The 57,671-nt window shown below is 68.6% G+C and carries 39 protein-coding genes and 1 tRNA gene (2 of these 40 running past the window's edge); 24 read left to right on the top strand and 16 right to left on the bottom strand.

Annotated elements, in window-relative coordinates; translation table 11 throughout:
• On the top strand, positions 1-480 hold the 3' end of the coding sequence (gene ku, locus F7R91_RS21780) for a non-homologous end joining protein Ku (protein WP_456243069.1). The gene continues 591 nt to the left of window position 1, outside the view; the window shows 480 of its 1,071 coding nt (coding positions 592-1,071); the start codon falls outside the window, past its left edge; the stop codon is at positions 478-480.
• A 103-nt stretch (positions 481-583) separates the two neighbouring features.
• Here the strand turns inward: ku and F7R91_RS21785 are convergent, their stop codons facing one another.
• Positions 584-1,084, bottom strand: a complete 501-nt coding sequence (locus F7R91_RS21785) for a peptidylprolyl isomerase (protein WP_150950770.1) — start codon at positions 1,082-1,084, stop codon at positions 584-586.
• 164 nt (positions 1,085-1,248) lie between these two features.
• Between F7R91_RS21785 and F7R91_RS21790 the strand changes: the two genes are divergently transcribed.
• A complete protein-coding gene (locus F7R91_RS21790; protein ID WP_150950771.1) occupies positions 1,249-2,154 on the top strand; it encodes an arginase family protein in 906 nt (301 codons plus the stop codon).
• A 61-nt stretch (positions 2,155-2,215) separates the two neighbouring features.
• On the opposite strand, the gene F7R91_RS21795 is transcribed toward F7R91_RS21790, so the two are convergent.
• The gene (locus tag F7R91_RS21795; protein ID WP_150950772.1) at positions 2,216-2,692 is read right to left on the bottom strand and encodes a hypothetical protein; all 477 of its coding nucleotides are present in this window, start codon (positions 2,690-2,692) and stop codon (positions 2,216-2,218) included.
• Complete coding sequence (locus F7R91_RS21800; protein WP_225320734.1) at positions 2,689-6,636, bottom strand: polymorphic toxin-type HINT domain-containing protein; 3,948 nt, start codon at positions 6,634-6,636, stop codon at positions 2,689-2,691. The genes F7R91_RS21795 and F7R91_RS21800 overlap by 4 nt, the downstream gene beginning before the upstream one ends.
• Before the next feature lie 513 nt (positions 6,637-7,149).
• Between F7R91_RS21800 and F7R91_RS21805 the strand changes: the two genes are divergently transcribed.
• Entirely contained in the window at positions 7,150-7,614 is a 465-nt protein-coding gene (locus F7R91_RS21805) for a hypothetical protein (protein WP_225320735.1), read from the top strand.
• A 58-nt stretch (positions 7,615-7,672) separates the two neighbouring features.
• Positions 7,673-9,886, top strand: a complete 2,214-nt coding sequence (locus F7R91_RS21810; RefSeq protein WP_150950773.1) for a trypsin-like serine protease — start codon at positions 7,673-7,675, stop codon at positions 9,884-9,886.
• 1,108 nt (positions 9,887-10,994) lie between these two features.
• Here F7R91_RS21810 and F7R91_RS21815 read toward each other — a convergent pair.
• Positions 10,995-13,100 (bottom strand): DEAD/DEAH box helicase, encoded by a 2,106-nt coding sequence (locus F7R91_RS21815; protein WP_150950866.1) that lies wholly within the window; start codon positions 13,098-13,100, stop codon positions 10,995-10,997.
• Between the two features lie 20 nt (positions 13,101-13,120).
• The gene (brxD, locus tag F7R91_RS21820) at positions 13,121-14,458 is read right to left on the bottom strand and encodes a BREX system ATP-binding protein BrxD (RefSeq protein ID WP_225320736.1); all 1,338 of its coding nucleotides are present in this window, start codon (positions 14,456-14,458) and stop codon (positions 13,121-13,123) included.
• Positions 14,459-14,696: 238 nt separating this feature from the next.
• On the opposite strand from brxD, the gene F7R91_RS21825 reads away from it, so the two are divergent.
• Entirely contained in the window at positions 14,697-16,505 is a 1,809-nt protein-coding gene (locus F7R91_RS21825) for a GmrSD restriction endonuclease domain-containing protein (RefSeq protein ID WP_150950775.1), read from the top strand.
• Positions 16,506-16,512: 7 nt separating this feature from the next.
• On the top strand, positions 16,513-17,565 hold the full coding sequence (locus F7R91_RS21830) for a CBS domain-containing protein (RefSeq protein WP_150950776.1): 1,053 nt from the start codon (positions 16,513-16,515) through the stop codon (positions 17,563-17,565).
• A gap of 50 nt (positions 17,566-17,615) precedes the next feature.
• Here the strand turns inward: F7R91_RS21830 and pglZ are convergent, their stop codons facing one another.
• From pglZ to F7R91_RS21860, 6 genes are all read right to left on the bottom strand, one after another.
• Complete coding sequence (pglZ, locus tag F7R91_RS21835; RefSeq protein ID WP_150950777.1) at positions 17,616-20,510, bottom strand: BREX-2 system phosphatase PglZ; 2,895 nt, start codon at positions 20,508-20,510, stop codon at positions 17,616-17,618.
• A 34-nt stretch (positions 20,511-20,544) separates the two neighbouring features.
• Positions 20,545-24,471: a BREX-2 system ATPase PglY gene (gene pglY, locus F7R91_RS21840; RefSeq protein WP_150950778.1), complete on the bottom strand. Its 3,927-nt coding sequence runs from the start codon at positions 24,469-24,471 to the stop codon at positions 20,545-20,547.
• 275 nt (positions 24,472-24,746) lie between these two features.
• Positions 24,747-25,214, bottom strand: coding sequence for a hypothetical protein (locus F7R91_RS21845; protein WP_150950779.1), 468 nt, complete (start codon positions 25,212-25,214; stop codon positions 24,747-24,749).
• An 86-nt stretch (positions 25,215-25,300) separates the two neighbouring features.
• Positions 25,301-26,401: a helix-turn-helix domain-containing protein gene (locus F7R91_RS21850; protein WP_150950780.1), complete on the bottom strand. Its 1,101-nt coding sequence runs from the start codon at positions 26,399-26,401 to the stop codon at positions 25,301-25,303.
• Positions 26,402-26,536: 135 nt separating this feature from the next.
• A complete protein-coding gene (locus tag F7R91_RS21855) occupies positions 26,537-26,740 on the bottom strand; it encodes a DUF397 domain-containing protein (RefSeq protein WP_150950781.1) in 204 nt (67 codons plus the stop codon).
• Positions 26,737-27,609: a helix-turn-helix domain-containing protein gene (locus F7R91_RS21860; protein WP_150950782.1), complete on the bottom strand. Its 873-nt coding sequence runs from the start codon at positions 27,607-27,609 to the stop codon at positions 26,737-26,739. Before F7R91_RS21860 ends, F7R91_RS21855 begins: the two co-directional genes overlap by 4 nt.
• A 187-nt stretch (positions 27,610-27,796) precedes the next feature.
• Here F7R91_RS21860 and F7R91_RS21865 point away from each other — a divergent pair, with 187 nt between their 5' ends.
• Positions 27,797-28,459, top strand: a complete 663-nt coding sequence (locus F7R91_RS21865; RefSeq protein ID WP_150950783.1) for an ATP-binding protein — start codon at positions 27,797-27,799, stop codon at positions 28,457-28,459.
• Here F7R91_RS21865 and pglX read toward each other — a convergent pair whose 3' ends face one another.
• Positions 28,460-32,218, bottom strand: a complete 3,759-nt coding sequence (pglX, locus tag F7R91_RS21870; protein WP_150950784.1) for a BREX-2 system adenine-specific DNA-methyltransferase PglX — start codon at positions 32,216-32,218, stop codon at positions 28,460-28,462.
• A 72-nt stretch (positions 32,219-32,290) separates the two neighbouring features.
• Positions 32,291-36,982 carry a BREX system serine/threonine kinase PglW gene (pglW, locus tag F7R91_RS21875; RefSeq protein ID WP_150950785.1) on the bottom strand — a complete coding sequence of 1,564 codons (4,692 nt, stop codon included), beginning with the start codon at positions 36,980-36,982 and terminating at the stop codon, positions 32,291-32,293.
• A gap of 226 nt (positions 36,983-37,208) precedes the next feature.
• Here pglW and F7R91_RS21880 point away from each other — a divergent pair, with 226 nt between their 5' ends.
• Positions 37,209-38,252 carry a tyrosine-type recombinase/integrase gene (locus F7R91_RS21880; RefSeq protein WP_331000578.1) on the top strand — a complete coding sequence of 348 codons (1,044 nt, stop codon included), beginning with the start codon at positions 37,209-37,211 and terminating at the stop codon, positions 38,250-38,252.
• A gap of 168 nt (positions 38,253-38,420) precedes the next feature.
• On the opposite strand, the gene F7R91_RS21885 is transcribed toward F7R91_RS21880, so the two are convergent.
• Positions 38,421-39,440: a hypothetical protein gene (locus tag F7R91_RS21885; RefSeq protein ID WP_150950786.1), complete on the bottom strand. Its 1,020-nt coding sequence runs from the start codon at positions 39,438-39,440 to the stop codon at positions 38,421-38,423.
• Between the two features lie 94 nt (positions 39,441-39,534).
• Between F7R91_RS21885 and F7R91_RS21890 the strand changes: the two genes are divergently transcribed.
• Positions 39,535-39,864: a hypothetical protein gene (locus tag F7R91_RS21890; protein ID WP_150950787.1), complete on the top strand. Its 330-nt coding sequence runs from the start codon at positions 39,535-39,537 to the stop codon at positions 39,862-39,864.
• Here the strand turns inward: F7R91_RS21890 and F7R91_RS21895 are convergent.
• A complete protein-coding gene (locus tag F7R91_RS21895; protein WP_150950788.1) occupies positions 39,858-40,265 on the bottom strand; it encodes a hypothetical protein in 408 nt (135 codons plus the stop codon). The genes F7R91_RS21890 and F7R91_RS21895 overlap by 7 nt on opposite strands.
• Positions 40,266-40,632: 367 nt before the next feature.
• Positions 40,633-40,704 (bottom strand) — tRNA-Arg (locus F7R91_RS21900).
• A 208-nt stretch (positions 40,705-40,912) separates the two neighbouring features.
• On the opposite strand from F7R91_RS21900, the gene F7R91_RS21905 reads away from it, so the two are divergent.
• The 15 genes from F7R91_RS21905 to F7R91_RS21975 form a co-directional block, all read left to right on the top strand.
• Positions 40,913-41,359: a response regulator gene (locus tag F7R91_RS21905; RefSeq protein WP_408056054.1), complete on the top strand. Its 447-nt coding sequence runs from the start codon at positions 40,913-40,915 to the stop codon at positions 41,357-41,359.
• A 299-nt stretch (positions 41,360-41,658) separates the two neighbouring features.
• Positions 41,659-42,711, top strand: coding sequence for an ArgS-related anticodon-binding protein NrtL (gene nrtL, locus F7R91_RS21910; RefSeq protein WP_150950790.1), 1,053 nt, complete (start codon positions 41,659-41,661; stop codon positions 42,709-42,711).
• 25 nt (positions 42,712-42,736) lie between these two features.
• Entirely contained in the window at positions 42,737-44,128 is a 1,392-nt protein-coding gene (gene lysA, locus F7R91_RS21915) for a diaminopimelate decarboxylase (protein WP_150950791.1), read from the top strand.
• A gap of 202 nt (positions 44,129-44,330) precedes the next feature.
• Complete coding sequence (locus F7R91_RS21920; protein ID WP_150950792.1) at positions 44,331-45,623, top strand: homoserine dehydrogenase; 1,293 nt, start codon at positions 44,331-44,333, stop codon at positions 45,621-45,623.
• 6 nt (positions 45,624-45,629) lie between these two features.
• Positions 45,630-46,688: a threonine synthase gene (thrC, locus tag F7R91_RS21925; protein WP_150950793.1), complete on the top strand. Its 1,059-nt coding sequence runs from the start codon at positions 45,630-45,632 to the stop codon at positions 46,686-46,688.
• A gap of 262 nt (positions 46,689-46,950) precedes the next feature.
• Positions 46,951-47,868, top strand: a complete 918-nt coding sequence (gene thrB / locus F7R91_RS21930; RefSeq protein WP_150950794.1) for a homoserine kinase — start codon at positions 46,951-46,953, stop codon at positions 47,866-47,868.
• 404 nt (positions 47,869-48,272) lie between these two features.
• Positions 48,273-50,279 (top strand): transcription termination factor Rho, encoded by a 2,007-nt coding sequence (rho, locus tag F7R91_RS21935; RefSeq protein ID WP_150950795.1) that lies wholly within the window; start codon positions 48,273-48,275, stop codon positions 50,277-50,279.
• A 144-nt stretch (positions 50,280-50,423) separates the two neighbouring features.
• Complete coding sequence (locus F7R91_RS21940) at positions 50,424-52,226, top strand: trypsin-like serine protease (protein WP_225320737.1); 1,803 nt, start codon at positions 50,424-50,426, stop codon at positions 52,224-52,226.
• Between the two features lie 207 nt (positions 52,227-52,433).
• Positions 52,434-53,564, top strand: coding sequence for an LCP family protein (locus F7R91_RS21945; protein WP_150950797.1), 1,131 nt, complete (start codon positions 52,434-52,436; stop codon positions 53,562-53,564).
• Positions 53,565-53,759: 195 nt separating this feature from the next.
• Positions 53,760-53,984, top strand: a complete 225-nt coding sequence (gene rpmE / locus F7R91_RS21950; protein WP_062155333.1) for a 50S ribosomal protein L31 — start codon at positions 53,760-53,762, stop codon at positions 53,982-53,984.
• Positions 53,985-54,090: 106 nt separating this feature from the next.
• The gene (prfA, locus tag F7R91_RS21955) at positions 54,091-55,167 is read left to right on the top strand and encodes a peptide chain release factor 1 (protein ID WP_150950798.1); all 1,077 of its coding nucleotides are present in this window, start codon (positions 54,091-54,093) and stop codon (positions 55,165-55,167) included.
• Between the two features lie 66 nt (positions 55,168-55,233).
• Positions 55,234-56,079, top strand: coding sequence for a peptide chain release factor N(5)-glutamine methyltransferase (prmC, locus tag F7R91_RS21960; RefSeq protein ID WP_150950799.1), 846 nt, complete (start codon positions 55,234-55,236; stop codon positions 56,077-56,079).
• A 62-nt stretch (positions 56,080-56,141) separates the two neighbouring features.
• Positions 56,142-56,789, top strand: a complete 648-nt coding sequence (locus F7R91_RS21965) for an L-threonylcarbamoyladenylate synthase (RefSeq protein WP_150950800.1) — start codon at positions 56,142-56,144, stop codon at positions 56,787-56,789.
• On the top strand, positions 56,786-57,454 hold the full coding sequence (locus F7R91_RS21970) for an arsenate reductase/protein-tyrosine-phosphatase family protein (RefSeq protein WP_150950801.1): 669 nt from the start codon (positions 56,786-56,788) through the stop codon (positions 57,452-57,454). Before F7R91_RS21965 ends, F7R91_RS21970 begins: the two co-directional genes overlap by 4 nt.
• Before the next feature lie 114 nt (positions 57,455-57,568).
• Positions 57,569-57,671, top strand: partial view of a serine hydroxymethyltransferase gene (locus tag F7R91_RS21975; protein ID WP_150950802.1) — the start only. Its footprint extends 1,136 nt past the window's final position; 103 of the gene's 1,239 nt are visible here — the first part of the coding sequence; the start codon lies at positions 57,569-57,571; its stop codon lies off the right edge, out of view.

Raw genomic sequence — 57,671 nt, forward strand, 5'->3', positions numbered from 1 at the left:
ACCCTCGGCGAGGTCGATCTGGAGGACCTGCACGACGAGTACCGCGAGGCCCTGGAGGAGGTCATCGCCGCGAAGGCCGCGGGCGAGACGATGCCGGAGGCACCGGAACCGGCACGGGGCGGCAAGGTGCTGGACCTGATGGCCGCGCTGGAGAAGAGCGTGCGCGAGGCGCAGGAGTCGCGGGGCGAGGAGCCCGCGGAGGAGGCGGAGGTCAGACACCTCCGGCAACGGAAGACGGCGCGGGCGGCACCGAAGGAGACGACGGGGAAGAAGTCGACGGCGGCGAAGAGCACGGCGAAGAAAACGACGGCCAGGAAAAGCACGGCGGCGAAGAAGACCACCGCACAGAAGACCACTGCACAGAAGTCCGCTGCAGAGAAGAGCACGGCGAAGAAGACCGCGGCAAAGAAGACCACCGCAAAGAAAACCACAGCTAAAAAGACCGCGAAGAAGACGGCGTCCCGCAAGCGGACAGCGTGACCGCATGACCGCGCGACCTGCGCACCACGTGGGCAACTGCCCCGCAGCCGCAGGTCCCGTCAGTCGTGCCGGCTTCGGCTCACCCGAGCCAGTGCCGTCCGGCTCAGCCGATGACCTTGGCGGCCTCGATGATCACGGGCTGGGTGGGCACGTCCTGGTGACCCCGGCTGCTGCCGGTCCGCACCTGCTTGATCTGATCGACGACGTCCTGCCCCTCGACGACCCGCCCGAACACGGTGTACCCCCAGCCGCTCGGGCTCTTCGCCGTGTAGTTGAGGAACTCGTTGTCCGAGACGTTGATGAAGAACTGGGCGGTGGCCGAGTGGGGGTCACTGGTCCGCGCCATGGCAACGGTGTAGGCGTTGTTCTTCAGCCCGTTGTCGGCCTCGTTGGTAATGGGAGCCAGGGTCGGCTTCTGCGCCATGTCGGCGGTGAACCCACCGCCCTGAACCATGAACCCGTTGATGACCCGGTGGAAAATGGTGCCGTCGTAGTGCCCGTTGCCGACATACGTCAGGAAGTTCTCAACGGTCTTGGGCGCCTCGGCGTCATGGAGCTCGAGAACAATACGGCCGTGATTGGTGGTCAGCTCGACCCTGGACATGGAATTCGTCCCTTTCTGACGGGGCTTGGCCGCAGCATCTTGTCACACGACGTCAGACGCCCTCCTCCAAAGGCCCGGTGGGCTCCCCGACACGAGGCACGCCGATACGCCGACAGGGGTACGACACCGGCCCGAGGGAGGCGGGCCCGAGGGAGGCGGCAGCCATGCGGAACCTGACGGTCATAGAGGCCCCGTCGATCCTCGGCCTGCGCCCGTCCGGCGTGGAGGACCTGCCGACGGCATTGATCCAGGCCGGACTCCTGGACCAACTCGGGCTGACGAACGCGGACACCCACACCCGGGTCGAAGCACCGCCGTACGACCCGAGGCGTGACGAGGAGACAGGAATCCTCAACGCGGCAGCCATCGCGCACTTCTCCGCAAACCTGGCCGATGCGGTAGGCGACGCCCTCGACCACGATCTCTTCCCCCTGGTCCTGGGCGGAGACTGCACGATCCTGCTCGGCAACCTCCTGGCCCTGCGCCGCCGCGGGGGCCGCTCCGGCCGCTACGGCCTGCTGTTCCTCGACGGCCACACCGACTTCTACCAGCCGTCGGCGGAGCCGAACGGAGAAGCGGCGTCGATGGAACTGGCCCTGGCAACGGGCCGCGGCCCACGCCTGCTCACCGATCTGGAAGGCCGAGGCCCGCTGGTGCGCGAGGAGAACGTGGTCGCTTTCGCGTTCCGCGACGCAGCCGAGTCGACACAGGCAGGAATGCAACCGCTCCCGCAGACACTGCACGCGATCGACTTGGACGCCGTACGCGCATGGGGCGCGGAAGCGGCGGCGCACCGTGCGCTGGGCCTGCTCGGCACCGCGTACTGGATCCACCTGGACGCGGACGTCCTGAGCGACGACGTCATGCCGGCAGTCGACTACCGCCTGCCGGGCGGCCTGACGTGGCAGGAACTGGAGGACGTCCTGCACACAGCTCTGTCCGACGAACGAGCGCTGGGCCTGGACCTCACCATCTTCAATCCCCACCTGGACCCGGACGGCACCCTCGCAGCCCGCCTCACGGAGTGCCTGAGCCGGACGCTGACGGCACGCGGCGGCCAGGAAAGATGATCACGTCCGGCGAAGGGCTCCCGGCCGAGGCCGGGAGCCCTTCGCTTACCTCGGGAGTTCACTACCTCGGGAAATCACGGTCCAGAACTGATCGCACTTCCCTGATCTCACGCTTCCATCCATCACTCTTCATGAGCTCGCGATCCCAGGCGACCACAGGATCATCCCCTGCCACGCAGTATCCGTAGATCTGGTCCGCGATGTCGTCCGTGAAGAGGTGGTCGAAATGAAAGGCTCCCTCGAACGTCAGCCACGCGATTCCCTCCGCGTGCGCAGACGCCTTCCGCAGGCACTCCCGCAGATAGGCCGGAAAATCCGGGCCGTCCAGGCGGTCTTCCTCGAAGGTGAGGTCGTACTCCCGGACGGTTGCCTGCCTCTCTCTGGGCTCGGAGGACATCTCATAGAGTCCGACCTCGTCCGGACCTGTGCCCCACATGTCGAACTCGCCCTCTCGCAGGGGGGATTCGACCCGCCCGATCGTGAACAGGATGACGACCGCGGGGCCGCTCCAGGTGATCGCCTCCTTGAGGGAGCTCACAGGAGGCCCCACTTCGCCAGGTTCTTGGGACCGGGCTTCATCGCAGTGATGACCTTGCCCTGATAAGGCCCTTCCTTCGCCACCATGATCACCACCACCTGGCCATTGACCTTCTTGGCGAAACCCCTGGCCTGGGTGCCACCAGTCTTCCAGTCGAACGTCTTGTCCGGCGACGTCAGAACCTGCGAGAAGTTCTGCTTGAAGTACTCGAGCTGGGAGGCGACGCTTCCCTTGTTGGGAATCAGCCCGTCGTCCTTCAGGTGCCGCATCGCGTGACCGCCGCCCTTGTTCAGGTCGGTGAAGGCATCCGCGACTGTGTCCTGCGTGAAACCGATGGCACAACTCGCGTTGTGCACCAGAACAGGGATTTCGCCCGCCAGCACATAGTACGTGTGGAAGTCGGCGACGTTCAGATTGTGGACGCGCTGCTCGGCCGCGGCCCACGCCTTGGTCCCGCTGACCGGTGCGGAGGCACCGGCGTCGGTCCGCAGCGCGTCGCCGGGCTCGAGCTGCCCGGCGTCCCGCCAGGTGTTCTCGTCACCCGCCACCCAGAAGGGGTGGTTGTCGGTGGCCACCAGCGTGCCCGTGGCCTGCCCGTCGGGACCGGTGACGGTGACGTCCACCAGGTTCTTCTGACCTCTGCTGCCGATGGTCAGCTGGACGCGCTTGGCCTGGGTGCGGCCGGACTCCGGGTCGGTGGCCATGACCTGGTCGCCTATCCGGATGTCCTCGATGGCCTTGGTCCGGCCGTCGGCCATCAGGACCCGGGTGCCCGGCGTGAAGCTGCTCTTCCCACAGTTGACCTTCTTGAAGATCTTCAGCTTGAGGGCGCTGAGAGCGAGGCCCGACAGGCACGAGGGCTTCTTGGTCTGCAGGCATTTCTCGATCTCGTCGGCTCCGATGTACCAGGCGATCAGGCGGTCGAGATAGGTGGTGGTGATGCAGCCCATGCCGCCGGCGCCGTCACCGCCGCAGACGAGGAGCGTCTCGCCCGGCTTCAGTTCCCCGTTCTCCATGACGATGGAGCGGTAGTCGACCAACCGCCTCTCGAGTGCCGCGCGAAGCTCCGCATCGGTGAGCGGCTTGCTGGTCTCCAGAGCCGCTTCCTGCTGGATCTGCTCCTTCAGTTCCTTGACCAGCAGGTCGGCGGCGGTCCCCAGGGCCTCGGTGTACGCCTCGGCGGCCGCGGCGTAGTCCGCTTCCGCGGCCAGCTGGGAAAGACGGGCCTCATAGGCGGAGTTGTTGGCGTCGAGGGAGTAGCCGTGGGCGATGGCGGCGGAGTGCTGGGCGCGCTGCGCCGAGCGGGCCGCCGCCTGTGCGTCCACCCGGGCCGCCGCGGCGGCGTTCCGGGCCGTCTTCGCGGACTCGGCCGCCTCGGCGGCGGAGACAGCGGCCTGGTCGGCCGATTTGTCGGCCTGCTGAGCGTACGTGTTCGCCCGCTTGGCGGACGCATCTGCCTCGTTGGACCATTCGATGGCCTTGGCGGCGTCCTGACGGGCCTCCGCGGCGACCTTCTGGGCCAGTGCGGCGTCCTTCTGCGCAAGCGCCCCCGACTTGTACGCAGCCTGCAGCAGGATGTTGACCTCGGCGAGGTGGGCGGCGGCGTTGGCGTCCCGCTGGCGCGCCTTGTACAGGCCGACCTCCAGGAAGGGCCGGAGGCCGGACGCCGGTCCCGACAGCACGGCCTGCGCCGCGGCCTGGACCTCTGGGCCCCCAACGGCCAGGGCATCGGCGACCGCGACGCGGTCATCGTCCTCCTGCGCCTTGTACTGGCCGGTCTCCAGAAACTCCGCCATGTCGGCCGCGGTACCGTCGAGCGCCTCACTCGCGGCGGCCTTCACGCCCGGCCCGCCATCTGCCGCGATCTTGGCCACGGCGACCCGGTCGTCGTCCTCCTTGCCCGGGTAGGCGCGCGTGCGCAGCCACTCGCGCACCTGGTCGATCGGCTTGTCCAGCACGTCCAGCGCGGCCTGCCGCTGCGCGGGGATCTCGGTGGTCGTGGCGATGTGACCGACGCTGGCGCGGTCGTCCTGTTCCATGGCCAGCGCCAGCCTGACGCGCACGAACTCGGCTATGTCCTCGTCGCTTCCCGCCAGCGCGTCCCCGGCGGCCTCGCGGACCCAGCTTCCGCCGCTGGCGAGCAGGTTGACCGCAGCCTGGCGTCCCTTGGCGGCCGTGACCGACAGGTCGGTCGCCGCCGCGGCCTCGGTCACCAACTGCTGTGTCCGGGCGCCGAGTTCCTGGATGCGGCCGATCTCCCACTGGGAAGCGGCCACCTTCTCGTCGTGAGCCTCAGCGGCCTCCTCGGCCGCCAGGACCGCCTCGTCCTGCTGCTGGGCCAGCCGCTCGGCGTCCGCCTTGCGGGCCAGCTCCACCACGGTCGAGGCCTGGTCGGCCGCCTTCATCGCGTTGTTCGCGGCCTCGGTGGCCGCGTTCGCCGCCTCGGTGGCCGCTTTGGCGGCGTCCACCGCCTTGCCCGCATCGTCGGCGGCCTTGTTCGCCGCTAGCGCCGCCGCCTCGGCGTGCGCGGCGGTTTCGTTGGCTGCGTCGCGCGACTGCCGGGCGGCCGTGGCGGCCTGCTTGGCGTTGGACTGCGCCACTCCCGCCGCCCGCGTGGCCTGGTCGGCGAGCCGCTTGGCCTTGGCCGCCGCCGCGGCGGCCTCGTCGCCCTTGGCACCCGCCTCGCCGGCCCAGCGGCCCGCGTTCGCGGCGGCGGCAGCAGCCGCCGCCGCGTTCGCACCCGCGCTGGCCGCTGCACCGGCGGCGATCGCCGCCTGGTCGGCTGCGATACCGGCCTGGTCGGCGGCGGTCGCCGCCTTCCGCGCCCCGGAGGCGGCGGCGTTCGCCTTGTCCGCCGCTCGGCGGGCCGCGTCGGCCCGCCCGGCGTCACTGGCCGCCGCGCCCGCGGCCGACCTGGCCACGGATGCCGCGTTGCCGGCCTGGCTGGCGGCGTAGGCCGCCTGCGCTGCCGCCGAGGCGGCCACCCGTGCCGTCGCGTTCGCCGCAGCCGCCGAGGACACCGCCGTACGGGCCGCGGCTGCCGCCCGCTCGGCGGCAGCCGCCGCCCGCGTCGCGGCCGCTGCCGCCCGGCCGGCCGACTCCTTGGACTCCAGCGCCTCCGCCGCGGCGGCCTGCGCGGCCGCCTTCGCCGCCTGCGTTGCCTTCTCCGCCTTGGCCGCCTCTTCCTTGGCGGTCTCGGTCAGCTCCCTGGCGCGCTTCTGCGCCGTGTCGGCGAGTGTGGCCAACTGCGCGACGGTCAGCGTCTCCTGGTCACGCGCGGCCGCGACGGCCCACCCGTCGTCCAGGAAGTCCTGTACGTCCTCGTCGGTGCCGTCCAGCGCCTGTCCCGCGAGCAGCTTCACGTTCGTGCCGCCGGCGTACATGAGCTGGGCGACCCGGACCCGGTTGTCGTCGGCCCGCGCCTTGTTCTGCCCCGTCTCGATGAACGCGCTCACGTCGTCGGCCGTGCCGCTCAGCGCCGTGTTGCCGGCCTTCTTCACGCCCGGACCGCCGAGGGCAATGATCTGCCCCGCCTGGACGCGCTGGTCCTCCTCGTAGGCCGCGGTGAAGCCACCGTCCAGGAAGGCCTGCAGCTCCGTCTCACCGCCGCCCAGCGCGGTGTTGGCCGCCTCCCGTACGCCCGGACCGCCGATGGCCATGATCTGCGCCACCTCGACCCGCAGGTCCTCCAGCTGGGCGGCCGGCAGGTCCACGTCCATGAACGTCTGGACGTCCTCGATCGAACCCAGCAGGGCCGCCTCGGCCGCACGCCGGACGCCCTGACCGCCGTACTCCCACTCCATGAGGACGTCGGCTCGCGTGTATTCCGGTACCTCGTCGACCGCCGCGGCAGGACGCAGGTCCAGGCCCAGAACCATCACCAGGGCGATCAGCGCCGCCACGGAGCCGCGCCAAACCGGCACGGCCCGCAATCTGACACTCAACGTGTCACTCCCTTGTTCCGTTGTTCCGTCGAGATTCTGCTCGTTGAATTCAGCACACACTCTTTAACCGCACCATACCGTTTCCATGCCGCATTCAATGGGGCGACCACCGTCGCCCCATTAACCAAAACCACCACCTTCGCTCACCTTTCAGGACAACTTTCGTAACCTGTCGTTATCCTTTCTTGATGTAAACCGGTACAACCTTTTGCGAGTGTGACTGACTCCATAACGACCCGTCACTTCCCGTCCCATTTAGGGGAGTTCACGAGTGGACAGGCTCAGGGATGCGAGGTTGTATGGGACGCTCAAGCAGTTTTCCGGCAGGTGGTCAGAGGGCTATTTCATTGCCGGGAGTGGGGGGCTGTGTATTATTTCCGAGTCCTTCACGCCCGTGCGCGAAATGCGTTCCGTCCGGTAATTCCTCGTCCGGAGCAACAAGCCAGGATTGTGATGAAGGGACATTTCCCCATGCCGCCGAGAGCGCACCGCAAAAGACTCATAGGCACAGCCATGGCGGCTCTGGCGGCCGGTGCCCTGGCGTGGGCCGCCACGGTGGGCAGTGCCGCGTCCGGGGCAGCGGTTGCGGTGGCTGACGAGGCTCCCGGCTACGCCGTCGAGGACTTCGACTACCCGCAGGCGGACAAGATCCTCGCTGAGCAGAACATCCTGCTCAAGCGAGGCGACGGCCACATCGTGCTCGCCGACTGCGCGACCGGTACAGGTCAGCTGGAGGTCATGGCCCGTGACAAGAGCAAGGTCTGCTTCGCCGTCAAGGGCAACTCCGGCTGGCTGACCGTGGAGATCCCCTCGGTCTATCTCATCCGGGGCAACGACTACGCCACCGAGGCGGACCTGACGGTCGGTACCGAGGAAACGACGTACGACATCACCAAGAACACCTGGACCCCCGTGGGTGAGAGCGCGGACGAGCAGGCCCGTGAGTGGACGCTCCTGGAGCTTCGGACCTCCAAGTAGCGCCCCGCCGAGCCCTCCTGCCCGAATCCGCCACCACCCACACCAGGGAACCGATCTCATGACCTACGCCAGACCTGTGCGCCTCGCCGCACTGACCTTGGGCGCCGCCCTGCTCACGGCCGGCCCCGCCGCCGCCGTCACCGGCCCCTCCGTCGCCGACACCACCTATGCCTACGCCGCCCAGATCACCGTCGGCGACCACGACCGGGGCTGCTCCGGCGTCCTGGTCGACCGCGAGTGGCTGCTCACCGCCGCCAGCTGCTTCGCCGACGACCCGGCCGCGAGCCTGACCGTGCCCGCGGGCAAGCCGGCCCTGAAGACCACCGCGGTCGTCGGCCGCTCCGATCTGTCGGGCACCGCCGGCGCGGTCCGCCAGATCGTCGAGCTGGTCCCGCGCACCGACCGCGACGCGGTCCTGGCCCGCCTGAACCGCCCGGTCACCAACGTCGCCCCGATCGCCCTGGCCACCGCAGCGCCCACCCCCGGCGAGACACTCACGCTGGCCGGCTACGGCCGCACCGCGAGCGAATGGGCACCGCTGAGCCTGCACACCGGCCCCTTCACCGTGGACACCGCCGCCACCACGACCGCCTCGGTCACGGGGACGGACGGCGTGGCCGCGTGCATGGGCGACACCGGCGGTCCCCTCGTCCGGGTCAGTGACGGCACGGCCCAACTGGCCGCGCTGGGCAGCCGGTCGTACCAGGGCGGCTGCTACGGCATCGATGCCGCCGAGACCAGAACCGGCGGCATCGTCACACGCGTGGACGACCTGGCCTCCTGGGTGAACTCCACCACCGGCGCGGTCCGCGTCACCGACTTCAACTGCGACGGCGTCGAGGACACCGCGGTCTCCGACCCCAAGGCGGCAGTCGGCGGGAACGACGGCGCCGGTGTCGTCCGGGTCGTCTACGGCGGAGGCAAGGGAACCGCCGAGATCAACCAGGACCTGGACTGGGTGCCGGGCGGCGCCGAGGCGGGCGACTGGTTCGGCGAGAGCATCGCGACCGTCGACCACAACGAGGACGGCTGCACCGACCTGGTCGTCGGCACCCCGTCGGAGGACCTGGGCTCCGTGGCCGACGCGGGCATGGCCGACGTCCTGTACGGCGCGCCGAACGGCATCGGCACCGGTGCGGTGAAGGACACCCACCTCGAGCAGGAGACCGGCACCGGGTCCATCGGCGGCTCGAAGCCCGAGACCGGTGACCGGATGGGCCAGGCCCTGGCCGCCGGCACCACCGCCTCCGGCGAACCGTTCCTGGTGATCGGCGCACCGGGCGAAGCCATCGGGTCCGTGGCCAAGGCAGGCGTCGCGTTCTACGTGCGCGACAGCACCAGCATCGGTATCACGACCGCCAACGTCAGCATCACCCAGGACAGCACGGGCGTGCCCGGTGCCGTGGAGGCGAACGACGCCTTCGGCGCCAGCATCGCGGCCGACGCCAACCACATCGCCATCGGCGCCCCGAGCGAAGCCATCGGCACCCACGCCAACGCGGGCAACGTGGCGGTCTTCTCCCACCGGCTCAACTCCGAGAACCGCCCGACCGCGCTCTTCGGCCTGGACCAGGACCTGGACACGGTCGCCGGAACCGCCGAGGCGGGCGACCAGTTCGGCAGGTCCCTCGCGCTGGTGGCCCACCGCCCCTCCGGAGCGGCCGCCGCCACCGACTCCATCCTCGCGGTCGGTTCCCCCGGCGAGGACCTGGACATCTCCGGCGACGACAAGGCCGACGCCGGCAACGTGCTCACCTTCCGCATCACCGCTGCAGGGACGTACACCCAGCTGAACAACTACTTCTCGGGTACCGCCTCCGACGACGTGGCCGGCACCTCCGAGGCCGGCGACCGCTTCGGCCAAACCCTCGCCGCCGTCAACACGGCACCCCGCTCGGTCAGCGCCACAGCGACGATGAAGCTCGCCGTCGGCATCCCGGGCGAGGCTGTCGGTACGGCCGCCAAGGCCGGCGCCCTCACCACCTTCTCGCTGCTCGGCTCGCCCGGCGCGAACGACCGTTGGATCGAGGCCGGCACCTCGGGCATCCCCGGCCCGGCAGGCGCCGACCAGCAACTGGGCTCGAGCATCCACTACACCGGAACCAGGCTGTACGTCGGCATGCCCTACGGCCCGTCCACCTACGGCACGCTGCGCGCCCTGCCCCTGTCCAACGTAACGGCCGGCGGCACCAACGCGGCGATCACCACCTACCAGCCCGGCACCGGAGGCCTCCCCGCCGCCGGCAGCCGCTTCGGCTACGCGGCGCGGTAGTGCGGTAGCCCGTCGGTCCGTTTGATCCGGAACTGGAGAGGGCTCCCGACACAGGTCGGGGGCCCTCTCCAGTTCTCAGTGGTTCGGCCATGACTTCTGCGCGACCAGTAGATGGCTCGTGTATCCGTGGCGCTCCGCGTCACACTGACATCGTCCTGAGGGTGATCTCCAGCCGGGTCGCCACGGAAGAGAACCGCCACTCCGAGGGCGTGGTGAGCTCTTCCCCGCGCCACGAGCGCATCCTCCTGTCCCTTGCCGTGGCGCTGATGGAGGCGATGGGCATTCACACGCAGTTCACCGCCGACCCCTGCCAGCGGGACGGCCGCCGTCGGGGGCTTTGTAGTGGCCCCCGACAAGGAGGCTGTCATTGCCAACTGGGTTCGTGGCGACGAGATGTGGCAGGTCGACGTGACGGCCAGGTCGATCACGCTGGTCTCTGGCGAGTGCCCCCGGCGGGGGACACGGGGCATGGGGACGCGCGGCACCATGGGCCGACGCTGGTGAGCTGGTGATCCAGATGGCCGTCCCGGTGAATCGAGCGGGCATGTAGGCGATCGGCGCTCCGGTCGCAGTGTGTGGGGGCTGCCCCTTGCGGCCCCCTGCCGCACCCCAGTGTCCTGGAACGGAGTGATCTTCGGGCCCGATCTGGTGTGGCGCCGCGCCCACCTAGCCATCCTCACGCAGATCAAGTGAGGTGCCTGACGGTGCGTTCCGGGACGCGACCACGACGGGCAAGCCAGTCACCCAGTGGGAGGTCGCCGGGCTTCAGGAACGGATGAGTGTACGGGCTGATCAGGGTCCGGGTCCGCGAGGAGGCCGAGCCCCACCTCGTCGAGGTTCACGTCGGCGACCGTCACCTTGTCCAACGTATGGGCCAAGGCGGGTTCGTCGCGTATGAACGGGTGGCCCAGTTGTTGATCGCGAACACGGCGAGTGCCTCGTGGCCTCCCGGTAGCTGCCCACCGGCAGGATCGCCCGCCTGCCGCGTTCGTTGGCGATCTTCACCATTTTCCGTTCCACGGGGGTCGGTCCACAGCCGCTGCCAGGAGAGCCCGAGCCTGCTCGCCATCGCCCGTGCCGCCGCCGGCCTGGTCTTGGGCTCCGTGAGTTAAAGATCAGTGAATCTCACGGCCTCGCGGAGCAAAGCGGCTGCACCGTCCAGGTCGGCCAACCGGGCCGCGAGTGTTGCTTCGGCAAGACGCAGTGGGAGGGCCGCATTGAACTTCAGTCCGGCCAGCGCACGGGGGTCCACCGCCGGGAGGCACAGGTGGCGGACGGCGTCCGCGGTTGCCTTCTTCCATTCTTGGGGCGTGATGTCCTCGCGCAGCCGCACGTAGGTGTCGGTGGGGCGCTGAAGCGGATCGGCGATGGTGGAGAGGGTGGCGGCCAGAGTGGCGTTGGTGCGATAGCCGGCCCAGGTCCACCACCGGACATTCGTGTCGCGGCCTCCCCGCATGATGACGGTCCCGTCGCCGTACACGAACTCGGCGCTCTCGTCGCGCACGCGAGCGAGGGCACTTTCGGCACGGCGGGTGAGCCTGACCGGAGGGGTCGCGCCGAGCAGGATGTCGCGGGCTGCCCGTGTCAGCTCGTACGACGAGGTACGCGTAAGGCCGACGCCTCCCCACCGAGCCCGCCCGCCACTTTCCACGGGCTCGACGAAGCAGCGGCGGCGCGACCAGTCGATGTACGTCACCTGCCAGCTGCGCCCGGCGAGCAGAAGTCGGCGAGGGCCGACGACCTCGTCCGTGAGCAGCACGGGATCTGTGGTGCCGATCTCGGTGCGGCCCGACAGCACAGTGAACTCGGGGGCGGCGGTGAAGACGGCGGTGAGGTCCATGAAGTGCCGGTAGCCGAACCGATTTTCGGCCTCTGGGCCGATGAACAGAAGTTCGCCGTCCCGGTCCAGGTAGCCCTCCTCAACCAAGTGGCGCACGATCGGCTCGGCGGAAGGGCCGAATGGACCGAGGCCTCCCCACCACTCCTGCCACAGCCGGTCACCGACCCGGTGCTCCTGGAGGCAGAGCGCCAGCACCTGTTGCGCGACGATGTGCCGGGGCTCCGCAGGAGCGATGACCGGCTCCACCCAGCCGCGCGACCAGAGCAGCAGAAGTGCCGCCGCGGACAGGAGGCTGGCGTCGTCGGTGGCGAGGAACAGGCAGTTGCGGCTGGATCCGGGCCGTCGACCGGTGCGGCCCAGTCTTTGCAGGAACGAGGCCACGGTGCTCGGCGCATCGATCTGGACGACCCGGTCGAGGTCGCCGACATCGATGCCCAGTTCCAGGGTGCTGGTGGAGACGATCACGCAGTCGCGAGCCTCGGCGAAGGCTTCCTCAGCCCGACGCCGCTCGTCTGCGGACAGCGAGGCGTGGGACAGGAAAGTGGTCACGCCCTTCGCACGCAGCGCCGCGCCGAGCTCCTCGACCTGCTTGCGCGATTCGCAGAAGACCAGTCGTTTCTCGCCCCGGTGCAATGCCGCGATCACTGTCGCCGCATTGGCCAGGGACCCCACATAGTCGAGCTGGACATCCCCGGGCGGGGGCAGTTTCCGTACCGTCTCCTTCAGGTGCGGGGCGACGACCTGTGCCGTGCGCCGCCCGGCCTTTGCTCCCTGCAACCAGGTGAGCAGCTCCTCCGGGTTACCCACGGTCGCCGACAGGCCGACGCGCTGTACCGGGCGACCGGCCACCCGCTCCAGTCGTTCCAGCACAGCCAGCAGATGCCATCCCCGGTCGTCGCCCGCGAAGGCGTGCACCTCGTCGACGACGATCGCCCGCAGCCCGGAGAAGAACGCCCGGTGGTCGACGTTGGCGCTGACCAGCATGGCCTCCAGGGACTCGGGAGTGGTCAGCAGCACGTCCGGCCGTTCGCGCAGGATGCGCTTGCGGCGGGAGTGTGTGACATCGCCATGCCAGTGCGCGGCTGTGCGCCCCAGCCAGGAGGTGTACGTCTCCAGCCGGGGCAGCAGGTTGTTGAGCAGCGCCTTCAGCGGACATACGTAGAGAACCGAGGTGCCGTCCCAATTCTCCTGCGCCATCCGCGACAGCAAGGGGAAGCACGCGGCTTCGGTCTTCCCACCTGCGGTGGGGGCGATCAGGACGGCGTCCGCCCCATCTGTCAGGGGCGTGATCGCCTCCTCCTGGAGGGTCCGCAGGCGGGGCCAGCCCAGGGTGTTCACGACGTGGTGGACCAACCCCGGGTGAAGCAGGTCCATAGGGTCGGGCGCCACGTCGCTCACGGGAGGTCCAGTTCGACATCGTCGGCGCTGTCCACCGCCGCCGAGTTGCGTTCGACCTCGGTCAGCTCCGAGGCGTTCACCGTGAGTGCGTAGTGCTTGCGCGGATCGAAGTCCTCGAACTGGTCCACACGGTCGAGGACGTCGCCGACGAGCTTCTTGAGGAACAGACGAGGCGCTACCCCCACCTTGCCCCCCAGTGCCCCGCCGACGGCCTTGGCCAGATCGGCGACATATACGTCGTCTGTGATCTCCTTGACTCGCTCGGCCGATGAAGCTCCGGACGCATACAGGTCCCTGATGGTCAGCCCGAGACCGATCAGCGAGTCCAGAGTGAAGCCCGGCAGCCTGAGTTGCACGGCACGCGGGTTGTCGAAGCGCGGATCGGTGGTGAAGTCGGTGGCCAGCCTCTGGGCCAGCGGAGCCAGACGCTGCACGCCCTGTCGGCCGTCGTAGAACGCCGGCGTGCCGGTGATCAGCAGATAGAGGCCGGGGAAGCGTCCGGAGTGCACCTCGTCGATGAGCTGGCGCAGTGCGTTAAGCGCCTTGTCACGGGCATCGGAGCGGACCCGCTGCAGGGTTTCCACCTCGTCCAGCACGACGAACAGGCCCGCGTGCCCGGAGTCGCGCAGCACGGTGAGCAGCCCCTGCAGGAACCCCAGGGCGCCGAAATGGTCGAGGTCGCCGCGCACCCCGGCGGACCTGCGGGCCGCCGCAGCCACATGCGGTTGTCCGCCCAGCCACGCCATGACGGCCGAGGCGGTGGCCTCGTCTCCCGACTCGAGGGCCGCACGGTAACCCCGCAACGCCGTCGCGAACGACGGGGCGTGCCGGGACACCTCGGTGAGCCGGTCCGTCATCAGCCGCTCGACCTTCGCAGGCAGGTCCTCCTCGGACGCACCCGCGGCGAGGGCGTCCTCCTCAAGGGCGTAGAACCACGCATCCACGACCGGCCGCAGCGCGCTCGGGGGGAATCCGGGCGTGGTCAGCCGCTCGGTGAGGCGGCGGTAGACGGTCTCCAGCTTGTGCAGCGGGGTCTCGGTCTCCGAGACCTGGATCTCGGCGACGGCGAAGCCACGCCGCTTGGCCCGCTCCCCGAGCCACCGTGCGAAGAAGGTCTTGCCCGACCCGTACTCGCCGCGTACGGCCTTGAACACGGACGCGCCCGACGCCACCGCGTCGAGCTCGGCGTCCAGCGCACTCTGGAACCGGTCCAGGCCGGTAGCCAGCAGGTCGAGCCCGCTCTCCGGGACGGCTCCCCGGCGCAGCGCGTCGATCACGTCGCGGCGCCTGGCGGCACTGACGGGTCCGTTTCGGCCGGGGCTGTCTGTACTCACCCCGACAGTCTCCCATCGGCTTGGGGCCACGAGGGCACAGGGAGAAATGGGCGGCACCATAGTGCGTTTGGACCGCAGTGCGGACGGATTCTCCGGCCGGCTCCGGATCGCCGATGCTGGTGTCTGGCAGCGGCGTCGGTGAATGCCTTGACTGCCGCCAACCCCGTTGATGCAATGGCATGTTCACCGCCGTGAGGGGCGGTGAGGCAGCGTTCGGTCCGAGACGGAAAGACACAGCGTGGCACTCGACAGTCTGAAACTCAGCGACGCCCTTGCGGACGTCGCTTCCGGCGCCTTACAGCTCCCCGACTTCCAACGCGAGTGGAAGTGGGACGACGAGCGCATCAGGGCGCTCATCGCGACGGTGACACTCGACTATCCGCTCGGGGTGGTGATGGCGCTGCAGACCAATGGCACCTCACTGTTCCGCACCCGGACGCTCAAGGGCGCTGAGGATGCGGAGGGCGAGGTTCCTGATCTCCTGCTGCTCGATGGCCAGCAGCGACTGACCTCTCTCTTCCAGGCACTGCACCGGGATCGCCCGGTGGAGACGGTGGATGCTCGAGGCAAGGAGCTGAGGCGCTGGTACTACGTCGACATCGCCAAGGCCATCGGGCCACCGGCCGAACGCGACGATGCCATCGTGTCCGTGCCCGAGGACAAGATCCTCAAGACCGGCTTCAACCGCAGGGACCTCATCGACCTGAGCACCGTCGAAGGCGAGTGCGCGGCCGGTTACTTCCCGCTCCACTTCGTGTTCGACACCGAGCGAGTGAATGCCTGGCACCAGGAGTACGTGAAGGTCGACGTCACGAACTGGGGGTTCTGGGGACAGTTCCAGATGCACGTGCTCAACCGCATGCAGTCGTTCCAGGTACCGATGATCAAGCTCGCGGCCTCCACGACCATGGACGCGGTCTGTGCCGTGTTCGAGCGGGTGAACACCGGTGGTGTGCCGCTCAACGTCTTCGAACTGCTGACGGCCACCTATGCGGGCAACCAGGAGTACGTGGCCGAGCACGGCGACTACTACAAGCTCCCCGACGTCTGGCTGGACATCAAGAAGGGCCTGACGTCGTCGTACCCCGTGTTCGGACGCATGGAGGCCGGTGTCGAGGACGGGCTCAGCAGCAGTGATTTCCTCCAGGCCGTGGCGCTCGTCCGAACCTGGGAGCGCAAGCGCCGGGAACCGCGCGCCGCGGTCTCGTGTAAGCGCCGTGACCTGCTGGAACTGCCGCTCGCCGACTTCAGCCAGCTCGCTCCGCGGGTGGCGGAGGCCTTCGAGTGGGTGGGGGCGTTCTTGGAGCGGCAATGCATCGTGCGCGCCCCCGACCTGCCGTACCGAACCCAGCTCGTACCGCTGGCCGCCGTACGGACGATTCTCGGCGAGGAGACCGAGACAGCGGCGGCCGACGAACTGCTCACTCAGTGGTACTGGTGCGGCGTGCTTGGCGAGATGTACGGCGGTTCGACGGAGAGCCGCTTCACCCGCGACGTTGAGCAACTCATCGAACGACTGCAGGGCAACACTGAAGTAGTCCCCGACACCATCGCCGAAGCGGCCTTCCTGGATGACCGGCTGGACACTCTCAGCACGCGTAACAGCGCCGCGTACAAGGGGGTTTACGCCCTTCTGGTCAAGCAGGGGGCGGTGGACTGGTACTTCACGGAAGCACCTCTGAACGCCGCGCGTCTGGCCGAGTACAGCGTGGAGGTGCGCCAGATCTTCCCGAAGGCGTGGATCGACAAGAACCACCGGGCCTACAGCAACAGGGCGAACTCGATCATCAACAAGACGCCTTTGTCCCTGCGGGCCAGTAAAAGCATGACCGGATCGCCCGCCGGCTACCTCAAGACGCTCGCGCTCGAGTCGGGAATGCGCCCCGAGTGGTTCGACGACGTCATCGGCACTCACCTCATCGACCCCGCCGCGCTGCACGCGGGCGATTTCGAGCAGTTCTACGAGAACAGATCCAAGCAGCTGCTGGAGCTGGTCATGTCGGCCATGGGCAAGCGCACCGTCTTCCGTGACGCGAAGGTCGGGTGACGCGGCCGTGCTCCGGACACCCTCCGACGAGGAACTGTTGGCGCTCAAGGGCCGGCGCCTACCTCTCGTTGAGCTCCTGACCTGTTTCAACACCCGGTTCCGCAACGACCAGGCCATCCTGCACATCGAGCAGAAGCTGAAGGACGTCGGTCTCGCAACCCTGCCGTACTTCGCCACGTGCAGCAGCCAGTCCGAGATCCACATTGTTGCCCAGGAATCCGCAGCAGGGGACCAGGGAGACGGCGCGGACGAGGAGCAGGAGGACGAGGCGGGGCTGCTGCCCGGTGCCATGCCACAGCAGCCCTTCCGGATCGGCGACCTGCCGTGCGCACACGCCGGAGTCGATTCGGTCACGCCTGCCTCGGACCTCACCGAGGCGACGTACATCATGCACACGAAGAACTACTCCCAGGTCCCGGTCCTGGAGGACCAGTACACGGTGGCCGGCGTAGTCACCTGGCGCTCGGTGGCCAAGATGTACGCCACAGGTGCGGAAGCGGCACTGGCCAACGCGATCGTGGAGGACCCGCCGGTCGCGCACGCACATGACGACTTCTTCGCCATGCTCTCCAACGTTTGCGAGCACGGATACGTACTGGTCCGGGCTCACAACGGGCGCATCAGCGGCATCGTCACCGCTGCGGACATCACCCAGCGCTTCGACGCGACCGCATGGCCGTTCTTCGTGGTGGGCGAGATCGAGTTCCGGCTCCGCAAGTGCCTCGGCGCGAAGATGAGTGAGGACGCCATCCGTGCCGTGCAGCAAAACGACAGGAAGACGGGGAAGATCGCGGACCTCATGTTCGGCCAGTACGTGATGCTGCTGGACGGCGATCAGCGCAGCAAACAGGGACACCGCAAAGAAGCGCTGTGCGCCGCGGCCGACCAGAACTGGCAGACCCTGGGCTGGACCGGGGTGAACCGCGTCCAGTTCGTGCACCAGCTCGACCGGGTGCGTAGCATCCGCAACCAGATTGCGCACTTCGACCCGGAGCCGCTGTCGGTGCAGCGGAGCGAAGAGCTGCGCCAGTTCGCGGGGTTGCTGCGCCAGCTCACCTGACGCATGGCTTAGTCGGTCCCGGGGCGCCCGGGACCGACGACACTGTTCCCTCAGCTCAACTCGAACTGGTCCCGCAGCAGTCCGGTATGCAGCCGCAGGGTCCGCCCGTCCGGCAGCGTCTCCAGCACCTGGACACTGTCGTGATTGAGCAACTGCCGCAGCACAGCGGCGAAGCCGTCCGCCGACCGGTTCGCGGGCAGTCCGACGCGCTGGGCGAGGGCAGTCATGGGCAGGGTGCCGCCCGCGTCCAGCAGAGTGTGTACGGCCTTTTCCACCCGGGCAAGGTCCGGTTTACGGGCGAGCAGCTGCACCTGTGCTGCGAAGACCTCGGACTTCAGGAGGGCGTCGGCCAAGGCATCACCCGGAGACACAGGGGCTACGGACAACAGAGCGCCGTCCTCGGATCCCGAGGGAACCAGCGCCACGTCGAACAGCGCCTCGTGGCTCTTGGCGAGTTCCGCCTCGTTCTTGGTCTTCTTGGGCGGCTTCTTCGGTACCGGCGCCGAGACCGCGGCGGCTTGGGCCCGCGATGGCTGCTCCTCCCCTCGCGGGACCAGTGACCACCAGCTCGGCTGCTGGTTCCCCAGCTCCCGCCAGCCGCTCGGCGGTTTCGCCCCGAAGGGCAGGAAGGCCAGCACCGGGATGGCGAACTCGGCCAGGGACGCGCCGCCGTGATAGCCGGCTTTGCGAGACGTGTAGCGGGTGTCGGCGTCCCAGAGGGTGACGATCTCGCTCTCCGGTTCCGGGTCGAGAACCCGAGGGCCCGTCAGCACGATTTCCTGCTCCACGAGCGGACCTCCGGTGCCGCGGTGCCGCGCGGACCGCACGTCCTCGGCGTCCACCCGCGCCGACCGTCGGTCGATGACGTGGCCGTGGTCGCTGGTGAGGATCACCGCTCGGCCCTGGTCCGCGGCAGATCGAAGCAGCGCTCGCAGCCCCCCTATGTCGGACAGCCGCCAGGCACCGTCACCGAGTTTCTGCTCGGAGGCCAGCCGGTCGTCCACGGTGTTGAGAACCACCGCCACATGCGTACGGTCGCCGACGAGCGCCTCGTGCAGCTCGGGCCCGAACGGCTCACCACTGGTCTCGGCGCGCAGATCGTCCTTGTGGAAGACCGCCACGTCCTCCCCGCCCCAGAAGCGGTGAGCGGGGAACAGCCTCTTCTCGTCGGCCTGCGTGCCCTTCATCAGCCGTGCTGCGAAGAGCGAGGTCCGCGACACGGAGGTGACCGTGGGGAGCGCGGCTGCCATCGCGCGGCGATGCGGGGTGTCCTTCGCGCCCGGCAACGGGTCGTACTCGACCCAGTGGTCACGCAGTTGCTCACCGAGTTCGGCGGCGATGGCGGCGCTCATCCCGTCGAGCACCAGGAGCAGCACTCTCCGTTCTCCGGCCTTCACCACCGGGGCGACAACCTCGGGGAGGAACGTCTCCACGGCCGGCATCGAGCCGGGACCACGGTCGGTCGCCGCCCGGACGGCGAGCACCTGGGCGAAGTGCCGGTCGATCTCGCGCCGACGGTCACGTGCCGAGGCGCACAGAGCGTCGTACGCGGACCGGAGCGCCGGATCGGGATCGCCCCCGGACTCGATGTGCTCCAGTGCCAGGTCCACCCAGCCCGTCTCGGCGACGTGACGGGTGATGGCATCCGCTACCGTGCGGGTCTCGACCGGCGGGTCGGTCGCGAGCCAACGTGCCAGCCGCTGCGCCATGCGCACCCGCTCGATACGGACGCTGTGGTCGGGATCCCGGGCGAGCCGGTGTCGGCTGAGGGCCTTCACCGCGGATGTGATCCGCTCGGGGCCGCCGCTCGACAGCGCCTCGCCGACAGCGGCGAAGCGTGCTTCAAGTCCTGCCGCCAGCACGGAACTTGTCCCTGCAGCCCGTTCCGCTCCGAACTGGCGCGCAAGGGCGGCCGCCCGGTCGAGAACGAACCCGGTCAGCCGCCGGGCCTCCGCCGCCGTTTCGTCGCTGTCCGACCGTCCCGTCAGCAGCAGGGCGGAGACGAACTCCTCACAGGACCGTCCGAAGGCAGCCGCGAGCGCGTCCAGGTGCTCACCCTGGGCGGGCGGTTCTTCTCCGAACCAGCGCTCGGCCCGCCCCCGGGCCCGGTAGTCCTCCGCGTCCGCCACGGCGTCGGAGGGCCCCCACAGCGCCGCGCAGACCAGCCCGAACGCGACGGCCTCCGGACCGTGTTCCGCCGTCACGAGGGCGAGCAGGGCCTGTCCCGCGCGTCCGGCCTGCTCCTCTTCGCCGAGGAACCGCACGAGCCCGGCTCGCTCGGGCGCCCGCAGCGCCAGGAGCCGTTCCGGGCCGCCAGGCACGAGAGACCACCGCAGCAGGGTGTGGATGTCCAATTCGTCACCGGCTCCCGCCACGGAGCGGGAGATCTCGGCGTCCGGGTCGTAGCGGCCGATTCCCAGCCTGCGCAGGGCGAGCGAGGTCAGCGCCTCACGCCGCGACAGGACACCGCCCGCCAGCTTCGGCCACCCGCCGTGCGGGGGAGCGGCGTCCAGCAGTGCCTCGGCAGCCCAGTTCTCCTCGAACAGCCGGTGGTCGGAGGCGCCAGCACCGAAAGCCTCCCGTACGACGTCCCAGGTGTCGACGGCGTTGACCCGCTGCCGGTGCACTTTGGCCAGCAGGTCGGGCCCGAGTTCCGCCTCCTCGCGGTCGGTCAGTATCACCAGCACGTCGGGCCCGGCGGCCGACGGCTTCTGGTGTGCGAGGAGCAGCTCGTACACGCCGAGGGGAGAGGGCGCCGCCGCGACCGTGGCCCGCCGCTGCTCGCCCCACGGCAGCTCGTCGGGGCCGTCCCAGGAGGGCGCGGCCCGTAGCAGCACGACCCTGCGCTTGTCCGGCTTGAGGCCGGGCTGCGATGCCAGGTACTGGGTGATGGTCGCGGCGTTGAGCCGCACCGCGCTGGTGGTGGTCACGGCCGCCGTACTCACTGTCCCCACACCTTCTCCGCCCGCTGCCTTCCGCTCATTCCACGACCCGCCAGCTGATCTCGATCTCTGCGTCCGGCTCGGCAGCCGTCAGTTCGGCCAGTTCGGCCTTCAACTCGGCCAGCGCACGGGAGGCCGTGGTCCGGCCCCCGCCCGAGCGGCGTCCCGCACGTCGTCCGCCGTCAGTGCCGGGGTGGGTGGAGGGCACGGGCGGCCGGCTGGTGTCGGTGCTCAGGCTGATCGCGTCGGGCTTGGTGAGAGGTTCGGTCGGCGTGGGCGCGGCGTACGCCCTACGGGGGTCGGCGGTGTGCGCCTGGCTGCGCTCGATGACGGCGACGATGGCGCGCCGTGCCTCCCGCAGCGCCTCCTTGAGGTCCTTGGTGCGCTGATCGACACGCGCCGCGCCGCGCAACTCCTCCAGCACCGCCTCACCCTGCGGCCCGTAGTTGGGCGCGAGCTTGAGCATGTCCCAGGCCGCGGTGGCCAAGGCAGCCGCGACGGACTCGGCCTGCTTGATCGACGCACCGTAGCGGCTCGTCGGCACGTCGCCGAGATCGAAGCCGGCGAAGGCGGAGATGACCTGCTTCGCCGCCGCGGAACCGCCGCCCGCGCCCTGATCAAGCCCGCGCAGTTCGTCCAGCAGGTCCCGGGCCCGGCGGGCGATCGCCAGCCGGCCGGCCTCGTCGGTGCCGTCCAGGCCGAGCAGCGTCGCGTGCTTCTCCAACTGCGCCACCAGATCGGCCGCGTGCGGCTGGTACGTGCGTGCTCGCTCCGTGATCCGCCGGGCGAACTGCCCGACCATCCGGCCCCGGCGCAGCCTGGGCGGTTCCTCGCCGAAGATCTCCCAGTAGCGGCGGCCCGACTCTTCCCAGACGTTCTCCTCCGGCAGCGGCTGGGAACGCAGCGCGTCCTGCGGCTTGATCGCCGACAGCTCGGGCGAGGGGTCGAGCAGCGCACCGGCCCGTACCCAGACCCGGTCGTCCATCTCCGCGTACGACGCGATGACCAGATGGGCGAGGAACGGCTCAAGACCCATCGGCGCCGGACGGTCGATCCACTCGGTGAGCTGGACGACGCTGAGGTCACCGGGACCGGCCTCGCCGCGCGCCTGGAGGGCGAAGTGCTCCGGCCAGCGAGTGGAGAGCCGGAAGTACGCCTCCTTCTGCTGGCCGAGCCCCAGCGGCGCGGCGATGCGCCGCATGAGCGGACGTTCCTTGGCCGGGATCTCGGCCTGCCGTTCACCGGCCTCCGCGGCGGCCCGGATGTACCCGAACACGGCCCGCGCGTCGGAGAGTCTGACGACGGCACCCGTGCCGTCCGGGTCGAAGTCCGGGTGCGCGGGGAACTGGTGGGCCAGCAGCTTGCCCGCCACGTGCCGAGCCGCGTCGTGCAGGGACTGCCCGATGGAGACGCGCAGTTCCGGCACGTCGGGCAACGGCTCCAGGTGCTCGTTGAAGTCCGGGTTGACATCGCCCGGCTTCTTGGCCGCAAGACCGTAGGCCTGCTTGAAGGCCGCCTTCACCGTCTTGGTGAGCGTCTCGCGCTGGTCTTCGAGCAGTGCCTTGGCGCGGGCCCGGTTGTCGGCGTTCAGGTGCTGCGCATAGCTGGTGTCGAAGCGCCGCTGGTCGGCAAGGGCGTAGTGGATGACGACCAGTCGCTGGAAGTCCTGGAAGCGGGCAGCGGACAGGTGGGTGGGAATCCACCCCACAGTCCGCGGCCGGTTCCCGGGAAGCCTGCGGAGCTCGGCCATGCGGTTGGCGTCCTCGCGCGGCCCGTACTCGCCCTCGTCGTACGGCAGATCGATGATCATCCGCCACAGCCCGTCCTGGCTGGGGGCGAAGTCGTGGTCCTGCAGGTCGTCGTGGTCGGCGATGTTGCCGAAGATGACCTCCACCGTGCGGTTCGAGCCACGCCAGACGAACTTCAGCTCGTCCGCGGTGAGCCGTTCCTGGAGGTCGATGCCCAGCTCTTCGGCGAGGAGCCGCTTGGCGAGGGCACGGCGGTTGGAGCGGTTGTTGTTGACGTTGGCATTGGCGATGACGGAGTCCACGTCCACGCCGGCCAGCTCGAGCCGTACGCCCGGGTTGACCTTGGTGCCGGTGGGCTTGATCTCCGCGAAGCGCGCCGCCCACTCGTCGACCTTCGACTGGATCGCGCCGACCTCAGCGCCCGGGATGGGGGAGATGACCGAGCCGTGGTTGAGGGACGCGAGCCGCCGGATCGTCAGGTCCCGCAGCGCGGGCACACTGGGCGCCAGCGCGGACAGCAGGAGCGTGCACATCAGCCGGTCGTCGCCCACGAACGCCTTGCACCGCTGGACGAGCCCCTGGTCGGTGACCGTCTCGCGGCGGTGGCGGTAACGCTCGATGTCCTCCTCGGTGACGTCGTACATCGCCAGGAGATAGGGCCGCAGCTTGGTGCGGTACAGCTTGTCCGCGGCCTGGAACTCCACCTTCAGACTGTCGACGAACGGCCGGTCGCCGCCGTCGGCGATGACCGGGTAGAGGTCGCCGAGCGGGATGAGCTGCTCCAGCGTCGCGTCGTCGCGATGATCGGCCAGCAACTGGCCCATCAGCTTCAGACCGGTACGGGAGCGCTGCAGCGCCGAGGAGATGTGGACCAGGGTGTCCATGAACGAAGGCGAGAAGGGATACGTCAGCCGGAACGACGCCTCGTCGGCACCGGTCGTCCCCTCGTCGGAGCCCAGCAGCACGTCCCACACCTGCGGCCCGACCCGCTTGATCTTCGCGAACGCTGCGTCGAGCTTGGCGGCGGCCTCCGCGTCCTTGGGCCTCAGGAGACGGGCGTGGGCGATCTGCGGGAGGTTGCGGTCCTCGAGCGTGATCTTGTCGAAGCGCCCGGAAGCGAGGTTGAGGCTGTCCTGGATGGCGGTCTCGGCGGCCCCGGAGACCTCCTGGCCGACCAGCTCCCGCAGATCGCGCTGCCGTGCGATGAACGACACGATCGGGATGGCGCGGCGAGAGTCGGCGCCCTCCACGAAGTTGGTGATCTTGTCGGCTTCGCGGGAGACGAACTTCTGGTCGTGGATGCGGTTGGCGAGCCAGAGGATCAGCTCGTCCATGAACAGGATCAGCCCGTCGTAGTTCAGCGACTTCGCGTGCTCGGCGATGACGGCGAGGCCGGCGTCGAGCGAGATGAAGCCGTGCTCGTCCTCTGCGGCGTTCTTCGCGAAGCCGGGGAACCAGCTGGTGCTCGCGTCGTGCACCAGCTTGGCGCGCAGCTCGGCCGGGGTGGTCGGGTTGACCAGGTTGAGGTTGACCTCGGCGCCGTCCAGTTCCTCGGCGGCGAGGGCGGTGTCGAGGAGCGCTGGCGTCCAGGCGAAGGAATCGCCCCACTCGTCGTCGGCATCGACGGTGTTTCCCTCGGCCGCGGCTCCGGCGAGCCCTTCGATGAACTTGTCGTCGCCCATACGATCCCGCAGCGCGCGGATGTCCGCGAAGAGGGAGTCGGTCCGGTAGACCTGCGGCGTGGGCGCATCGGAATGCAGCGCCTTGACGTGACTGACGTACCCGCCGAGCACCCGCTGCTCAAGGGACTTGGCTCCGAGCATGTGGTACGGCACGAGCAGGAACCGCTTGCCGTCTGTGCTCAGCCATTCGTGCTTGGCCAGCACCGGATCGAAATCGGTCCGGGCGCGTGCGGCCTCGTCGCCCCGGAGCAGGGCGTGCAGCACGGCCATGAAGTGCGACTTACCGGAACCGAACGAGCCGTGCAGATACGCGGCCTTCGACGTCTGCCCGTCCAGCGCGGTCTTGATCAGACTGAGCGCCTCGTCGAAGTTCTCGAGAAGGCGCTCGGTGACGACGTAGTCCCGCAGCGCCCGCTCGGCGCCCTCCGGGGTGACGGCCTCGGCCAGCTTCAGGACGAAGTCCGACGTGGAGATGGACGTCTTGATGTCGATGACATCGCGGAGAAGGGGGGCCGTGGCGGCGGTCGGGGCCATCTCTGTCTCGCGTCTCCTGCTTTTCGTCTACTGCGTCTACATCTACGTCCACCGGGCAGCGCGGCGCGTCCCCCGAAGACCGGGACGGCGTGTGATGCCCTGCATGGCACACTGCCCTGGAGGCGCCGTCCGCCGCTGTTCACACGGCTGCGGACGGTATTCGATCGTATCGGGTGTGTCCGACATGGACCGTGCGCGTGCAGAAGACAGGGGGTGGAACGATCGGCAGTCGGATACTCAAACGCGTCATAGTAAGAAGAATTTGAGTGACAGCCTCACAGCAGCCCGTTCTTCCTCGCCCACTCGAGGAAACCTCCTTGGGCGAACGGGTAGCGCGCACCTGATGCCAGCAGCGCGTCGACCAGGCCGGACGCCACGTACTCGGTTGCCCGCCCGCCCCGTACCCCCTCTGCGATCACCCGGAGGACGCCCCATACGGTGAGGCCGCCGGCGCGTGCCGCTTTGCGCGCGTCCAGATCGTCGATCACGGCGACCGCGCCGTGCACGTCGGCCCAGGCGAGCACGGTGGCCTCACCGTGGTTGGACTTCTGGCCGGAGACGCGCTCCATCCACCGCACCAGCGCGGTGAGCTCGGCGAGTCCGTCCACGTGCTGGACTTCGAGCCAACCCAGGCCCGAGACGTCCAGGTCGTAGTGGCGCAGCTCCTCGATGACGGCGGCCGTGGTGACATTGCGACGGGGTAAGCCGCGATATTCGGCGGCGAGGTCAGCCAGGGTGTCCACGCGTCCTGCCTTGATCGCATGGTGCAGCGGCGACGTGTCCCATACGAGAAGCCGTCCAACCGTACTTGGTCCCTCCCCTTGGACGATCACGGTTCGACGTCCTCCGAGAGTTGCTCCGGCAGCTCGGTTTCCTGCAGGGCGCCGTACAAGAGCTCGACTGTGCGCGCCGCTGAGACTGCCCCCACCTTCCAAGCAGTCAGGACCGCATGTCGCCAAGCTGCTCCGGTAGCGCCCTCTTCGAGATCCGCTACGGGCTCGGCGCCGCGGGTGGCCAGGAAGTCGCCGCGAATGGGGGTATCGGCCTTGAGCCGGCGAGCATCAGATGTGCTCACAAGCCCGAGCTGCTGTGCCCGCGACACTGTGGCCGACCAGGAGAGTCGGTAATCGGCAGCGATGCCGATCAACGCATCGCGGGGGGAGTGGCCCCGGCGGAATTCCTGCTTCCAGGCACCTTCGAGTTCGTCCTCGGGAAGAAGGAACTCCCCGGCGAAGTCATCGATGACCTGTTCTCGCTCATCCCGGCTTGCCGATACGCCCGCATCGCTGTGGTACTCGTCCTGCAGCAGATGGTGGCCCAACTCGTGTGCGGCGGTCCAACGTCGGCGACCGGGGGCGGAGTGGCTGCTGATCACGCTGACCCCGTAGGTGTCCAGCAGGAGCGAGGCGCCCTCGGAGGGCTCGGGGACGACGGTCAGGTACAGGCCGAAGCGTTCGACTACTGAGGCCATCGGGCCGAGCGGTCCCTGCGGGACGCCTGCCACTCGTCGGGCCGCGCGCGCCAACGCGATGGGGCCGGCCTCAGCGGAGCCGAGTAGATCGGCCAGGGGAGGCGGAGTGAGGAAGCCCTCCGCCACTAGCCACTCGGCGTTGCGGGCGTGTTCCTCCAGCCGAATGTCCAGCCGATAGCTGTCGCGCGTGGCCGCGTCTACGGGGGAGTCGAGCGTCTTGCGGCGGGACACGAGCGCGGCGGGTGGCCGAGTGAGGAAGTGCGCGGGCGGCGCGCCCAGGGCGTCGGCGATCCGGAAGAGTTCCAGCGCGGACACCTTGCGCTCGCCCTGCTCCATGCGGACCACCGCAGTGCGGTCTACCCCTATGCGTGAAGCCAGCTCGCCCTGGCTCAGCCCGACGGACTCCCGGGTCTCGGCGATACGGACGCCGATCGCTGCCCAGCTCTGCTCGCTCTCCATGTGTGCAATTTTCGCACACCCCGTGTCATTGTCGAGCGGGTTGCGGCGAGCTGGGCGCGGGCGGATGGGGTGCCGAGAGTGACCGGTGGGGCGGCTGGCATGAGGAGGGGCATGGCGTGTGTGCGCGGGGCTGGCTCAGCCGAGGTGGGCGATGAATGTGCGCCAGGCGTGGGGGGTGAAGGTGATCACCGGGCCGGCGGGGCGCTTGCTGTCGCGGACGGGGATGAGGGTGGGGATGTTGTCGGCGACTTCGACGCACTCGCCTTGTCCGCCGCTGTAGCTGCTGACGCGCCATATCGCTTCCGCGAGGACGGGCGAGGGGAGGTGGTGCCGGCTCATGGTGTGTGCTCCTTGGCGATGCGGCGGATCAGCCTGAGTGATTCCGTTGGTGGCAGCGCCGACGTACGAGCGTCGTCGAAGAGTTCGCGGTAGTGGGCCACCTCGGACTCCTGCTCCATCCAGATGTTGCCGATCGGGGTCTCTGTCAGGACGAGGTCCAGCGCTGACACCCGCGGGAAGCTCAGCAGTAGGTATGGGCCGAACATACCCGAGTGCGCACCGCGCGAGAACGGTAGTACCTGGACGGTGATGTTGGGTCGTTCAGCCATGGTCGCCAGGTGTTCAAGCTGTTCGCGCATCACGGTGAGCCCCCCAACCTGCTGGCGGAGAACGCCTTCGGCGAGCACGGCCCAGAGCTCCAACGGCGCCTCGCCGACGAGCCGTTCCTGCCGGGCGATCCGCACTTGCACGAACTGGTCGATCTCTTCCGCTGTCTTCCATGCGCGAGAGGCCACCGTGACCGCCCGTCCATATGCCGGTGTTTGGAGGAGTCCTGGGACCAGCTGAGCCTGGAACGTCTTGATGCCGTCGCAGATGTTCTCCATCTCGATGTAGTCCCGGTACGTGTCGGCAAGGACGGCACCGTACTGATGCCACCAGCCTTCGCGGCGGCGCCGGTTGGCTCTGCGAGCGAGAGAGCCGAGGCGTTCGCGCGTCTCTGGGTCCTGCACGCCATACGTCTGCATGAGGGCGATCAGGTCTGGGGTGCGCACGGGCACATGCCCGTTCTCAATGCGGCTGATCTTCCCCTTGGTGCAGTCGAGCGCATCAGCCGCTTGTGTGGTGGTCAGGCCTGCGGCTTCACGCAGGCGCCTCAGCTCATCGCCCAGTTGGCGCCCAAGCACGGTGGATGGTTTGACATTTGGCATACGTAACTCCCTACCAGGGGTGTTGCCGAGCTGCCCGCAGGTTACCCGAAAGGGTGAATTGAAGTCTGGCTCTCCCTTCAACGTTGCGCCGTATCGATGTTTCGCGGCACGCTCGTCGTGGCGGGAGTCGAAACTTCCCTCGGCTCGCGGGGACTTGATCGTCAGCTATCGACCCTCAGGGAGTGTCATGACAGAGAGCGTGGGCTCGAACGAAGTCACGTTCCGGCTGTCCCGTTGCCGTCGAAGTGTGCCGAGATCGAGGGCGGCGTTACATGCCGTGCTCGGCGGCTGGGGTGTTGCCCAAGACATCCTGGAGTCGGCGGAGTTGGTGCTCTCGGAGCTGGTGACCAACGCGCTGCGCGTACGCGTGCCGAGTGACCGACAGGTGGGCGTACGGATCGCGCGATCCCTGGAGGACGGCCTGCTGCGACTGGAAGTCAGCGACGCGGGCTCGGGCAGGCCCGAAGTACGGGCGCCCGGTGACGAGGAGACCGGTGGGCGGGGGCTGTTGCTCGTGGAGGCGCTGGCTCACCGCTGGGGAGTCGAGGAGCGCACGGGCGGGATCGGGAAAACCGTGTGGGCAGAGCTGAAAGCGCCGGACATCGTGGCTGAACCTGACGGGCGGGAGGTTGCGGCTGTCATGGTGCGGCCTGGCCAGCTAGTGCGAATGTGGGGGGAGTGGCGCACTGTCCGTACGGTGCGCACTGAGTCGTACGCGGCTGGTGGACTCGCCGTTGTGCTGGCACTGGACGAGGGCCCGGCGCTACGGGTACACGCGGCAGAACCGTTGACCATGCGGGACGTTGGCGTGCCCTCCACGCGGGAGAGAGTGGAGGGCACGCCGGGGTGATCAGCCCTTGGTTGACTTCCCAGGACGCCACGCGCGCAGGTCGTCGTCGGTCAGACCGTGTTCGCCCTGCTTCGTCGCCCGGTAGCCCGCGAAGAAGGCCGCGGGGGAGCCGCCGTACAGGGCGTCGAACTCGTCATGCCACTGGGTGAGCCAGGGCTGGAGTTCGAGGAGGCCGGCGAGCAGCGGCGTCATCTGCTCGTCGGACAGCTCGTCGTGGTTCGTGAAGTACGTGCTGAGTGCCTGGGCCTGCTCACGATGGTCCCAGCCCGCCCAGCCGAACAGGTCCGGGGTACCGGAGATCGCTCCGGTCGCGTAGGAGATGAACCGCTCCTTCGGCACGTCCAGCTTCCCTCGGGCGCGCCAGTAGGACGGCTTGAGGAAGTCGGCCGACGTGTACTTCGGTGGCACGGGGATGGAGTCCCGGATCCTCCGCTTGGCTGGCTCGTTCGGGGCGGCGTCTTCCTGGCGCTGGAGATCCCAGACGTGCTCCCAGTCGGCGCGCTTTCTCAGACCGGTGGGCTTGTAGCGCAGGGCGGCGAGGAAGGGGACGTGCTCGTTGGCGAGGAGATCCGCGACGACGGTCGCCAGCTCCTTGCGGGGGGCGTACAACTCGGCGACGGAAACGAAGTCCTCGTCGAGGGAGAGGGCGGAGGTGAGCTGGGCACGGGTGAGGATGGTTGGTTGGCCGTCCTGGAACCAGAGCTCGCGGTTCTCGATGCGGTCGAGAAGCCACGAACGCAGGGCCTTCTCCTGGAGCGCGTCCCAACCCTCGGTTGCCCACCGGCGCTTGTACTCGGGGCGCTCGACCATCCCGATGGCGCGGGACGACTCGATGGCGTCGATGCGCTTCTGGACTGTGGCCTTGTACACGTCCGACCAGTGGTCGGGGAGCGTGGTGATGGGGGTGGACCCATGCCGCTTGAACCACTCGTCGGATGCCTCACGCTTCTCGACCCGCCGAGCCAACACGATCTCGAAGGCTCGTTCGCCCAGGGCGAGTTGGGGTACTTCCGACTCGGGGGCGCGGAGGTCCTCAGAGTGCAGGTTGTAAAGGGAGTAGACCTGCCAGTCCAGCTCCTCTTGCAGGGAGACCATTCGGGCACGCTTGGATTCCCACTCTGCCTTTGCCGCACGGAGAGTGGTCGGGGTGGGTGGCGCTTCATTTGCTACGGCAATAGGGGTAGTTCTAGCAAGTTTATGGGCAACAGCGTCAAGAGCGCTGGCCAGCTCTGTGGGATAGGAGGACGGCAGAGGGAATTGCTCGACCTTACCTCCCGAAAACTCGTATGAGTTTTTCCACGCCTCACTTCCCATGGCCGCGTAACCTGCCTCAACTCGGGCGCCACCTCCCTCTCCCTTGTTGTGGGAAACTTGTTGCAGCCAGAAGCATGCGATAGTGCTGTTCAGGAGACCGACTAGCTGTAGGTGTTGCCCTTCGGTGGCTCCCTCCCGCAGCTTGATAACGGGTGAAGTTTGCTTGAATACCTTCCCTCCTCGGTCCAAGGTGAAGTGATTGTGTGTGGCTACGAAGGCGAAAGTGATAGTGAGCGGGGTCCGGTATCGCTCGGCAACCCATCGATACCATGCCCACCATGGTTTGCCCAGATCTTGTTGGCTTTGACCATCGAAATCGGTGGTCGATCGGAGATGGCTGCGAGCAATCCAAAGGTATCGTCCCCACGCGCTGTTCTCCTCATACGCCAGTGGTTTGAGGTCGTCGCCGTAAGGTGCGATGGCACTCTCGACGCAGTGGGTGTCCCAATCGCGAACAACCTCTCCGACGATGAGTGGCTTAATGACGTCATTTCTTATGCCTCGGCGTCGCAGGGCCGCAAGTGTGCTGATGAATGCGTCATCTTGGCCGGGGAAGCTAGCGAATCCGATATCGCGAGATAGTGCCGATTTCAGCTTTGTGACGCTGTTGGCCTCGAGGACTTCATTAAGCTCCAGCCCGCCGTCCATCAGGATCCAGGGCTGCTTTCCGAAGTACCGTTGCCGGTTGAGCTCGTCCACGGAAACCCAGGAGCTGACAGATCCAGGTCTGTCGATTTGGTCGACGATGGCGGTCCAGACCTTCCCGCTCTCGGGGATTTCCGGTGCTCCCGGCTCGCCTTGAATGCTTCTTACTGTGCGAATGTTTTCCGTTCGGCTAATTCCGGCGCGACGTTTTCCGACCAGGATCACCGTCGGAGTCCCGTGTCCAGGGATGTATGCCCCGGATGTGTCGATGACCTCGGTCAGCTCGACCTTGTGGGCAAAGTATTCCTCAATTAGTTTCGTTCCGAACTCCCGCTTCATGAAGGAGTTCGCCGTGATCTGCCCGACCATGCCATACCCGCGGCCGTCAGGTTCCCCTGCTTTCGCTAGCTGGAAGAAGCGTTCCGCGAAGGGGACAGACAGGGCGTACTTGCCCGCACAGGACGCGTACAGTTCCCTGTACAACGCGTTCAGCTTCTTGTCTTTGACCGTGATGTAGGGGGGATTCCCCACTACAACGTCATACCGCCCCTGCTCCAGAATCCCCGAATGCTTATCCAGGTCCTCCGTGGCGTACGCGAATTCCGCGAGCGGGTCTCCCGACTCCTCATCAGTCAGAGTCAGTTCAAGCTGCCGCGCCTTGATGAGAGAGTCGCCCACCGCTAGGTGAATCGGCCAGTCGTATCGCCCAGCCTCCGCCAGTGTCCATACTCCTGCTGCCGCCATCGCTGCAATCAGCAACCGGAACCGCGCGATAGCCACCGCAAATGGATTGATGTCCACCCCATGCACTGAGTTCAAGGCATTCCGCACGCGCTCATGCACATCCCGCCCAGGCTCCCGCTCCGCCCAAAGCCGGACCATCCTCCGGAACGCACCCAGCACGAAGTGCCCCGACCCACACGTAGGGTCGATCATCTTCAGCTCGCCGAACCGCCCGCCCAGCTCCCGCACCACCGGATCCATCGTGCGGTCGAGGATGAACTCCTCCACGAACTCCGGGGTCTGAAGCAGCGCGTACGTCTTGCGAGCCGCCTCCGACAGATCCTGGTACAGGTCACCCAGGAACCGCGTGTCCCACCCCTTCGTCCCGTCCTCATTCAGTGGATCGGTGAAGTCATGGACCAGCTCCCCGCCCTCCCGCCGCTCCCGCCAGAACTCCACCAGCGCCCGCGCCCCGTCGTGCGAGATCGGAATCTGGTACAGGGGGTTGCGCCGCTTGTCGAACAACAGCTTGCCGGCCTGCCCGGAACCCAGCTCCGCGAACGCCCGCTCCAGCCACCCTCGGTATGTCGGGTCCTGCTCATCCTCCACGTACTGCCGGTACCGCGCCTCCGCCAGATCCCGCCGCTCGGCATCCGGCCCCGTGAGGTACGGCTCCGGGATCAGCCGGTTGTCCTCGCAGAACCGTACGAACACCGTGCCCAGCACCCACGCCACCGCGACCTGCGTGACCCGCTCGTCCAGCCACGCGCTCCAAGTCGCCCCCGTACGACCGAGCTTGAACGCCAGGTCATACTCGGCCCGCAGCCGCCCCGCGACCGCCTCCGCCCCCCGCACCAGCTCGGCCCGCTCCTCCGGCAGCTCGCCCAGCCGCTCCTCCAGCCAGGCCTCCCACTTCGGGCTCCCCTTGGGGTCGGCCTTCTGCAGCTTGCCGTACTCCGTGCGCAGCGGCTTCAGCACGGTCTCGCCGTCCCGAACCTGTTGGCCGAGATCGGCCTCGACCGCCTTCACCTGCTTGATCAGGTCCGTCAGCAGTGCCTTGGACTTGCGGTCGATCACCTGGTCACGTCTCCTGTCGTCATCCCCACCCACACGCGAACCGCTCCGAGAACGGCACGCGCGCCCAGCGCATCATCCCCGTGGCCCGCCGACCCCGGCCCTCTCCGGCTTCGCGCGGTGCGCGTTCTGCACCCAGGACTCATTCAGCATGATCCACTCGCCCAGCCCCGACTGATACGGCACCGCTACCGTCCCCAGCCGCGGCGGCCGGGCCGGGTCGCTCTGCGGACACAGCAGCCACAGCGCGCGGCCACCACCCCGCGACCGCTCCGCCAGCCGCTCCAGGACGCCCATCGCGTCGTACCGGGCGAAGACACCGGCGTCCGTCAGCAGCAACGGAGCAGCCGACCCGCTCCCGCCACCGTTCCCAGAACTCGCGCCCCCCGGCACCAGCAGCTCCCCGATCCGAGGCTCCACCAGTCCCCACGCCGTCCCCGCGTACTCGGCGAACTTCATCGCCCCCGGCGTTCCAGCCTTCGCCACATCCGCACGCAGGATCGTCTCCCAGGTGGGCTTGGGCCGAGGGTCGACCAGCCTGTGCAGCGCCCGCACGAACAGCTCGGCCACCGACACCAGGACAGCCCCGCCAGCGAACTCGTCGCGCCCAAGCTCGTCTATCGCATCCCGTGCCCACTCCGTCGGCACCGTCAGCACGCGGAAGCCGTCCCGCCGGGCCGAGGCCTTCAACCGGTCCTCGGCCGTGCCCGCCGCCGCGAGTTCCGGGTCGTCGGAGTAGCGGTGCGCGGAGACGGTGCCCGTCGGCTGCCGTCGGGCGTCCGACGACAGATACGCAGACACGCCGTCCGCACTGCTCGGCAGATAGCGCAGCGTCCCCGTGCTCTTGCGCGTCGACAGCACCAGGTCGAAGCCGGCCTCACGCAGAGCCCTCGTCAGCGGGCCGCCCGTGGGCAGCGCATGGCCCCCCCGCTCGTTCAGCAGCTCCGGGAACCGGGCCCGTACGCGCTCGTGGACGTCGTCCGCCGTCAGGCCCGGCTGCTCGGCCTCCGCCATCCCCGGGATGAGCGGTACCAGGCCGGCCTGGGTGAGGCGCAGCGCGCGTACCAGCGGCAGTTTGCGCGGATAGATCTCCAGGCGGGGTGTCGCGGCGGCATGGCGGGAGGCGGCCACCGCGATCTCCACCATGCGCCGGTCGTCCCACTGCACCGCCGCACTCGGCGGAGGTACGGCCCCCAGGTCGGCCACCACGGTCGCCGCCGTCGGCAGGGTGTCGAGTTCCGACATGGTGTCGGCGATACGGCCGAGCCGCTGGGCGTAGTGGAGCAGGCCCGGCGCGGACGGTGTGTCCGGCGCGTCGTCCGCGCCCACCTCCAGCGCGAGCAGTCCCGCGCCCATGCTTTCGTCAGCCGCGTCGCGGTTCGGGGCGTGCTGGAACTCGGCCTCGTCCGGCACGAGTTGCTCCACCTCCACCACGGCCCGAACGGCGGCCAGCGCCAGTGCCCGGCGCTGTTCCCGCTCCTGGAGCTGCGTGCCGCGCCGTACGGTCAGCGCGTCCGCGATCTCCGCCGCCGAAGCGACCCGGCCCAGGTCGTGCAGGAGATCCAGGACCTCGGCGCGCAGCGCCCGTACCGCCGGGTGCTTCTTCCAGCGGGTCCGCTGGTTCTTCAGCATCTGAGGGATGCGGCCCCGCGACAGCCCGAGTGCGTGCGCGACATCCGTCTGCGTCGGCCAGACCCCGACCTCCGACGGCAGTACGCCGTGCTCGTTGGGCAGCCGCAGCAGCAGCCGTACCATCTCGCACTCGTTGTGGTTCGAGCCGTCCTTGCGCAGCGGCGGCACGAACACTGTCGCGAGGGTGTCGAGGCTGACGCTGCGCAGCGCGCGCTCCGGCAGCGACTGCGCACCGGCTCCGCCGCTGGCCGCAACCGCGTCGGCCGCCGCGGCCTCGGCGGCCGACAGTTCCTCCTTCGCGGCCTTGCGCCCCTGGGGAGTGAGCGGCGCGGCAGGCTTCTCCGCGAACTTGAGTCGCCACTGCTTGATACGGCTCAAGACCTCCTTGCGCGTCTTGGCACCGAGACCGGGGGCGTTGACGAGCTGGCGCTGGCTGTAGTCGAGCAACTCGCCGACGGTGTTGACGCCGAGGCCGTACACGAAGGACTCCGCGGCCGGGCTCAGACCGGACGACGAGACGAGCGTGTCCCGGTCGACGCGCTCCGCCAGCCGCTCGCGCTGCTGCTCGGCGCTCTCCTCCTCGGCCTCCGGGATGGCCGCGTCCGGCGCGGGCTGTGCCGCCTCGCCTTGCGCGGGCGGTGCCGCGTGCCGTGAGGGGCGGCGGGACGAGGGCTTCGCCTCGTCCATGGCGAGGAAGATCTTCTTCCAGGCGTCCCGCATCGGTTTGAGGTCCGGGAAGCGCTCGGAGGCGTCCCGGTGCAGGGCCTTCTGGAAGAACGCGACCAGGCCGTCCCGTACCGCCGGATCGAAGGCGTCGGCGGCGATCCTCGGGTGCGGCTCCTTCTCCGGGTCGGTCTGGCGCGGCGAGACCTTGCCGTCGCCCCACACCGGGAGCTCTCGGGACGCCATCTCGTGCAGGGTGACGGCCAGGGCGTACCGCTCGGCGTGGGCGTCGTACACCGAGCGGTCGGTGAGCGTGCCGATGAACGGGTCCAGATAGCCGTCCGTGCCTGCCGCAGTCTCGTTCACCGGATAGCCCGCGAGCGAGAAGTCGATCAGCACCAGTTCGCGGGTGCGGTTCGGGCGGATGCGGATCGCGATGTTGTCCGGCTTGATGTCGCGGTGCCACACGCCCTCGCCCTCGAGGAAGTCCACCGCGCCGAACAGGTAGTCGCCGTACGCCTCGAGCTGGTCCACGGACAGGCGGCCGAACTCGCGCAGCTGCCGGGCTACGGTCTCCTCCCGGCGTCGGCGCTTCGTACCCGGTGCGGACGGCTCGCCGCTCTCCTCGCGCTCGTCGCCGACGTACTCCATGACCAGCACCGTGCGCGGGCCGATGCGCTGTGGCTCCGCCTCGACCAGGCGGATCACGCGGGAGTCGGGGCGGAGCCGGCCCAGCACCTCGGCCTCGCGGCGCAGCACCTCGCCGCGGCTGTCCGACGTGGCGACCTTCAGCACCGCCAGGGACTTGGAGAAGCGCACATCCGGGCCGGCGGTCAGGTCCCGCACCAGGAACGCGCGGCTCGTCGAACCCGTACCGAGGCGGCGCCTGACCTCCCAGCGGCCCGCCAGCACGTCGCCGGCGACCGCATCCAGGGGATCCTTCTCGGGTTCGGCAGGGCGCGGGGCCTCGGCCGCCGGAGGTTCGGTCAGGTCCGCCTCGACGACCTCCAGCATCTCCAGGAAGTCGTCCACCGACGACAGCCGGGCGGAGACGTCGTAGGCGGTGGCCGCCTGCACCAGCTCGTCGATGTACGGGGAGAGGCCGTCCACCACGGAGCTGGGGCGCAGGCCCTCGCCCGCCTCGTAGCGAGCCACCAGTTCGGCCTGGCTGGCGGCCGGGGGCCTGCCGGTGGCCAGCAGATAGGTGAGCACTCCGAGTCCGTACACGTCCAGGGCGACCGGGTCGGGCCTGAGCGCGGTCAGCTCCGGGGCCAGATACGGGTCCGCGCCCTCGGCGAGATGCGCGCCTGCGCGTGAGAAGGTCGTGGGGGCGAACCGCTCGCCGTTGCCGGCCACACCGTGCTCGGAGCTGCGCTGGACGGCGACCTGCCAGTCGGAGATCTGCAGGTGTGGGCTGGACCAGGCGCCGGTCTCGCTCTCGGAGTCGGCCCGGCGGGTACGACCGCGCGGGATGACGTGGACCGCGCGGGCCGCCAGGGTGCGGTGGAAGATCCGTCGGCCGTGCGCCGAGCGCACCGTCTCGGCTAGCTGGCGCACCAGCGCCATCCGGCTGAGGATGTCCAGCTTCTCGCCGTACTGGATCAGGTACTCGTCCAGGCGCAGGGTCCGTGGATCGAAGTCGAAGATCAGCGCGGGACCCGCCGAGTGCCCGGACGGGTCGTACTGCTTGAGCTGGACGACACCAGGGTGCCGAAAGTAACGCAGCACCGCGGCCTCGCGGCGCGCCGCGCGCTCCACGGATGCTCGCAGCTCGGCGTCGGAGCCGCGCTCGCGCAGATAGACACGGACGCGGGCGGCCTCCGGCAGCTCACTGTGCTGGGCCAGATAGTCGGCCCAGGTCGGGCCCGAGTCGAACGCCTTCCGGCTCAGCAGGTATGGGCCGACCTTGTACTCGGCGTCGCTGCGCGCGATGCCGATGCGCTCCAGAGCCGCCTTGATCCGGCGCGACCGCGCGGCATCGATCCGGCGGTACTCGTCCTTCGGCGGCTCCTTCAGTAGCTCAGTGAGCTGGTGGACGGTGAAGACGCCGTTACGGTCGTGGGCGGGCAGCCGGTTTCGGAGTGAGGAGTCGGTGAAGCAGACGGCTTCCGAGACCCACACCTTCTCGCCGTTCTGCTGCAGCAGCGCGGCCAGCTCCTTGGCCTTTTTGTTGGCCAGGTGCAGCGGGTTGCCGTGGGGGATCTGTCGGCCGCTGGGCTGGGTCTGCAGCCAGGTGCCGTTGCGGGACTCGACGGAGCCGTGCCAGTCCTTCAGCTCGATCAGGTGGACGCCGCCCGGGGCGATCACCAGCAGGTCGACTTCCCTGACGTGGCCGGTGTGGGCGGTGAAAGTGAAGTTCGACCAGGCCCGCCACGGGTCGTTGTCCGGGAGTTTCTCGCGGACGGCCTCCAGGCCCCGGTGCTCATGCTGGAACTCGGAATCGGTGACCGTCGTCCACCGGCCGTCCCGCATGCGCCTGTCCCCGATTCGTGTCGCTCCGTCTCGATTGCTGCTGATCAGCCAGCAAAATCCCCGGCTCAGATCGTAGCGGCTGGGGCACGGAAGGTGCTGCCTCGTATCGGTGATCAACCTTCCGGTACGGAGTGCCGGCTACCTCTCGAGCAGAGCCGGGTGCGGTTGCCGGGCCAAGTCCCTGACAGATAGCCATCGTTACTGTCTCGCAAGGGCGGCTCTCGGTATGACGGGGGAGAGCCCCGGGGCGCCAGAGCTGGAAGACGTACGGCGCGCCGTAACGTGGGCTGTCGTACCGGCTCACAAAGACGAAGATCCCCCGCCAGACCTGGAAAAGGTCTGTGCGTGGCGGGCGAGCCACTCCCTTCCTCTGTCGGCGCTCAGTTATTCCAAAGTCGTGCGAGACGTCCACTATCGGCTGTCGTTCAATCTGGACGGCAAACCGGCGGCAGCGGACACGTACAAGCGCCGTCGTCGTGGGTTCAACACCGCCATGGACTACGCAATTCAGGAGGGATACCTAAACAAGAATCCGCTTGCCGGGTTGAAGCGGCCCACATCCAAAGGGAGCGACGCTGTAGAGCCCCGGGTCCTGGTCAACGAGGTACAGGGGCGGCAACTCCTTATGGCCGTCTCGTACGTCGGCTCAGTGCACCGGAACAGGGGGCGACGTCTTGTCGCGTTCTTCGCCTGCATCCTGTACGCAGCGATGCGTCCGGCGGAAGTAGTAGGCCTCGGGCTGTCTGACTGCCATCTCCCTGAAAAGGGATGGGGGACGCTGACTCTCTGGGAGACGCGTCCGATCTCCGGCAAGAAATGGACTGACTCGGGGGAGCGGCATGATAAGCGGGGGCTGAAGTCACGGGAGCCTGGCACAGACCGCCCAGTACCGATTCCGCCCGTTCTGGTGGCGATGCTCCAAGCGCACCTGAAGGAGTTCGGCACCGCCAAAGACGGGCGTCTCTTCCCCAACGAACGCGGGGACCTGCTCGGCACGTCCAGTTACTGGCGGGTGTGGCAGGAAGCCAGGCCGTTAGCGCTACCGCCGGACAAGGTGGAATCGCCCTTGGCCCGGAAGCCGTACCACCTCCGGGCCACCTGCATCACGACCTGGCTCCGTGCCGGCCTTCCGGTAGCTGAGGTTGCCCGTCGCGCGGGAAACGCCCCAGAAGTCATCCATCGCCGCTACGCAGGTGTGATCGACGACAGCGAAGAGGAGAACAACGAGAAGATCGAAAGGGTCATGGGATGGGATCCTGACGGTTCGTAGGCCCGAGGCGCGGTTGACTCCATCGTCAAGCACGACCAGCACGTCCCCGGACGCGGCTGAGCGGGCCCAGTAGGACTGGGCCCGCTCAACCGTCTCGACATCCTTCCTGAAAGGAACTCAAATTCCACTGAGGTAAGTCGGTTCGCTAGCCCGTGAATTGCTCTGGGTTCACCCTCCGGGCAACGGCACCACACTGGGTTCTGGGGTGTCCTTACCGGAATGATGCCCGGGTAGGATGATGAGGTCTCTGGCGCTACTTGTCCCCTCGCGCGCGGGTACAACGACAAGGCCCTGAGCGTCTCCAAGACGATGAGCCGGGCAGCCCGCACGGGATCTAGTTACTACGATTGGCGCATCGAGTGTGCCGCCCACCTCCACGCCGCTGAGGGTGCCAACACATCCCTTCCCTAGGCCGGCATGTCTAGCTGCGCTCTCCGAAGGAACAACGATATCGACTTGCACCGGTGCGGTGACTTTGGCTGTGTCGGGGAGACTGTGGGGGTACAAGATCGTGAGCCACGCAAAGAGGAAAATGCCGAGCAGGAAGGCCGCTTCGTGCCAGGCGAGTTGCCCCTTTAGCTTGCGATAGGCCCTTTCAGTCTCGATGCGCTCAGCAGCATCCGAGACATCCCGGATGCGGCGCTCTAGCTCAGCAGAAAGCGCCTGAAGGGCGGTGCTGTCGGCAGCGACGGCTCTGGGATCGTATGTCCTCCCGCGGATCGTGACCCTCGCACCGGAGGTCAGGGCCCTGCTTGCGGTGGTGTAGTCGTCGGTGAGCGCTCCGATGGCGTCTCGTCCCGGTCCCAGTAGTTCTGTGCGACGGTCAATGACCAGTTCATGGATCAGAGGGCTATCCGGCGGATCGAAGCGAGGGCCGTTGGGGTGGTTGCCGTGGTCTGCGCGGTCTTTTCGATCCAGAACGCGGATGGGCGGCCGCGGAGCGCCGATCACCATAACGGCTTGGTAGAGCACCCTAAACGCGGCCCCCAAGGCAACGGCCGCTGAGCCAAGCGCTAACACTCCGAAGCGCCAGTGAGCCGCGCCGAGTTTGTCGAGACTCGTGAGCTGTAGGCCGGCGACGATTACGGCGGCGGTGGAAGCGCTCGCTCCCACCAGCCACTTGGCAGTGGACTTCAGGTGTGCAGCCGCGAGCGCGTCAGCACTTGCCGGTTGCTCAGCAGCGGGCACGGCTTCTCCCGTCCGACATCGCGGCGTCTGATGTGGAGGGTCCTTCGGCGGGCGAAGGGTTGACTAAAGGTGTACGTTCTTGCCGGAGGTACCCATGACTACGCACGTGGATCATCCTGAGGCACAGTCGGGAGCCGCGCAGATCTACCAACTGCGTGACCTGGCGGACCGGCCCGTTGAGGTCATGAAGGAGATCACCGAGTCCGGCATGCCCGCGTTGATTACGCTCCGTGGTCGGATGTTGGCGGTGATTACGCCGTTTGCTGAGGGGGATCTTGAAAGTGCGTTGGTCAGCTCGGCTCTCAAGGCAGGGGCTACGGAGGGACTCGAGGCTCGAGACCGCTCCTTGAAGTCCACTGAAGAGATGGCCCTGAAACTCGGCATCGATCTGCCGGCGTATAAGGATCGTGACATCTCTCACTGAATCGTGGACGGGCCGAGCTCTGCGGCCAATCGACCTTCATGCAGAAGGCGCCTGACGACAAGTTTCGGTTTCCGATTCGCTGCGTTCAGGCGTTCGAGATCGGACTTGGTCGGAGGGCGGTAGATGTACAGGTACGTGCCGTATGGAAATCCGCCATCGTCGATAACAGCCGGATCGCCAGCGAGGTCGGCGGATCTTGTGGGCGTGTGTCTTCGTAGTGCTCGCCTGTAGGCGTATCCGCGGTTGTATTGGACCGCGAAGCCTTCGTCGCTGTTCTGTGTATGGGGCGGGTATCGCAGCTCGGTCTCTGCGAGGTCCATGAATTCGCGTCGTACGTCCGGGTCGTCGGTAGCTTCGTGGAGATCTTGCTCCGCCATGTCGTCCCAATCGACCACAGCCATGCCACCAGGCCCCTTCGGTGAAAATGTGCCGAATTCTGTCTAAAGATGACCATAGAGCGGGGTCAGAGCCTCTGCATCAACTGTCATCCGAGCAGGGGAACGACTCTGCGGGCGCCTCAAGGCTCGACCACTGAGGTGTCCCTTGGGGGAGTCGGGAGCGGTAGAGCTACGTGGAGCCCTCGGGGCACCGAGTCGATGTCCCGAGCAGAGGTCGCGTCGTTGCGTGAGAGCCGACTTTTTCACACGCTACTCACACGCGATCAGTGGGCTGCAATGAGAACGAGCGGGACCCGGTGAGACTGGGCCCCGCTCTTCATGCTTAGCACCTACGCTGGTCAACCGCATGATCGTGCTGGTTGAGGCGAAGTGCCCCCGGCAGGATTCGAACCTGCGCACACGGCTCCGGAGGCCGTTGCTCTATCCCCTGAGCTACGGGGGCGTGTCGGTCGCGGTGTTCGCGGCGACGGGTAGAACCCTACCAGCTCCTTCGGGGTGTTCATGAACGGGTTTTCCGGGTGTCAGGCGTCCGATGCGAGCGTCCCGCGCGAGGTCGGCGCGGTCGCCCGCACGGGGTGGAAGTGGGGAAAACCCGGACGCGGTGGCTTGTCTGGACCTACTCTCGAGTTGTGCCAGGGGCGTCGGGCCGGGTGCTTGTTGTGGACGACAACAAGGTCATCCGGCAGTTGATCAGGGTCAATCTCGAGCTTGAGGGGCTCGAGGTCGTGACCGCGACCGATGGTGCCGAGTGTCTGGATGTCGTTCATCAGGTGCGGCCCGACGTCATCACCCTCGATGTCGTCATGCCCCGGCTGGACGGGCTCAGGACTGCCGCCCGGCTTCGTTCCGATCCTCGGACCCGCCACCTCCCCCTTGCCATCGTCAGCGCCTGTACGCAGTTCGAGGTCGAGAGTGGTCTCGAGGTCGGCGTCGATGCCTTCCTCGCCAAGCCCTTCGAGCCTGCTGAACTTGTGCGGCTCGTACGGCAATTGATGGAGCAGCGGAAGCAGGGGAGGGGGAATGGAGGGGGTGACACCCCCTTCGGAGGCCTCTTCGGGGCCGGGGAGACCGAGCGGGCCGGCCGCGCCGGCGGTTGATCTCCGGGGGAGTGGAGCGTGATCTCCGGGGAGTGGAGTTTGATCTCCGAGGGATGTCGTGCGTGATCTCCGGGGAGGAGTGTGATCCCGGGCGAGTGGAGCGTGATCTCCGAGCGTGCGGTGGGGCGTCCACGAGGCCGTGGCGCGCACGGCGTCCACGAGGGTGTCGTGCGCACGGCGTCCACGAGGGTGTCGTGCGCAGGGCCTCCACAAGGCTGTCGTGCGTAAGGCGTCCACATCCCGGACCCCCGCCCAAACCGGCTCGCATACCCACCCCCCTCCTCCCCTACGCTTGTCCCGTGACCCCCGTCGAGCTCTCCCGCACCGTGCTGCGCGCCGTCCGGCGTGCTGTCGACGGTGGGGAGCTGAGCGTCAGCGTTCCCGCGCGGGTCGTTGTCGCGCCGCCCGGGCCCGGTGGCTGTGGGGACTACGCCACCAACATCGCCCTTCAGCTCGCCCGTCCGGCCGGGCAGCCGCCCCTGCGCGTCGCCGAGCTGCTGCGCTCGCATCTTCTCGACGCCCACGGCATCACCGACGTCGTCGTGACCGGGCCCGGGTTCATCAACATCAGCCTCCAGACCTCCGCCGATGCCGGGCTTGTCGAGGAGATCCGCAGACGCGGCAGGCGTTACGGCTTCGCCGACGCCTCCACCGGGCAGCTGTCGCAACTCCATGCCGCCCACGAGCTCCGCGCGCTCGTCGTCGCCGACGCCGTCGGACGGATTCTCCGGTCACAAGGTGCCCTCGTCCGCACCACCTGCGAGGCCCGCCCCGAGCCCGAGTGGATCGACGTCCTCGGTGTTCATGTCGATGCGTACGGCAGCCCGGAAGCCCCGGCCCCCCTCGACGTCACCATCCGTCCCGTTCCCGTTCCGGCCGCCGCCGACCCCCTCCGGCTCGGCCGCGCCGCCGCCCGCTGGGCCCTGCTGTACCCCGCCGGCCACGACCGGCCCCGGATCACGGACGATCATCTCGTCCAGCGTGAGGGCAACCCCCTCTTCCGCGTCCGTTACGCCCACGCCCGCACCCGGGCCCTCGCCCGTAACGCCGCCGACCTCCACTTCACCGCCGAGCCCGGGCCCACCCCCGAAGCTGGCAGTCTCCTCGCCGCCCTCGCCGACCACCCCCGCATCCTCGGCGCCGCCGCGGCACACCGCAGCCCCGACCGCCTCGCCCGGCACCTCGTCACCGTCGCCGATGCCGTGCTTCCCCTTCTCCCCTCCGTCCTTCCGCGCGGTGAGGAGAAACCCTCGGCCGCCCACCGTGCCCGGCTCGCCCTTGCCGAAGCCACCGGGACGGTGCTGGCCGGCGGCCTGTCCTTGCTCGGTATCGACGCCCCCGACCACCTCTGACACCAGAGAGCCACCGGAAGAACCCATGAGCCGTTCCGCACACCCCGCCGGGCCCCGGCACGCCGACGTCCTCCCCGAGGGCCACTACACCGCCCCGCCCGCCGACCTCAACGCCCTCGATTCCAAGGTGTGGGCCCAGACCGTCGGCCGTAACGACGACGGTGTCGTCACCGTCGGCGGGATCGACGTCAAGACCCTCGCCGAGCAGCACGGCACCCCCGCCTATGTCATGGACGAGGACGACTTCCGTGCCCGGGCGCGGGCGTGGCGTACCGCCTTCGGGCAGGACGCCGACGTCTTCTACGCCGGCAAGGCGTTCCTCTCGCGTGCCGTCGTGCGCTGGCTGCACGAGGAAGGGCTCAATCTCGACGTCTGCTCCGGCGGCGAGCTCGCCACCGCCCTCTCCGCCGGCATGCCCGCCGACCGCATCGCCTTCCACGGCAACAACAAGTCTCCCGAGGAGATCGAACGCGCCATTCGCGCAGGCGTCGGGCGCATCGTTCTCGACTCCTTCCAGGAGATCGTCCGTGTCGCTCACATCGCCTCGTCCCTCGGGAAGCGGCAGCGGGTGCAGATCCGTATCACCGTCGGCGTCGAGGCCCACACCCATGAGTTCATCGCCACCGCCCACGAGGACCAGAAGTTCGGCATTCCGCTGGCCGGCGGGCAGGCCGCCGAGGCCGTACGGCGTGCCCTTCAGCTCGACGGGCTCGAGCTGATCGGGATCCACTCCCACATCGGGTCGCAGATCTTCGACATGTCCGGCTTCGAGGTCGCCGCCCACCGGGTCGTCGGACTCCTCAGGGAAATCCGTGACGAGCACGGTGTCGAGCTTCCCGAGATCGACCTCGGCGGTGGTCTCGGTATCGCCTACACCAGCGGCGACGACCCCCGCGAGCCGCATGAGATCGCCAAGGCGCTCACCGACATCGTCGGCCGCGAGTGTGAGGTCGCACGGCTGCGTACGCCGCGTATCTCCGTCGAGCCCGGGCGCGCCATCGTCGGTCCGACCGCCTTCACGCTCTACGAGGTCGGGACCATCAAGCCCCTCGACGGGCTGCGTACCTATGTCTCCGTCGACGGCGGCATGTCCGACAACATCCGGACCGCGCTGTACGACGCCGAGTACAGCGTCGCTCTCGTCTCCCGCACCTCCGACGCCGAGCCGATGCTGGCCCGTGTCGTCGGCAAGCACTGTGAGAGTGGCGACATCGTGGTCAAGGACGCGTTTCTGCCCGCCGATCTGGCACCCGGTGACCTGATCGCCGTACCCGCCACCGGTGCGTACTGCCGTTCCATGGCCAGCAACTACAACCACGTGCTCCGCCCGCCCGTCGTCGCGGTCAGGGACGGCGAGGCCCGGGTGATCGTCCGGCGCGAGACGGAGGAGGATCTTCTCCGTCTCGATGTCGGATAGGGCGACGGAAGATCCAGAAGATCCGACGGAAGACCGAATGGAAGGCCGACGGGAAGACCACGGGAAGATCCAACGGAAGATCTCCCGTCTTCCCTGGTCAACGGAATGAAATAGATATCTCACGATCCGGACGAGTGATAGAAACTCCCGTCCGGTGAGTGAGACTGGTCCCACCGATGACGGTATGAGGAAACGAGGTCGGATGATGCGTACGCGTCCGCTGAAGGTGGCGCTGCTGGGCTGTGGAGTGGTCGGCTCAGAGGTGGCGCGCATCATGACGACGCACGCCGACGATCTCGCCGCCAGGATCGGCGCCCCGGTGGAGCTGGCGGGCGTGGCCGTCCGCCGGCCCTCCAAGGTCAGGGAGGGCATCGACCCGAGCCTGGTCACCACCGACGCCACCGCCCTCGTCAAACGCGGCGACCTCGACGTCGTCGTCGAGGTCATCGGCGGTATCGAGCCCGCCCGCACCCTCATCACCACCGCCTTCGAGCACGGCGCGTCGGTCGTCTCCGCGAACAAGGCCCTTCTCGCCCAGGACGGCGCCGCCCTGCACGCCGCCGCCGGGGAGCACGACAAGGACCTCTACTACGAGGCCGCCGTCGCCGGCGCCATCCCGCTGATCCGGCCGCTGCGCGAGTCCCTCGCCGGTGACAAGGTCAACCGGGTGCTCGGCATCGTCAACGGCACCACCAACTTCATCCTCGACAAGATGGACTCCACGGGGGCGGGGTATCAGGAGGCCCTCGACGAGGCCACCGCGCTCGGGTACGCCGAGGCCGACCCCACCGCCGACGTCGAGGGGTTCGACGCCGCGGCCAAGGCCGCCATCCTCGCCGGAATCGCGTTCCACACGCGCGTGCGTCTCGACGACGTCTACCGCGAGGGCATGACCGAGGTCACCGCCGCCGACTTCGCCTCGGCCAAGGAGATGGGCTGCACCATCAAGCTGCTGGCGATCTGCGAGCGGGCCGAGGACGGCGAGTCCGTCAGCGCGCGTGTGCACCCCGCGATGATTCCGCTGAGCCACCCCCTCGCCTCCGTGCGCGGCGCGTACAACGCGGTGTTCGTCGAGTCGGATGCCTCCGGTCAGCTCATGTTCTACGGACCCGGTGCCGGCGGTGCGCCCACCGCGTCCGCCGTGCTCGGGGACATCGTCGCCGTCTGCCGCAACCGGCTCAGCGGCTCGACCGGGCCGGGCGAGTCCTCGTACGCCGCACTGCCGGTGTCGGGCATGGGTGACGTCGTCACGCGCTACCACATCAGCCTTGACGTCGCCGACAAACCGGGTGTTCTCGCCCAGGTCGCCACCGTGTTCGCCGAGCACGGTGTCTCGATCGATACGGTTCGGCAGCAAGGCAAGGACGGCGAGGCCTCCCTCGTCGTCGTCACCCACCGTGCGTCCGACGCCTCCCTGACCGGGACCGTCGAGGCGCTGCGCAGCCTCGACACCGTGCGGGGTGTCGCCAGCATCATGCGGGTTGAAGGAGAGTAACCAGCAATGACCCACCAATGGCGCGGAATCATCGAGGAGTACCGGGACAGGCTGCCGGTCACCGGCAGCACGCCGGTCGTGACGCTCCGCGAGGGCGGCACGCCCCTCGTCCCCGCGCAGGTGCTCTCCGAGCGCACCGGCTGCGAGGTCCACCTCAAGGTGGAGGGCGCCAACCCCACCGGATCCTTCAAGGACCGCGGTATGACCATGGCCATCTCGCGGGCCAAGGAGGAGGGTGCGAAGGCCGTGATCTGCGCCTCCACCGGCAACACCTCCGCCTCCGCCGCCGCGTACGCGGTGCGCGCGGGTATGGTTTCGGCCGTTCTGGTTCCACAGGGCAAGATCGCGCTCGGCAAGATGGGCCAGGCGCTCGTCCACGGCGCCAAGATCCTCCAGGTCGACGGCAACTTCGACGACTGTCTCACCCTCGCCCGCGCCCTGAGTGAGAACTACCCGGTGGCGCTGGTGAATTCGGTCAATCCGGTGCGTATCGAGGGTCAGAAGACGGCCGCCTTCGAGATAGTGGACATGCTGGGTGACGCACCCGACATCCATGTCCTGCCGGTGGGCAACGCGGGCAACATCACCGCGTACTGGAAGGGGTACACGGAGTACGCCGCCGACGGCGTCGCCGCGAAGACCCCGCGCATGTGGGGCTTCCAGGCGTCCGGCAGTGCGCCGATCGTGCGCGGTGAGATCGTCAAGGACCCGTCGACCATCGCCACCGCGATCCGCATCGGCAACCCCGCCTCCTGGCAGTACGCGCTCGCCGCGCGGGACGAGTCCGGCGGTCTCATCGACGAGGTGACGGACCGTGAAATCCTTCGCGCCTACCGGCTGTTGGCCGCTCAGGAAGGTGTCTTCGTCGAGCCGGCGTCGGCCGCGTCCGTGGCCGGTCTGCTGAAGGCGGCCGAGCAGGGCAAGGTCGACCCGGGGCAGCGGATCGTGTGCACGGTCACCGGGAACGGGCTCAAGGACCCCGACTGGGCCGTTGCCGGTGCCCCGCAGCCCGTCACCGTCCCGGTCGACGCGGCGACGGCGGCCGAGCGCCTCGGCCTCGCGTGACGACGGTTCAGCAGGGGTAACCCCTACGGGGGTGCACAGGGGGCTTACGACACGCATCGTGCGCCTCCTGTGCGCCCTATGTCGCCACAGAACCTTCCTTCGATAGGCTGTACTGAACCCGCCTGCCGCATATGCCTCCGCATATGGCTCGGCGCAGCGCCGCGTCCGCGGTGCGAGGGTCCTCACGTACGTATCGAATGCCCATCGAATGCCCATCGAACGTCATTCGACAATGTCGCAGCTCAAGGAGAGTCATCGAGAGATGGCCGGTCCCGCCTTCCGTGCCGCCGCCGTCCGGGTGCGCGTCCCCGCCACCAGCGCCAACCTCGGCCCGGGCTTCGACGCCCTCGGCCTGTCGCTGGGGCTCTACGACGACGTCGTCGTCCGGGTGGCCGACTCCGGGCTGCACATCGACATCGCAGGCGAGGGCAGCGAGACGCTCCCGCGCGATGAGCAGCACCTTCTCGTACGGTCCCTGCGCACCGCCTTCGACCTGCTCGGCGGGCAGCCGCGGGGCCTCGAGATCGTGTGTGCCAACCGCATTCCGCACGGCCGCGGCCTCGGCTCCTCGTCGGCCGCCATCTGCGCGGGCATCGTCGCCGCGCGTGCCGTGACCATAGGCGGCGAGTCCCGGCTCGACGACGCGGCGCTCCTGGAGCTGGCCACCGAGATCGAGGGCCACCCCGACAACGTGGCGGCCTGTCTGCTGGGCGGATTCACGCTCTCCTGGATGGAGGGCGGCGCCGCGCGCGCGATCAGGATGGAGCCCGCCGATTCCATCGTTCCGGTGGTTTTCGTGCCCGGGAAGCCGGTTCTGACGGAGACCGCGCGCGGACTGCTGCCGCGCACCGTGCCGCACGTCGACGCCGCCGCCAACGCGGGCCGTGCCGCGCTGCTCGTCGAGGCCCTGACCAGGCGCCCCGAGCTGCTGCTGCCGGCCACCGAGGACCGCCTCCACCAGGAGTACCGCGCTCCGGCCATGCCGGAGAGCGCCGCGCTGGTGGAGCGGCTGCGGGCCGACGGAGTCCCGGCAGTGATTTCCGGCGCAGGTCCCACCGTTCTGGCGCTGGCCGACGAGGACAGCGCCGACAAGGTGGCACATCTGGCAGGCGAGGGCTGGGCCGCGAACCGGCTCGGGCTCGACGCCCAGGGGGCGAGCGTGCTGCCGCTTGCACCCTGACACACGGTTGCCGGATTTCGAGAGGGGGAATGTTTGTTGGATCCGGTAGTGTTAACCTCAAGTCTGCACCCGACCCCACCATGGCGAGGTGCTTCGTGTCCCCGTCCGGGACAGACATCCTTCCGGGAGCCTCCCAAGCCGCACTGTGTTCCGTACGCCGTACCTGGGCAGCACTGCGTACGCGGGCACTGAGCGACTCGCCGGGCACGCTCCGGAACCGGTGCGACCAAGCCACGTGACACAGACACTCAGTGCCACGGCTCCGGGAAGCGCCGTCACCACATTCCTCCGCCAATCAGGCGGACCACCGCCCCGGCACGGTCCATACAGCAGGGCCAGTGCCGGACAGCACAAACGGTCGCCGAGCCAGACAGGCCGACGTCCGCTCCAGGGAAGGACCCTTCGTGAGCGACACCACCGATCTGATGGGCGCACGTGTCGAGGAGACCGCTGCCGCGCCCGCCACGGACGCCTCCGCGCCTGCCACCGGTGCCGGCTCCCGGCGGCGCCGCGGTACCGGCCTCGAGGGCATGGTGCTGGCCGAGCTGCAGCAGGTCGCATCCGGCCTCGGTATCAGGGGCACCGCGCGTATGCGCAAGAGCCAGCTGATCGAGGTCATCAAGGAGGCGCAGGCGGGCGGGGGCGCCGCCGCCCCGGCCAAGGCCGACGCAACCGAGACCAAGCCCAAGCGCCGGGCCACCTCCAAGACCCGTACGGGTGAGGAGGCCGCCCCCGCCGCCGAGCAGAAGGCGGAGAAGGCCGAGGCCGTCGCCGAAAAGGCCGCGGCCCAGCAGCAGATCGAGATCCCCGGCCAGCCGGCCGCCGACGACGCCCCCGCGGAGCGCCGCCGTCGCCGTGTCACCGCCGAGGCCGGCAGCCCCGAGACGGTCACCGCCGAGGCCAAGAGCGAGCCGAAGGCCGAGACGCCCGCCCAGGCGCAGCCCCAGGCCGAGGCCAAGGGCGAGGCCGACGGCGACGGACGCCAGGGCCGGCGCGACCGCCGGGACCGGGACCGGGACCGCGGAGGCCGGGACCGCGACCGCCGCGGCGGCAAGGGCGACGAGCAGCAGGGCGGCCAGGGCGGCGGCCAGCAGCGTCAGGACCGTCAGCAGCAGGGCGGCGGCACCCGCCAGGACCGCCAGCAGCGTGACAACGGCCCCCAGGACGACGACGACTTCGAGGGCGGCCGCCGCGGCCGGCGCGGCCGTTACCGGGACCGCCGTGGCCGTCGTGGCCGCGACGAGATCGCCGAGCCGCAGCTCGCCGAGGACGACGTCCTGATCCCCGTCGCGGGCATCCTGGACATCCTCGACAACTACGCCTTCATCCGTACGTCGGGCTACCTGCCCGGGCCCAACGACGTGTACGTCTCCCTCGCCCAGGTCCGTAAGAACGGCCTGCGCAAGGGCGACCACATCACCGGTGCGGTCCGTCAGCCGAAGGAGGGCGAGCGCCGCGAGAAGTTCAACGCGCTGGTCCGCCTCGACTCCGTCAACGGCATGGCCCCCGAACACGGCCGCGGCCGCCCGGAGTTCAACAAGCTGACCCCGCTGTACCCGCAGGACCGGCTGCGCCTGGAGACCGACCCGGGCGTGCTGACCACCCGCATCATCGACCTCGTGTCGCCGATCGGTAAGGGCCAGCGCGGTCTGATCGTGGCTCCGCCGAAGACCGGCAAGACCATGATCATGCAGGCGATCGCCAACGCGATCACCCACAACAACCCCGAGTGCCACCTGATGGTCGTCCTTGTCGACGAGCGTCCGGAAGAGGTCACCGACATGCAGCGGTCGGTCAAGGGCGAGGTCATCTCCTCGACCTTCGACCGCCCGGCCGAGGACCACACCACGGTCGCCGAGCTGGCGATCGAGCGTGCGAAGCGGCTGGTCGAGCTCGGGCACGACGTGGTGGTGCTGCTCGACTCCATCACCCGTCTGGGCCGTGCGTACAACCTGGCCGCGCCCGCCTCCGGCCGCATCCTGTCCGGTGGTGTCGACTCGACGGCCCTGTACCCGCCGAAGCGCTTCTTCGGTGCGGCCCGCAACATCGAGGACGGCGGCTCGCTGACGATCCTCGCCACCGCGCTGGTGGACACCGGGTCCCGCATGGACGAGGTGATCTTCGAGGAGTTCAAGGGCACCGGCAACATGGAGCTCAAGCTCGACCGGAAGCTGGCGGACAAGAGGATCTTCCCGGCGGTGGACGTGGACGCGTCCGGTACCCGTAAGGAAGAGATCCTGCTGGCCAGCGATGAGCTGGGCATCGTCTGGAAGCTGCGTCGGGTGCTGCATGCGCTGGATCAGCAGCAGGCGATCGAGCTGCTGCTCGACAAGATGAAGCAGACGAAGTCGAACGTCGAGTTCCTGATGCAGATCCAGAAGACGACGCCGGCGCCCGGTAACGGTGACTAGTCGCCGCTGAGAGTCCCGCGCCCCTGGAGGGGTGCTGAGGCCGCCCCCTGTTGCATGTGTGACAGGGGGCGGCCTTTTGGCGCTGAGAGGGACGGGTGCATTGCGCACCCCTTCTCATCTCTTGTCTCTCTGGGGGGACTTTCCTTGCGCACGACCCTGTCCGCGACCGGTCGGCACAGACGCCGGATACGTGTTGCCCTTCCCGTCGCCGCCGCCGGTGTCGCCGCCGCCGTCGCCGCCGCGCTGCTGACCTCCTCCGCGGGCGCGGCCACCGCCGCCGCGGACCCGAAGCCGCCGGTCAAGGCCGCCGTCAGCACGCCCACGCTCGCCGAGCTCAAGGAGCGCATCGCCGGCGCAATGGCCGGCGACGATGTACCCGGTGATCGGCCCGAAACGTCCTCGCAGAGCGCGGACACCGGCGGCTCCACCGTCGAACCGATGGTCATCGGCGGCACCGACACCACCATCACCACGGCCCCGTGGATGGCCCAGCTCTGGTACACCGACGACCAGGGCACCCCGGACACGAGCGACGACACCGGCTTCTTCTGCGGGGGCGCCGTCGTCGCGCCGACGAAGATCCTCACGGCCGCGCACTGCGTCAAGGGCTACGACTGGTCCACGGGCGGCGCGATCGTCACCGGGACCTCCCAGCTCCCCTCGAACGGCGATCTGCACGGGGGCACCGTCAGCGGGGTCCTGCGCCAGTGGACGCACAGCTACAGCGCGCAGACCTTCGACAACGACATCGCGGTCCTCACCCTGGCCTCTCCGGTCAAGGCGACTCCGATCCGTATGACGACGTCCGGTGACACCGCCTCGTACGTCTCCGGGACCAGCGCCCAGGTCTACGGCTGGGGCCGCACCAGCTCCACCAGCCAGGACATCTCCGAGACGCTGAAGACGGCCACGCTGACCGTCCGCTCGGACACCGCCTGCGCCAACTACTACGGCGCCTACTACATCAAGAACCACATGATGTGCGCGGGCACCGCCTCCGGCAGCGACACCGGCACCAAGGCCTCCTGCAACGGAGACTCCGGCGGCCCGCTGATCGTGAACAACCGGATCGTCGGCGTGGTCTCCTGGGGCGTGACGAACTGCGTCGCCAAGGGCTCCTACAGCGTGTTCACCAAGGTCAAGACGTACGTCGGCTCCGTCTACCCGCGCGTCGACGACACCAACCTCAGCTTCGACAACAAGGCCGACCTGTGGGTGCGCAACGCCTCCACCAAGACGGGCTACGAGAAGGACTCCACGGGCAGCTCGTTCGGTGCCCGCCAGTCCTGGGGCAACTGGACCGGCGTCAACGTCGTCCTCCAGACCGACCTGAACCGGGACGGCCTCCAGGACTTCGTCTACCGCGTGGCCTCCACCGGCGACGTCTACTGGTGGCGCTACGTCCCGGCCACCGACGGCTGGGCCGACAAGAAGATCTTCAGCGGCTGGACCACCCGCACCCGGATCGTCACCCCCGGTGATGTCACCGGGGACTACAAGCCCGACCTGCTCTCCGTGGACTCGGCCGGCGCCTTGTGGATCTACCCCGGCAAGGGCGACGGCACCTTCTCCGCCCGTGTGCAGGTCGGCTCCGGCTGGAACCAGTACAACGTCGTGCGCGGCCACGGCGACTTCAGCGGCGACGGCAAGACCGACCTGCTCGCCCGCAGCAAGAGCACCGGCGATGTGTACCTGTACAAGGGCACCGGCAAGTCCGGCACCGGCGCCTTCGCCACCCGGATCAAGGTGCGGACCTGGAGCAACACGACGTACAACGCCTTCGACGCGGTCGGTGACGTGAACGGCGACGGCAAGGCCGACTTCCTGGCCCGTACGCCCGGCGGCACGCTCTACCTGTACAAGGGCACCGGCAAGGCGACCAGCGAGATCTTTGCCACAAGGATCTCCGTCGGCGGCGGTTTCGACCAGTACGACATCTTCGGCTGAACCCGCAGGTGAGCCCCGCTCACCTGAAGCACGGCGACTACACACTGTGCCCACCCGATCCACAGGGTGGGCACAGTCCGCTGTGCAACCCTTTCCCCGGTTTCTCCGTCTGACCTGGCGGAGTGACGATGGTGCGGTACCGGTCGTTTCGACCAGGCCTGACCCTGAATGCAGGGGGTGACCGACCGGACGAGAACCGAGGAGCGCATGTCCGCCGAGAGCACGCCGGAATCCGGCATACCGGATGAGAACGGCACAAACGGTCCCCGTCATCGCGGGAAGGGCCGCCGCCGCAAGCCCAGGAACAAGGGTCTGACGGTGATGGCCTGGACCACCGCGGGCATCGTGGTGCTGGGCGGTGCCGGAGCCGGATACCTGTACCTCAAGCTCAACGGCAACATCAAGAGCGTCAACATCGAGCAGGCCCTCGGCACCGACCGGCCCGAGAAGGTCGACAACGGCTCCGAGAACATCCTCGTCCTCGGCTCGGACTCCCGCTCCGGCAGCAACAAGAAACTCGGCGGCGGCACCGACGACGGCAGCGCCCGCTCCGACACCGCGATGATCGTGCACGTCTACAAGGGCCACAAGAAGGCCGGCGTGGTCTCCATCCCGCGCGACACCCTCATCGACCGCCCCGAGTGCACCGACACCGGCGGCACCACGCACGACGCCGCGTCCGGCGTCATGTTCAACTCCGCGTACACCACCGGCGGCGCCGCCTGCGCGGTGAAGACCGTCGAGTCGATCACCGGCATCCGCATGGACCACTATCTGGAGGTCGACTTCTCGGGCTTCGAGAAGCTGATCGACGAGCTCGGCGGCGTCGACGTGACCACCACCAAGGACATCAACGACTCCGACAGCCACCTCAACCTCAAGGCCGGCGAGCACACCCTGAACGGCGAGCAGGCCCTCGGCCTGGTCCGCACCCGGCACGGCGTCGGCGACGGCTCCGACCTCGGCCGGATCCAGCTCCAGCAGGCCTTCATCAAGGCCCTGGTCGACCAGGTCAAGGACGTCGGCCTCTTCACCAGCCCGAAGAAGCTGTACAACCTGGCCGACACCGCCACCAAGGCCGTCACCACCGATTCGGATCTGGGTTCGGTCAACAAGCTCATGTCCTTCGCAGGCGGCCTCAAGGGCATCAGCTCGAAGCACATGACCATGGTCACCATGCCGGTCCAGTACGACCCGGCCGACCCGAACCGCGTCATCGTCGCCGAAACCCAGGCCGACCAGGTGTGGAAGGCCCTCAAGGACGACAAGCCGATCCCGAAGAGCGCCACCAAGGGCACGGCAACCGGCGAAGCCAAGGGCGTGGTGAGCGCCCCTTAGGGGCGCGGGGCCGTATCGATGTGCGGCTCCGCCGCGGGGCGCGACCAGCCCCCACCGGCGCGCGGGGAATACACAACGCCAACCCCCGGTTTTGGGTGATGGCCCCAGTCCTGGCAGACTGGTACGTCGGCTCCGGTTCACGCCCCCCGCACCCCGCGGCGGCGACCCGGCGCCCTCCCGAAACTAGGAGACACCTTGAAGCGCGACATCCACCCCGAGTACGTCGAGACGCAGGTCAGCTGCACCTGCGGCGCGTCGTTCACCACCCGTAGCACGATCACGTCCGGCACCATCCGGGCCGAGGTCTGCTCCGAGTGCCACCCGTTCTACACGGGCAAGCAGAAGATCCTCGACACCGGTGGCCGCGTGGCCCGCTTCGAGGCCCGCTTCGGCAAGGCTGCTGCCGGCTCCAAGAAGTAGCGAGCCCCATATCGCCGGTCCACGGCCGTGCCCCCTTCCAGGGCGCGCCGGGACCGGCGTTTTTGGTCGCCCGCCTTCCCTTCCCACGTATTTCAGGAGCCCCAAGATGTTCGAGGCCGTCGAGGAACTGGTCGCGGAACACGCCGACCTGGAGAAGAAGCTCGCCGACCCGTCGGTCTTCGCGGACCAGGCCAACGCGCGCAAGCTCAACAAGCGCTACGCCGAGCTCACCCCGATCGTCGCCACGTACCGCTCCTGGAAGCAGACCGGCGACGACGTCGAGACCGCCCGTGAACTGGCCGCCGACGACCCGGAGTTCGCGGCCGAGGTCAAGGAGCTGGACAAGCAGCGCGAGGAGCTGACGGAGAAGTTGCGTCTGCTGCTCGTGCCGCGCGACCCCAGCGACGACAAGGACGTCATCCTCGAGATCAAGGCGGGCGCGGGCGGCGACGAGTCCGCCCTGTTCGCCGGCGACCTGCTGCGGATGTATCTGCGCTACGCCGAGCGCGTCGGATGGAAGACCGAGATCATCGACGCCACCGAGTCCGAGCTGGGCGGATACAAGGACGTCCAGGTGGCTGTGAAGACCAAGGGCGGCCAGGGTGCCACCGAGCCCGGGCAGGGCGTGTGGGCCCGGCTGAAGTACGAGGGCGGCGTGCACCGGGTGCAGCGCGTGCCGGCCACCGAGTCGCAGGGCCGTATCCACACCTCCGCCGCGGGTGTCCTGGTGACCCCGGAGGCGGAGGAGGTCGAGGTGGAGATCAATCCGAACGACCTCCGTATCGACGTCTACCGGTCCTCCGGCCCCGGCGGCCAGTCCGTCAACACGACCGACTCCGCGGTGCGCATCACGCACATTCCGACCGGAGTGGTCGCTTCCTGCCAGAACGAGAAGAGCCAGCTGCAGAACAAGGAGCAGGCACTGCGTATCCTGCGCTCGAGGCTGCTTGCCGCGGCGCAGGAGGAGGCGGAGCGGGAGGCCGCCGACGCCCGCCGCAGCCAGGTCCGCACGGTCGACCGCTCCGAGAAGATCCGCACGTACAACTTCCCGGAGAACCGCATCTCGGACCACCGTGTCGGCTTCAAGGCGTACAACCTGGACCAGGTCCTGGACGGCGACCTCGACGCGGTGATCCAGGCGTGCGTCGACGCGGACTCGGCCGCCAAGCTCGCAGCGGCGTAAGGCAGTACAGAAGTAGAGCAGTAGAGCAGTACGGCAGTACGAAGTACCGAATACCGGAGGACGAGCGTGAACCTGCTGCTCGCAGAGGTGGCGCAGGCCGCCCAGCGGCTGGCCGACGCCGGCGTGCCCTCGCCGCGCAACGACGCGGAGGAACTCGCCGCGTTCGTGCACGGCGTGAAGCGGGGCGCGCTGCACTCCGTGAAGGACGCGGACTTCGACGCCCGGTACTGGGAGGTCATCGCGCGCCGTGAGCAGCGCGAGCCGCTACAGCACATCACCGGGCGTGCCTTCTTCCGGTATCTGGAACTCCAGGTCGGCCCAGGGGTGTTCGTCCCGCGCCCCGAGACCGAGTCGGTGGTCGGCTGGGCCATAGACGCCGTACGCGCGATGGATGTCGTCGAGCCGCTCATCGTCGATCTGTGCACCGGCTCGGGCGCCATCGCGCTCGCGCTCGCCCAGGAGGTCCCGCGCTCCCGCGTGCACGCCGTGGAGCTGTCCGAGGACGCGCTCCAGTGGACCCGCAAGAACATGGCGGGCTCCAGGGTCGATCTGCGCCAGGGCAACGCCCTCGATGCCTTCCACGACCTCGACGGCCAGGTCGACCTGGTCATCTCCAACCCGCCCTACATCCCGCTGACCGAATGGGAGTACGTCGCTCCCGAGGCGCGGGACTACGATCCCGAACTCGCCCTGTTCTCGGGGGAGGACGGCCTCGACCTCATCCGCGGCCTGGAACGCACCGCGCACCGGCTGCTGCGCCCCGGCGGTGTCGTCGTCGTCGAGCACGCCGACACCCAGGGCGGCCAGGTGCCGTGGATCTTCACCGAGGAACGGGGCTGGGCCGACGCGGCCGACCGCCCCGACCTCAACAACCGGCCGCGCTTCGCGACCGCCCGCAAGGCAATGCCGTGACACAAGCGCCGCTCACGCCCCAGACTTCCATCCCGCAGTACGTGTACGAGGAGGCCCGCTAGATGGCTCGGCGATACGACACCAACGACGCGACCGACCGCACGACCGGTCTGCGCGAAGCCGCGTCCGCCGTCCGCCGTGGCGAGCTCGTGGTGCTGCCGACCGACACGGTGTACGGCATCGGCGCCGACGCGTTCTCCTCGGAAGCGGTGTCCGACCTGCTGGACGCCAAGGGGCGCGGCCGTAACATGCCCACCCCCGTACTGATCGGCTCCCCGAACACCCTCCACGGTCTCGTCACCGACTTCTCCGAGCCGGCCTGGGAGCTGGTCGACGCGTTCTGGCCGGGTGCCCTCACGCTCGTCGCCAAGCACCAGCCGAGCCTCCAGTGGGACCTGGGGGACACCCGGGGCACGGTTGCCGTGCGGATGCCGCTCCACCCGGTCGCCATCGAGCTGCTGACCGAGGTCGGCCCGATGGCCGTGTCCTCGGCGAACCTCACCGGTCACCCCGCGCCGGAGGACTGTGACGCCGCGCAGGAGATGCTCGGCGACTCCGTCTCCGTCTACCTGGACGGCGGCCCGACACCCGGCAACGTCCCGTCCTCGATCGTCGACGTCACCCGTGAGGTGCCGCTGCTGCTGCGCGAGGGAGCGCTTTCCGCGGAGGAGCTGCGCAAAGTCGTACCCGACCTCGAGGTGGCGAATTGACAGCCCCTGACGCGGGGCGTGGCATAGGCGACGGGGAAGTGACGGGGACCTTCGGGTTGCCCCGCGACAGCTTCCGCATCCTCCACGTCAGCACCGGCAATGTGTGCCGCTCGCCGATCACCGAGCGGCTGACCCGGCATGCCCTGGCGGACCGGCTCGGCGACCCGCTGTGGGGCGGGCTGATCGTGGAGAGCGCGGGCACCTGGGGCCATGAGGGTGCGCCCATGGAGGCCAACGCCGAGACGGTGCTCGCCGACTTCGGTGCGGATCCCTCCGGTTTTGTGGGGCGGGAGCTGCTCGACGAGCATGTGATCATGGCGGACCTGGTGCTGACCGCTACCCGCGATCACCGGGCGCAGGTCATCTCGATGGGGCACTCCGCGGGGTTGCGTACGTTCACGCTGAAGGAGTTCACACGGCTGGTGCGGGCGATCGATCCGGCCACGCTGCCGCCGCTGGAGGACGGGGTGGTCGCGCGGGCGCGGGCGCTGGTGCGGGCGGCTGCGGCTCTACGCGGGTGGCTGCTGGCGCCCACGGCGGAGGCGGACGAGGTGTACGACCCGTACGGGGCGCCGCTCACGTTCTTCCGGTCGATCGGGGACGAGATACATCAGGCGCTGGATCCTGTGGTGACGGCGTTGACCGGGGTGCCGGCGAGGACGTGAGTCCGGGCGTTTCCCGGGCGGCACCCGGTAGCCACAGCGGTGCAAAACGGGGCGCCTGAATCGTGCCGGGCCTACATTGGTCGTACGTCAGCGTCGACGCTCCCGGAGCCCATCATGGCGGTCACCCGTACCCTTGAGGCCGATGTCCTGCGGCGGCAGGATCCTGAACTGGCCGACATTCTGCTCGGGGAACTCGACCGGCAGTCGACGACGCTCC

The organism is Streptomyces luteolifulvus, from assembly GCF_008806595.1.
Classification (GTDB): domain Bacteria; phylum Actinomycetota; class Actinomycetes; order Streptomycetales; family Streptomycetaceae; genus Streptomyces; species Streptomyces luteolifulvus.

Bases quoted from the DNA above. Each gene is read 5' to 3' on its own strand.
- F7R91_RS21785 (WP_150950770.1), bottom strand. From the start codon at position 1,084: ATGTCCAGGGTCGAGCTGACCACCAATCACGGCCGTATTGTTCTCGAG.
- F7R91_RS21790 (WP_150950771.1), top strand. From the start codon at position 1,249: ATGCGGAACCTGACGGTCATAGAGGCCCCGTCGATCCTCGGCCTGCGC.
- F7R91_RS21805 (WP_225320735.1), top strand. From the start codon at position 7,150: ATGGCGGCTCTGGCGGCCGGTGCCCTGGCGTGGGCCGCCACGGTGGGC.
- F7R91_RS21810 (WP_150950773.1), top strand. From the start codon at position 7,673: ATGACCTACGCCAGACCTGTGCGCCTCGCCGCACTGACCTTGGGCGCC.
- F7R91_RS21815 (WP_150950866.1), bottom strand. From the start codon at position 13,100: ATGGACCTGCTTCACCCGGGGTTGGTCCACCACGTCGTGAACACCCTG.
- pglY (WP_150950778.1), bottom strand. From the start codon at position 24,471: ATGGCCCCGACCGCCGCCACGGCCCCCCTTCTCCGCGATGTCATCGAC.
- F7R91_RS21850 (WP_150950780.1), bottom strand. From the start codon at position 26,401: ATGGAGAGCGAGCAGAGCTGGGCAGCGATCGGCGTCCGTATCGCCGAG.
- F7R91_RS21855 (WP_150950781.1), bottom strand. From the start codon at position 26,740: ATGAGCCGGCACCACCTCCCCTCGCCCGTCCTCGCGGAAGCGATATGG.
- F7R91_RS21860 (WP_150950782.1), bottom strand. From the start codon at position 27,609: ATGCCAAATGTCAAACCATCCACCGTGCTTGGGCGCCAACTGGGCGAT.
- F7R91_RS21865 (WP_150950783.1), top strand. From the start codon at position 27,797: ATGACAGAGAGCGTGGGCTCGAACGAAGTCACGTTCCGGCTGTCCCGT.
- pglW (WP_150950785.1), bottom strand. From the start codon at position 36,982: ATGCGGGACGGCCGGTGGACGACGGTCACCGATTCCGAGTTCCAGCAT.
- F7R91_RS21880 (WP_331000578.1), top strand. From the start codon at position 37,209: ATGACGGGGGAGAGCCCCGGGGCGCCAGAGCTGGAAGACGTACGGCGC.
- F7R91_RS21890 (WP_150950787.1), top strand. From the start codon at position 39,535: ATGACTACGCACGTGGATCATCCTGAGGCACAGTCGGGAGCCGCGCAG.
- F7R91_RS21895 (WP_150950788.1), bottom strand. From the start codon at position 40,265: ATGGCTGTGGTCGATTGGGACGACATGGCGGAGCAAGATCTCCACGAA.
- lysA (WP_150950791.1), top strand. From the start codon at position 42,737: ATGAGCCGTTCCGCACACCCCGCCGGGCCCCGGCACGCCGACGTCCTC.
- F7R91_RS21920 (WP_150950792.1), top strand. From the start codon at position 44,331: ATGATGCGTACGCGTCCGCTGAAGGTGGCGCTGCTGGGCTGTGGAGTG.
- thrC (WP_150950793.1), top strand. From the start codon at position 45,630: ATGACCCACCAATGGCGCGGAATCATCGAGGAGTACCGGGACAGGCTG.
- thrB (WP_150950794.1), top strand. From the start codon at position 46,951: ATGGCCGGTCCCGCCTTCCGTGCCGCCGCCGTCCGGGTGCGCGTCCCC.
- F7R91_RS21945 (WP_150950797.1), top strand. From the start codon at position 52,434: ATGTCCGCCGAGAGCACGCCGGAATCCGGCATACCGGATGAGAACGGC.
- prfA (WP_150950798.1), top strand. From the start codon at position 54,091: ATGTTCGAGGCCGTCGAGGAACTGGTCGCGGAACACGCCGACCTGGAG.
- F7R91_RS21965 (WP_150950800.1), top strand. From the start codon at position 56,142: ATGGCTCGGCGATACGACACCAACGACGCGACCGACCGCACGACCGGT.